47 protein-coding genes (1 of these 47 running past the window's edge) are annotated in these 57,182 nt (G+C 69.9%); 24 read left to right on the top strand and 23 right to left on the bottom strand.

What is annotated here, in order from left to right; genetic code table 11:
* On the bottom strand, positions 1-445 hold the beginning of the coding sequence (locus ACJ8AN_RS25545; protein ID WP_407758076.1) for a serine/threonine-protein kinase. 1,433 nt of this gene lie to the left of the window's left edge; 445 of the gene's 1,878 nt are visible here — the first part of the coding sequence; its start codon is at positions 443-445; its stop codon lies beyond the left edge, outside the window.
* Positions 446-693: 248 nt separating this feature from the next.
* Between ACJ8AN_RS25545 and ACJ8AN_RS25540 the strand changes: the two genes are divergently transcribed.
* Positions 694-1,317: a TIGR02265 family protein gene (locus ACJ8AN_RS25540; protein ID WP_407758075.1), complete on the top strand. Its 624-nt coding sequence runs from the start codon at positions 694-696 to the stop codon at positions 1,315-1,317.
* A gap of 5 nt (positions 1,318-1,322) precedes the next feature.
* Positions 1,323-1,790, top strand: a complete 468-nt coding sequence (dtd, locus tag ACJ8AN_RS25535) for a D-aminoacyl-tRNA deacylase (protein WP_407758074.1) — start codon at positions 1,323-1,325, stop codon at positions 1,788-1,790.
* On the opposite strand, the gene ACJ8AN_RS25530 is transcribed toward dtd, so the two are convergent.
* Positions 1,774-2,610 (bottom strand): hypothetical protein, encoded by an 837-nt coding sequence (locus tag ACJ8AN_RS25530; protein WP_407758073.1) that lies wholly within the window; start codon positions 2,608-2,610, stop codon positions 1,774-1,776. The genes dtd and ACJ8AN_RS25530 overlap by 17 nt on opposite strands.
* 32 nt (positions 2,611-2,642) lie before the next feature.
* Complete coding sequence (locus tag ACJ8AN_RS25525) at positions 2,643-3,104, bottom strand: PTS sugar transporter subunit IIA (protein ID WP_407758072.1); 462 nt, start codon at positions 3,102-3,104, stop codon at positions 2,643-2,645.
* Between the two features lie 160 nt (positions 3,105-3,264).
* Here ACJ8AN_RS25525 and ACJ8AN_RS25520 point away from each other — a divergent pair, with 160 nt between their 5' ends.
* The gene (locus ACJ8AN_RS25520) at positions 3,265-5,106 is read left to right on the top strand and encodes a glycoside hydrolase family 3 protein (protein WP_407758071.1); all 1,842 of its coding nucleotides are present in this window, start codon (positions 3,265-3,267) and stop codon (positions 5,104-5,106) included.
* Positions 5,107-5,109: 3 nt separating this feature from the next.
* On the opposite strand, the gene hpf is transcribed toward ACJ8AN_RS25520, so the two are convergent.
* From hpf to ACJ8AN_RS25505, 3 genes are all read right to left on the bottom strand, one after another.
* Entirely contained in the window at positions 5,110-5,745 is a 636-nt protein-coding gene (gene hpf / locus ACJ8AN_RS25515) for a ribosome hibernation-promoting factor, HPF/YfiA family (RefSeq protein ID WP_407758070.1), read from the bottom strand.
* 232 nt (positions 5,746-5,977) lie between these two features.
* Positions 5,978-7,405, bottom strand: a complete 1,428-nt coding sequence (locus ACJ8AN_RS25510; protein ID WP_407758069.1) for an ATP-binding protein — start codon at positions 7,403-7,405, stop codon at positions 5,978-5,980.
* A 264-nt stretch (positions 7,406-7,669) separates the two neighbouring features.
* The gene (locus ACJ8AN_RS25505) at positions 7,670-12,592 is read right to left on the bottom strand and encodes a hypothetical protein (protein WP_407758068.1); all 4,923 of its coding nucleotides are present in this window, start codon (positions 12,590-12,592) and stop codon (positions 7,670-7,672) included.
* 220 nt (positions 12,593-12,812) lie between these two features.
* Here ACJ8AN_RS25505 and ACJ8AN_RS25500 point away from each other — a divergent pair, with 220 nt between their 5' ends.
* Both ACJ8AN_RS25500 and ACJ8AN_RS25495 read left to right on the top strand, forming a co-directional pair.
* Positions 12,813-13,736, top strand: coding sequence for an FkbM family methyltransferase (locus ACJ8AN_RS25500; RefSeq protein WP_407758067.1), 924 nt, complete (start codon positions 12,813-12,815; stop codon positions 13,734-13,736).
* A gap of 6 nt (positions 13,737-13,742) precedes the next feature.
* Positions 13,743-16,628 carry a PAS domain S-box protein gene (locus tag ACJ8AN_RS25495; protein WP_407758066.1) on the top strand — a complete coding sequence of 962 codons (2,886 nt, stop codon included), beginning with the start codon at positions 13,743-13,745 and terminating at the stop codon, positions 16,626-16,628.
* A gap of 27 nt (positions 16,629-16,655) precedes the next feature.
* Here the strand turns inward: ACJ8AN_RS25495 and ACJ8AN_RS25490 are convergent, their stop codons facing one another.
* The 3 genes from ACJ8AN_RS25490 to ACJ8AN_RS25480 form a co-directional block, all read right to left on the bottom strand.
* Positions 16,656-18,485 (bottom strand): choice-of-anchor C family protein, encoded by a 1,830-nt coding sequence (locus ACJ8AN_RS25490; RefSeq protein ID WP_407758065.1) that lies wholly within the window; start codon positions 18,483-18,485, stop codon positions 16,656-16,658.
* 91 nt (positions 18,486-18,576) lie between these two features.
* Positions 18,577-19,671, bottom strand: coding sequence for a ribonuclease T2 family protein (locus ACJ8AN_RS25485; RefSeq protein WP_407758064.1), 1,095 nt, complete (start codon positions 19,669-19,671; stop codon positions 18,577-18,579).
* A 188-nt stretch (positions 19,672-19,859) separates the two neighbouring features.
* Entirely contained in the window at positions 19,860-20,819 is a 960-nt protein-coding gene (locus ACJ8AN_RS25480) for an AraC family transcriptional regulator (protein WP_407758063.1), read from the bottom strand.
* Positions 20,820-20,984: 165 nt separating this feature from the next.
* On the opposite strand from ACJ8AN_RS25480, the gene ACJ8AN_RS25475 reads away from it, so the two are divergent.
* Complete coding sequence (locus ACJ8AN_RS25475) at positions 20,985-21,770, top strand: pentapeptide repeat-containing protein (protein ID WP_407758062.1); 786 nt, start codon at positions 20,985-20,987, stop codon at positions 21,768-21,770.
* Here the strand turns inward: ACJ8AN_RS25475 and ACJ8AN_RS25470 are convergent.
* The 4 genes from ACJ8AN_RS25470 to tal all read right to left on the bottom strand — a co-directional run bounded on the left by ACJ8AN_RS25470 (position 21,748) and on the right by tal (position 24,737).
* Positions 21,748-22,434: a phosphatase PAP2-related protein gene (locus ACJ8AN_RS25470; protein ID WP_407758061.1), complete on the bottom strand. Its 687-nt coding sequence runs from the start codon at positions 22,432-22,434 to the stop codon at positions 21,748-21,750. The two genes, ACJ8AN_RS25475 and ACJ8AN_RS25470, sit on opposite strands and share 23 nt — an antisense overlap.
* 111 nt (positions 22,435-22,545) lie before the next feature.
* Entirely contained in the window at positions 22,546-22,815 is a 270-nt protein-coding gene (locus ACJ8AN_RS25465; RefSeq protein ID WP_407758060.1) for a GlsB/YeaQ/YmgE family stress response membrane protein, read from the bottom strand.
* 98 nt (positions 22,816-22,913) lie between these two features.
* On the bottom strand, positions 22,914-23,621 hold the full coding sequence (gene rpiA / locus ACJ8AN_RS25460) for a ribose-5-phosphate isomerase RpiA (protein WP_407758059.1): 708 nt from the start codon (positions 23,619-23,621) through the stop codon (positions 22,914-22,916).
* Between the two features lie 18 nt (positions 23,622-23,639).
* Complete coding sequence (gene tal / locus ACJ8AN_RS25455) at positions 23,640-24,737, bottom strand: transaldolase (RefSeq protein ID WP_407758058.1); 1,098 nt, start codon at positions 24,735-24,737, stop codon at positions 23,640-23,642.
* A gap of 80 nt (positions 24,738-24,817) precedes the next feature.
* Here tal and ACJ8AN_RS25450 point away from each other — a divergent pair, with 80 nt between their 5' ends.
* Complete coding sequence (locus tag ACJ8AN_RS25450) at positions 24,818-25,363, top strand: flavodoxin domain-containing protein (protein WP_407758057.1); 546 nt, start codon at positions 24,818-24,820, stop codon at positions 25,361-25,363.
* 142 nt (positions 25,364-25,505) lie between these two features.
* Entirely contained in the window at positions 25,506-26,168 is a 663-nt protein-coding gene (locus ACJ8AN_RS25445; RefSeq protein ID WP_407758056.1) for a DUF4142 domain-containing protein, read from the top strand.
* Between the two features lie 8 nt (positions 26,169-26,176).
* Here ACJ8AN_RS25445 and ACJ8AN_RS25440 read toward each other — a convergent pair whose 3' ends face one another.
* Positions 26,177-27,820 carry a M28 family metallopeptidase gene (locus ACJ8AN_RS25440; protein WP_407758055.1) on the bottom strand — a complete coding sequence of 548 codons (1,644 nt, stop codon included), beginning with the start codon at positions 27,818-27,820 and terminating at the stop codon, positions 26,177-26,179.
* Between the two features lie 229 nt (positions 27,821-28,049).
* Here ACJ8AN_RS25440 and ACJ8AN_RS25435 point away from each other — a divergent pair, with 229 nt between their 5' ends.
* From ACJ8AN_RS25435 to ACJ8AN_RS25415, 5 genes are all read left to right on the top strand, one after another.
* Positions 28,050-28,211, top strand: coding sequence for a hypothetical protein (locus tag ACJ8AN_RS25435; protein ID WP_407758054.1), 162 nt, complete (start codon positions 28,050-28,052; stop codon positions 28,209-28,211).
* Between the two features lie 148 nt (positions 28,212-28,359).
* A complete protein-coding gene (locus ACJ8AN_RS25430) occupies positions 28,360-29,379 on the top strand; it encodes an MvdC/MvdD family ATP grasp protein (RefSeq protein ID WP_407758053.1) in 1,020 nt (339 codons plus the stop codon).
* Positions 29,376-30,434, top strand: a complete 1,059-nt coding sequence (locus tag ACJ8AN_RS25425) for a TIGR04500 family putative peptide maturation system protein (RefSeq protein ID WP_407758052.1) — start codon at positions 29,376-29,378, stop codon at positions 30,432-30,434. Before ACJ8AN_RS25430 ends, ACJ8AN_RS25425 begins: the two co-directional genes overlap by 4 nt.
* Positions 30,435-30,534: 100 nt before the next feature.
* Positions 30,535-35,946: a protein kinase domain-containing protein gene (locus ACJ8AN_RS25420; protein ID WP_407758051.1), complete on the top strand. Its 5,412-nt coding sequence runs from the start codon at positions 30,535-30,537 to the stop codon at positions 35,944-35,946.
* Between the two features lie 504 nt (positions 35,947-36,450).
* The gene (locus ACJ8AN_RS25415; protein WP_407758050.1) at positions 36,451-36,627 is read left to right on the top strand and encodes a hypothetical protein; all 177 of its coding nucleotides are present in this window, start codon (positions 36,451-36,453) and stop codon (positions 36,625-36,627) included.
* Between the two features lie 269 nt (positions 36,628-36,896).
* Here the strand turns inward: ACJ8AN_RS25415 and ACJ8AN_RS25410 are convergent, their stop codons facing one another.
* Together ACJ8AN_RS25410 and ACJ8AN_RS25405 are read right to left on the bottom strand one after the other, a co-directional pair.
* A complete protein-coding gene (locus ACJ8AN_RS25410) occupies positions 36,897-37,508 on the bottom strand; it encodes a glutathione S-transferase family protein (protein WP_407758049.1) in 612 nt (203 codons plus the stop codon).
* Positions 37,509-37,688: 180 nt separating this feature from the next.
* Positions 37,689-38,981 carry an MFS transporter gene (locus ACJ8AN_RS25405; RefSeq protein WP_407758048.1) on the bottom strand — a complete coding sequence of 431 codons (1,293 nt, stop codon included), beginning with the start codon at positions 38,979-38,981 and terminating at the stop codon, positions 37,689-37,691.
* A 192-nt stretch (positions 38,982-39,173) separates the two neighbouring features.
* Between ACJ8AN_RS25405 and ACJ8AN_RS25400 the strand changes: the two genes are divergently transcribed.
* The 4 genes from ACJ8AN_RS25400 (at position 39,174) to ACJ8AN_RS25385 (ending at position 42,920) form a co-directional block, all read left to right on the top strand.
* On the top strand, positions 39,174-40,058 hold the full coding sequence (locus tag ACJ8AN_RS25400; protein ID WP_407758047.1) for a LysR family transcriptional regulator: 885 nt from the start codon (positions 39,174-39,176) through the stop codon (positions 40,056-40,058).
* Positions 40,059-40,165: 107 nt separating this feature from the next.
* Positions 40,166-42,118 carry a CocE/NonD family hydrolase gene (locus tag ACJ8AN_RS25395; RefSeq protein WP_407758046.1) on the top strand — a complete coding sequence of 651 codons (1,953 nt, stop codon included), beginning with the start codon at positions 40,166-40,168 and terminating at the stop codon, positions 42,116-42,118.
* A gap of 240 nt (positions 42,119-42,358) precedes the next feature.
* Complete coding sequence (locus ACJ8AN_RS25390; RefSeq protein ID WP_407758045.1) at positions 42,359-42,544, top strand: DUF6310 domain-containing protein; 186 nt, start codon at positions 42,359-42,361, stop codon at positions 42,542-42,544.
* Between the two features lies 1 nt (position 42,545).
* The gene (locus tag ACJ8AN_RS25385; protein WP_407758044.1) at positions 42,546-42,920 is read left to right on the top strand and encodes a DUF5953 family protein; all 375 of its coding nucleotides are present in this window, start codon (positions 42,546-42,548) and stop codon (positions 42,918-42,920) included.
* Positions 42,921-43,030: 110 nt separating this feature from the next.
* Here the strand turns inward: ACJ8AN_RS25385 and ACJ8AN_RS25380 are convergent, their stop codons facing one another.
* A complete protein-coding gene (locus tag ACJ8AN_RS25380; RefSeq protein ID WP_407758043.1) occupies positions 43,031-44,356 on the bottom strand; it encodes an ice-binding family protein in 1,326 nt (441 codons plus the stop codon).
* A 609-nt stretch (positions 44,357-44,965) separates the two neighbouring features.
* Between ACJ8AN_RS25380 and ACJ8AN_RS25375 the strand changes: the two genes are divergently transcribed.
* Complete coding sequence (locus tag ACJ8AN_RS25375) at positions 44,966-46,420, top strand: chondroitinase-B domain-containing protein (RefSeq protein ID WP_407758042.1); 1,455 nt, start codon at positions 44,966-44,968, stop codon at positions 46,418-46,420.
* On the opposite strand, the gene ACJ8AN_RS25370 is transcribed toward ACJ8AN_RS25375, so the two are convergent.
* Together ACJ8AN_RS25370 and ACJ8AN_RS25365 are read right to left on the bottom strand one after the other, a co-directional pair.
* Positions 46,407-47,096, bottom strand: coding sequence for a VOC family protein (locus ACJ8AN_RS25370; protein ID WP_407758041.1), 690 nt, complete (start codon positions 47,094-47,096; stop codon positions 46,407-46,409). The genes ACJ8AN_RS25375 and ACJ8AN_RS25370 overlap by 14 nt on opposite strands.
* A gap of 134 nt (positions 47,097-47,230) precedes the next feature.
* The gene (locus ACJ8AN_RS25365; RefSeq protein WP_407758040.1) at positions 47,231-48,121 is read right to left on the bottom strand and encodes a hypothetical protein; all 891 of its coding nucleotides are present in this window, start codon (positions 48,119-48,121) and stop codon (positions 47,231-47,233) included.
* Positions 48,122-48,223: 102 nt separating this feature from the next.
* On the opposite strand from ACJ8AN_RS25365, the gene ACJ8AN_RS25360 reads away from it, so the two are divergent.
* On the top strand, positions 48,224-48,355 hold the full coding sequence (locus tag ACJ8AN_RS25360) for a hypothetical protein (RefSeq protein WP_407758039.1): 132 nt from the start codon (positions 48,224-48,226) through the stop codon (positions 48,353-48,355).
* Between the two features lie 15 nt (positions 48,356-48,370).
* On the opposite strand, the gene ACJ8AN_RS25355 is transcribed toward ACJ8AN_RS25360, so the two are convergent.
* Entirely contained in the window at positions 48,371-49,117 is a 747-nt protein-coding gene (locus tag ACJ8AN_RS25355; RefSeq protein WP_407758038.1) for a pentapeptide repeat-containing protein, read from the bottom strand.
* Between ACJ8AN_RS25355 and ACJ8AN_RS25350 the strand changes: the two genes are divergently transcribed.
* Positions 49,109-49,291, top strand: a complete 183-nt coding sequence (locus ACJ8AN_RS25350; RefSeq protein ID WP_407758037.1) for a hypothetical protein — start codon at positions 49,109-49,111, stop codon at positions 49,289-49,291. The two genes, ACJ8AN_RS25355 and ACJ8AN_RS25350, sit on opposite strands and share 9 nt — an antisense overlap.
* Positions 49,292-49,380: 89 nt before the next feature.
* Here the strand turns inward: ACJ8AN_RS25350 and ACJ8AN_RS25345 are convergent, their stop codons facing one another.
* Positions 49,381-51,309 carry an ATP-dependent DNA helicase RecQ gene (locus ACJ8AN_RS25345; RefSeq protein WP_407758036.1) on the bottom strand — a complete coding sequence of 643 codons (1,929 nt, stop codon included), beginning with the start codon at positions 51,307-51,309 and terminating at the stop codon, positions 49,381-49,383.
* A gap of 496 nt (positions 51,310-51,805) precedes the next feature.
* On the opposite strand from ACJ8AN_RS25345, the gene ACJ8AN_RS25340 reads away from it, so the two are divergent.
* The 4 genes from ACJ8AN_RS25340 (at position 51,806) to ACJ8AN_RS25325 (ending at position 55,369) form a co-directional block, all read left to right on the top strand.
* Entirely contained in the window at positions 51,806-52,354 is a 549-nt protein-coding gene (locus ACJ8AN_RS25340) for a hypothetical protein (RefSeq protein WP_407758035.1), read from the top strand.
* Between the two features lie 2 nt (positions 52,355-52,356).
* Positions 52,357-52,833, top strand: a complete 477-nt coding sequence (locus ACJ8AN_RS25335) for an SMI1/KNR4 family protein (RefSeq protein ID WP_407758034.1) — start codon at positions 52,357-52,359, stop codon at positions 52,831-52,833.
* A 511-nt stretch (positions 52,834-53,344) separates the two neighbouring features.
* Positions 53,345-54,274, top strand: coding sequence for a GNAT family N-acetyltransferase (locus ACJ8AN_RS25330; RefSeq protein ID WP_407758033.1), 930 nt, complete (start codon positions 53,345-53,347; stop codon positions 54,272-54,274).
* Positions 54,275-54,412: 138 nt separating this feature from the next.
* The gene (locus ACJ8AN_RS25325; RefSeq protein ID WP_407758032.1) at positions 54,413-55,369 is read left to right on the top strand and encodes a hypothetical protein; all 957 of its coding nucleotides are present in this window, start codon (positions 54,413-54,415) and stop codon (positions 55,367-55,369) included.
* A 152-nt stretch (positions 55,370-55,521) separates the two neighbouring features.
* Here the strand turns inward: ACJ8AN_RS25325 and ACJ8AN_RS25320 are convergent, their stop codons facing one another.
* Together ACJ8AN_RS25320 and ACJ8AN_RS25315 are read right to left on the bottom strand one after the other, a co-directional pair.
* The gene (locus ACJ8AN_RS25320; RefSeq protein WP_407758031.1) at positions 55,522-56,142 is read right to left on the bottom strand and encodes a hypothetical protein; all 621 of its coding nucleotides are present in this window, start codon (positions 56,140-56,142) and stop codon (positions 55,522-55,524) included.
* Positions 56,143-56,149: 7 nt separating this feature from the next.
* Positions 56,150-56,992, bottom strand: coding sequence for a hypothetical protein (locus tag ACJ8AN_RS25315; protein WP_407758030.1), 843 nt, complete (start codon positions 56,990-56,992; stop codon positions 56,150-56,152).
* Positions 56,993-57,182: the final 190 nt, after the last annotated feature.

Here is a 57,182-nt window from a genome sequence, read left to right as displayed (position 1 = left end):
CCTCGGCGGCCTGCATGGGCGCCCGGTCCATGATGACCTCGTCGAGCGGCCGGCCGTTGAGGTACTCCATGACGAGGTACTGGCCGATGCCCGGCAGCGTTCCGAAGCCGAAAATATCGATGATGCCGCGGTGGCGGATGGCGCTCGCGGCGCGGGCCTCGCCCACCAGGTCCCTCGAGCGGATGCCCTCGGAGGTGTCCGGACGGATGATCTTGATGGCCACCTTGCGGCCGATGACCGGGTGCTCGCCCTCGTAGACGACGCCCATGCCGCCGCTGCCGATGCGCCGGCGCACCACGTACTCGCCGATGCGCTGGCCCACCAGGATGTCCTTGCGGACGGTGGACTCCCACTCCATGTCCGCCTCTCCCGCGGCGTGGAGGGACTGGGCCGGGAGCTCGAGCGCGGTACGCAACGCGGTCTTGTCTTCCAGATAGGACTCCACGTCGACGGCGGTTCCGTCCCGGGGACAGAGCTTCGCCCCCTCGGGTAGGGGATTACCGCAAGTGCGACACGGGCGCTGAAGAGTCATTCGGCCGCGAAGTCTATGACACACGTCGTCGGTGGGTCATCAATCCCAGTGGGGCCGTCCGCCCAGGGGGCGGATTTGCCTGGAGGGTTCTCCCAGGGCTACGGTTCGGAGGGCCCGGCGGCTGCTTCCTCGACTGCTATCCTCCCCCTCCCCGCCCTTCCATGAGCACAAGCCGCGACCCCAGCCCCCTGGCAGGTGCGCCCCGCGACTGGGCGTGGGAGCCGCAACGGCTGAGCGAGCTGGCCACCCCCCAGGACACCACGCGCGGGCTGTTCTTCAACAGCATGCTGGAGTCGGTCCGGGCGCTCGGGGACGCGGCGGCGGTGGAGCGCTGCCAGGAGGCCCTCGGGGGCCAGGGCTACGTGGCCTTCTTCAACTACCCGATCGCCCAGCTGCTGCGGCTGACCGGGACCGCGGTGGAGGAGCTGAGCGGCCGGTATGGCGGCCTGGGGAACGCGGCGCGGATGCTGGGACGCCGGGCCACGGCGGACTTCCTGGCGTCCGCGGTGGGCAACGCGGTGCGGATGGTGGCCGGCAAGGACCTCAAGCTGTTCCTGAGCGGCGTGCAGACCGTCTACCGGATGGGGGCCTCCTACGGGGAGCGCAAGGTGGAGTGGCACGGGCCCACCCGCGGCCACCTCCTCATGCGGCGCAACTTCCTCCCCGTGGAGTACCACGAGGGCGTATTGGAGCAGCTCTTCACGCATTACGCGGTGAGGAACGTGAAGGTGCGCGGGCAGCAGACGGCCCCGCTCGACAGCGTGTACGACTTCTCCTGGGAGTGAGGACGATGAAGGCAGTGGTGCAGCGGGTGCTCGAGGCCTCCGTCACCGTGGCGGGCGAGCGCGTCAGCCAGATGGGACCGGGGCTGCTCGTGCTGCTGGGCGTGGGCAAGGGCGACAGCGAGGCGGACGTGACGTGGATGGCGGAGAAGCTCGCCACCCTGCGCATCTTCGAGGACGCCGCGGGCAAGATGAACCTGTCGCTGGAGGACACCTCGCGGCAGCTCATCGTCGTGAGCCAGTTCACCCTCTACGGGGATGCGCGCCGGGGCCGGCGCCCCAGCTTCACCGACGCCATGGAGCCGGCGGGAGCCAAGGCCCTCTACGAGCGCGTCTGCGACATGCTGCGCGCCCGGGGCCTCACCGTGGGCACCGGCATCTTCGCCGCGGACATGAAGGTGGCGCTCGTCAACGACGGCCCCGTCACCCTGTTGCTGGAGAGCCCGGCGGCCGCGGCCCCTAGCGCCGCGAGCTGACGCCCAGCGCCACCAGGCCGGCCTTGTGTTGGGCCGCCTCGCGCACGTGCGACACCAGCACGCCCAGCTCCTGAATCCACGAGGACGCCCGCTGGCCCAACCCGGAGAAGGCCACCGGGAGCTCGGGGGGCCCCGCCACCCGGCCCGTCCAGTACCCCAGCACCGCGTCCAGCTCCGGCATCTCCAGGGGCGCGAGCCGCTGCTGCTCGCGCTCCAGCAGCCGCCGCAGCTTGCGCTCCAGGTTCACCTGCCAGTGCGCCACCGTGCGCGCCGGCCGCCAGGCCCAGTCCGCGAAGGCGTACTGCTCGCGCGGCACGTACCCGCCCCGCCCCGCCGTGGAGAAGACGCGGTCCGGCGGGAAGGGGGGAAAGGACTCCCACTGGCCGCCGATCAGCGACGCCAGCCCGACGTCGGCCACCGGGTGCAGCCGGAAGCCCTCGCGCCGCCCGTGCGAGGACCGCGCGTCCGCATAGGGGTAGCCCGGGTCCTCCACCATCAGCGCCAGGTGCAGCGCCTCGTCCCAGTTGCCCGCGTAGCCGGCCCGCTGCCCGTCCACGGTCCAGCCCGCCGGGCCCGGGCTCCAATTCAGGAGCAGCAGCCGGTCCACCAGCTCCGCCCAGGGCTCCTGCTCCACCCCGCTCAGCCCACCGCCGAGGTGCGAGGAGAGCAGCTGCTCGCACAGCAGGCGGCTCTGCTCGTCCGCGAGCGCCTCCTGTAACGCCCGCAGCGCCCCCGCCGAGTCGCTCATCGCGAGCGACAGCAAGGGCAGCACCTGCTCCTGGAAGAAGCGGTCGTTGACGCGCCGGAGGACCAGTTCCATCCCCCCAGCCTACCACTGGGAGGAGCCGGGGCTCAGGGCCGGGCGTCTTCCTGGACGATGAGGGCGTGGATGTCCGCGGCCGTGGGGGCCTCGAGGATGGCGGCGCGGAAGCGCGGGTTCTTGAAGAGCCGCGAGATGCGCGCCAGCGCCTTGAGGTGGACCCCCGCGCTGTTCTCCGGGGCCACCAGGGCGAAGAAGAGGTGCGTGGGCTTGCCGTCGATGGCCTCGAAGTCCACGCCTTGACGCGACACGCCGAAGGCGGCCACCAGCTGCGACAGCCCGGGCAGCTTGCCGTGGGGGATGGCCACGCCCTCGCCGATGCCGGTGGAGCCCAGCTTCTCGCGCTCGCGCAGCACCTCCACCAGGCGCTCTTCCTTCAAGTGGGGATGGGCGCGAGCGAACGCGGCGCTCATCTCGCGCAAGATCTCCGGCTTGTCGCGGGCACGAAGGTCCGCGATCACGGCTTCTGGGCTGAGGAACTCGGAGATTCGCAAGCTGGCGCTCCCAAAGCAGTGGCGCTCCTGCGCGGGCAATTACTCCTGGCCCTCGTTTCGCGCAAGGGTCGCCTGCCCTCCCTGTCCGCCTCCAGGCGTCTTAACTTCGCTGGCCGGAAGATGGAGGGGTCCGGAGGGCTCGCTTAGGCTGCCGGGCAACGTGTTCCCCCGGCTCCTGCGCGCACTCACCGTCCCGCTCGTCCTGTGCCTCGGGGCCTGTGCCACCACCCCCGAACCGGCCCGGGAGTTCCAGGCGCACGCTCTCCCGGTCACTCCCGCCCCGCCCCAGGTCGACGCCGACCCGGCCGCGCCCCACGCGCGCCCGGAACAGCTGGCGCTCCAGGCCCGGGTGGAAGGCCTGATGGCCCGCATGTCCCTCGAGGACAAGGTGGGCCAGGTGATGATGGTGGGCTTTTCCGGCACCGCGGTGGACGAGCCCGTGGAGCAGCTGGTGCGCGGCCGCCGGGTGGGCGGGGTGTGCCTCTTCAAACGCAACATCGTGGACGGCGAGCAGGTGGCGAGGCTCAACGACGGCCTGCGCCGGCTGCTCTCCGACGGCATTCCCCCCTTCCTCGCGCTGGACCAGGAGGGGGGCAACGTGGTGCGGGTGAAGGACGGGGTGGTGGTGCTGCCGGGCAACATGGCGCTGGGGGCCACGCGCTCGGCGGAGCTCGCCTACGCGGCGGGTCTCGCGCAGGGAGAGGACCTGAAGCGTCTGGGCTTCAACATGAACCTGGCGCCGGTGCTGGACGTGAACCTCAACCCGCGCAACCCCGTCATCGGCATCCGCTCCTATGGGGACTCGGTGCCGCTGGTGTCCGAGCTGGGACGGGCCTTCGTGCGGGGCCAGCAGGACGCGGGGCTCGTCACCGTGGCCAAGCACTTCCCGGGCCATGGCGCCACGGACACCGACAGCCACAAGTCCCTGCCCGTGATGCGCGAGTCGCGCGAGGAGGTGCTCGCGCAGATGGAGCCCTTCCGCGCCGTCATCCAGGACGGGCTGGACGGATTGATGACGGCCCACGTGGCGGTGCCCGGCCTCACCGGGGACGACATGCCGGCCACCGTCCACCCGAAGGTGCTGGGCGGGCTGCTGCGCCAGCGGCTCGGCTTCGACGGGCTGGTGCTCACCGACGAGCTGGAGATGGACGCCATCGCCCAGCGCTACGGCGTGGGCCGGGCCGCGGTGATGGCGGTGAGCGCCGGGGCGGACATGGTGCTCGTCCCCTGGCGGGCGGAGAAGAAGACGGAGGTGTACCTGTCCCTGCTGTCCGCGGCGATGAGTGGGGACCTTCCCCTCGCGCGGCTGGACGAGGCGGTGCGCCATGTCCTCACCGCCAAGGTGCGCCGCGGCCTCTTCGAGCAACCGGAGCTTCTGGAGCAGCGCCTGGCCACCCCGCCCTCGCCGGAGCACGAGGAGGTGGCCCACCGCATCGCCCGCGCCGCCGTCACCCTGCTGCGTTCCGACGGCAGACACTTCCCGCTCTCGCCGGACGTGCGCCTGGGCGTCATCACCGCCGAGAGCTCGCTGGGCGAGGCCATCCGCTCCCGCGTGCCCCAGGCCCAGGTGATGAACGTGCCCGCCTGGCCCTCACACGCGCGGCGCGCCGTGCTGCGGCAGCGGGCCCGCCGCCTGGCGCTCACCTCGGACGTGGTGGTGGTGGGGATGATCAGCTCGAGCCAGCTGGAGCTCGTCACCCTGGCCGCCGCCACCGGACGCCCGGTGCTGGTGGTGTCCATGGGCCTGCCCTACCTCGCCGAACAGGCCGACGAGGCCCGGGCCGTGCTGGCCATCTACTCGTACCAGCCCGCCGCCACCGAGGCCGCCGCGGCCGCCCTCTTCGGAGAGATCGGCACGCCAGGCCGGCTGCCGGTGGAGCTCAACCGGCTCGCCTTCGGTCACGGACTGGACGCCCCGCGCCGGGAGCAGGCCGCCGCTCCCCCCACCCCCCCGAGGGAGGGCGGAGGTGGGGTCCTCCGCTCCGAGCGCAGCGCGCGGTGAGGCTCAGCCCGCGTTGGGCGGAGCGTGCACGCCGATGAGGCCGTACTGGCCGTCATCCTTGCGCCGGTACACCACGCAGACCTCGTGCGTGGTGTCGTGCTGGAAGACGTAGAACTCCTGGTTCAGCAGGTTCATCTGCATCACCGCCTCGTCCACCGTCATGGGCTTCACGGTGATGTCCGAGGTGCGCACGATGCGCGTGGCGGGCTGCGCGGCCGGAGCGCTCGGCGCGGGCTGCACGGCCGGAGCCTCGGTGGCCTCGTCGAGGAACTCCCCGGGCAGCTCGAAGACCTTGTGGCGCACCTTGAGGGTGTTCACCAGGCCCTGGCGGTGGTGCACGCGCTCGCGGCCGTGGTGGTTCTTGATCTTCTCCTTGTACTTGCGGAGCTGGGCCTCGATCTTGTCCATCGCGAGATCGATGGACGCGTACATGTCCTCGCTCTTCTCCCTGCCGCGCAGCACCCAGGCACCGGAATGGATGGTGATCTCCGCGTGGTGCAGGTGCCGCTCGAGCGACAACACCACGTGAGCCTCACCGGCTCGATCCAGGTACTTGTTCACCCGCTCGACCTTCTCCTTCGCGTACTCCTTGAGGGCATCGGACGAGCCGAACTGGCGGAAGGTGATGTTGAGCTGCATGCGTGACTGCCTCCCATATTTGGGGCTGGGGGTGAGACGACCGGAGCTCCGGTACAGATCAGAAACGCTCCGAAGGGACGAAAGCAACCCGCCCACTCGAAAGGACGGCCGATCGCACTGCACTCAACAGGCAGTGTCACCTTGACTTTCCAGCTTGGCTGAAGTCCTCGCACGCCGGGTACGGGCGACTGAGCGTCCGGGAATGAGGGCGCGAACCGCGTTGTAGATGGCGTTACAGGGGCAACTCGGCCACGAAGGCGGCGCCCCGGCCGTTGAGCCCCGGCTCCACGTGCACGCGGCCGTGATGGCCCTCGACGATCTGCTTCACGATGAAGAGGCCGAGCCCCAGGCCGCCGGCACGCGCCGCGCCCTTCACCTGCTCGAAGCGCGCGAAGATGCGCTCGCGATCGGCCTCGGGAATGCCGGGCCCCTCGTCACGCACCACCAGCCGAGCACCCTCGGAGGTCCGCTCCAGCCGCACCTCCATGGGATGGCCGCCGCCGTGGCGCAGCCCATTGGAGAGCAGGTTGAGCACCAGCTGCTCGAGCCGCAGCTTGTCGAAGCGGCCCACCAGCCCGGGCTCCACGTGCGCGGTGAGGGCCACGCCGGCCAGCCGCGCCTCGTCGGCGGTGCGCGTCACCATCTCGGACACCAGCGCCGACAGGTCCCCGGTGGAGAAGAGGAAGTCCAGCTTGCCGTGGCGGATGCGGCTGACGTCCAGCAGGTTGTCCACGAGCAGCCCCAGGCGCCGCAGTGACCGCTCGAAGCCCTCCAGCCGCACCCGCACCTTGGGAGACTCCAGCGGCGTGGAGGCGCTCTCGGCCTCCAGCCGCCGCAACAACTGCATCTGCAGCAACAGGCCGGTGAGCGGCGTCTTCAGCTCGTGACTGGCGAGCGACAGGAAGTCGTCGCGCACGCGCACCGCCTCCTGCAGCGCCAGCTCCGTCTCCTTCAGCGCGGTGATGTCGAGGATGGCGCCCCGCACCACCAGGGGCTTCCCGTCTCCATCCCGCAGCACGCGCGCACGGCTCGTCAGCCAGTGCCAGGTGCCATCCTGCCAGCGGGTGCGGAAGGTGGAGGTATAGGCCTTCACGTCCGAGGAGAAGAGGGCCCCCACCTGCGCCTCCACCTCCGGACGGTCCTCTGGGTGCAGGGCGGCGAGGAACTTCTCGTGCGTCCACTCCGGCAGCGTCTCGGGGTAGCCATAGAGGCGGTCGTGCGCCTCGGAGCGGAACACCAGGCCGGTGACCAGGTTCGTCTCCCAGACGGCCATCTCCGCGGAGTCGAGCGCCACCTGGAAGCGCTCGCCCAGGAGCTGGAAGCGCTTCTCCGTCTGCTCCACCAGGGCCTGGGCCTCCTCGCGCTGGGTGATGTCCGAGGCGAGCACCCACAGCTCGTCGTGCACGGGAACGACGGACACCTCCAGCCACACGCGCGGCGGCAGCGAGGCCAGGAAACGCGCGGGCTTGCGCGTCTCGAGCGCACTCACCAGCCGCTCGTGCAACGTCCGGCCCGCCAGCGCTGGCACCACCGCCCAGGGCTCCTGACCCGGCAACCGCCCGGGCTCCACGCCCAGCAGCGCCGCCGCCCGCGCGTTGCACTCGAGGACGAGTCCCCTCCCATCCAGGGAGAAGAAGGCCTCGGACATATGCGCGAGCAACAGGCGCAGCCGCTCGTCGGCCGAGGGAGGGGAGCCGCCGGAGTCTGAGGAGGGCGCGGGGCCGGAACCGGACGCGCGCGAAACGGAGGACGCGCTCACGCCCCCACCGTCGCTGGAGCGCGATACCTCGTCAAGAACACAGGAGGCGAGCAGGGAGGAAGGAGCGGCGCTCGGTGAGCCCGGCCGCACTCCCAGCCCCCACCGCGGGGGTGGCGGGAATACGGAGGCCCGAGGGGGGAATGATGGCTCCCCCCTCGGCCCCGCTCACTCACACAACCGCGCGTCCGTGTGACGGCAGGCGTGCAGGTTGCGAGGCACCTCCAGCCAGGAGATGTCCGGCGTGGTGAGCTTCCGTCCGCTCAGCGTCTCGGTGACCGGCGAGGTGCCGACGCCCGGAATCACCACCTGGTAGCGAACGTCACCCGATGGCGACACCGAGACGACCGCCGCGGGCTCCGGAGGCGGTGCCCACGCATCCTGCGTCTTCGCGGGCGTGTACCCGAGCAGGTTGCCGTCCTTGTCCGTCACCCGGAACCCCTCCGACTGATCCGGCAGGCCCGTGATGAGGTCCGCCTGCCACGAGCGGCTGAGGTCCCCTCCTCCGGCCAGCTTGCACGCCGAGACGGTGGCACCCGCGGGAGGCGAGAAGCTCGGCCAGAACACGATGCCGCTCAGCACGGCCGAGCCCGCCGCCGTCTTCTCCTGCGGCCCCCCGTACTGGAGGAACCAGCCCGGCCCGTCGGAAGCGCCTCGCGGGAGCGACGCCAGCGTGCTCGTGGGCACGTAGCGGACGGGGCCCTGCGTCGGGTGCACGTACGTCACGTACGCGCTGTCCGGCAGTGTGACATCCACCAGCGAGCAGTCCACTCCCGCACCGCAACCGAAGCTGCCCTCCGTCACGCGCTTGGAATCGAACGCGAGCGCCTCGGCGGCGACGTGGAAGCGCCGCTGCCAGCCGCCATACGCATGGAAGCCGAAGTAGCGGTTGCTCGGCACCTTGTCGGCATCCGCGCCCAGGTTCAGGTCCCCGTGCGAGTCCGTGGGGAGACTGGCCAGCGCGCACGACCACTCTCCGCCCGATGCGGCGCACTCGGCATCGGTGCTCGCCGGAGCCGACACGCCCGACGCGGGGAAGTAGTACGAGCCACTGCCCAGCGCCGTGCCGCTGTCGCAGCGGATGCGCAGGCTCGTCAGCTCCAGCCGCGCGGACGTGCACACCGTGCCCGCCGAGCCCGAGAGCGTCTCCGTGTTCTTCACCAGCACGCCGTTGTCGTACTGGATGAGCGTCTTGCGCAGCTGGCCGTTGATGTCCGCGACGAGCTCCGCGTCCACGTCGCACTTCATCCGCACGCAGGCCAGCAGGTCATCCGGGCCGCAGTGGGTGCCCTCCTTCGAGCGCAGGTGCTGACGGTCGCCCGTGCCCAGGAAGGCGCGCAGCCAGCCCGTGTCCGGCTGGAGCGCGGTGGAGGCGATGTGGAAGAAGGGCTGCTTCCTGTACGCCTTTCGCTTGGGATCCGCGCCCGTCACGTCCTCGCGCGCCATCTCCAGCGAGCGCGCGCCGAACCAGTTGCCCACCCGGCCATCACCGCCGAGCACGCCCGGCTCGTGGAAACGGAACGTCCACACCTGGCCGCCCAGGTCACCGACCACCAGCGTGTCGAAGAAGCCGTCCATGTCCCGCCGCAGATCCTCCGCCTTGCCGATGTCCACCAGGGCCGGCGCGGCCGCGATGGGCATCATCCGGTGCAACACCTCGTCCGTGTACGCGTCGCCCGAGGAAGCACCCGAGTGGGCCTCCGCGGACCACAGCTTCTGGCCCGTCCACGCCTCCAGCATGTACACACCGCGGCCGCGCGAGAGGTCCGCGCTGTAGCCGCCGTTGAGCACGGCCACCCAGCGCTCCTCCCAACCGCGCGCGTTGCCCTTCGCGAGCCGCACCGGACCGATGGGCGGCGGCTTGGGCGCGAAGTTGCTCCACGACTGGCCCACCGCGCCCGACTCCGCGTCGCACGCGTTGGGGAACATCCAGCGGAACGGCTTGCCGTCCGGCTTCAACATCTCGCGCGGATCCGTCACGTCCAGCGCCACGTAGCGCTGGCCGCCCGAGCGCTCGGAGAGGATGGCCACCGTGTGGAACTCGTCCGTCTCCTTCACGTCGTTACCCACGCCGCCGGAGAGCCGGTCCGCCCAGACGTCGCGCACCATGGCCGTGCCGTCCACGAAGTACTCGTGGCCGTTCATCATCAGGCCCAGCTTGGGCAGCAGGTCCGGCGGGATGAAGGACCACAGCTCCTGTCCCGTGCCCAGGTCGTGCACGTCATCGAACGCGCTCGCCTTGTCCCGCGAGAGCGCCGTGCCCGCGTGCACCGCATGCAGCATGCCGCCGTTGGAGCCCACCAGCACGATGCGCTCGCGCTTCGCGTAGGCCGCCCGGTACGCGTCATAGGCGCCGTACTTGCCGCCCGCACCGCGCGGCGGGTTCATCGGCGTGGGCGCGTAGCAGGGCTTGCCCGCGCCCGGCGAGGAGCACGAAGCCTCGGACGTCACCGACGCGGTGAAGTCCTCGTAGAGCGTGGACACGCACTGGCCACTCAGCCCCAACGTGCACAGCAGCGGCTCGACGGGCGGCTCCACCAACACCGGCGCGGAGTGGAAGATGTCCGCGAGCTTGCACGAGCGCGTGGTGTCCTCCGAGCACGGGCGGTCCTCGTCCGTGAGCAGATCTCCGTCGTAGTCGAAGACGTCCGCGCCCCGCACGAAGCGGATGAGCGTGTCGACACACTCGTCGCGCTGCGCGGGCGTCCCCGTCCACGCCTTCTTCAGCTTCGCGAAGGCCCCCGCGCAGAAGCCGTCTCCCGCCGCCAGCAGGTACTGCGAGAGCTCGGCGCGATGGGCCATGTCGAAGGGCACCGGCGGGTTGTCCGCCTCGGTGAAGCGGCCATCCTTGTCGCGATCGATGAGCGTGAAGACGCAGCGGCCTCCCGTGGGCTCGAGCGGATTGCCCGGGTCACACGGCGCGCTCGCGCTGCGCTTGCCGAGCGTCTCGCCCAGGTCCCAGAAGGGCTGCGCGGGCACGCCACCCACCAACCGGCCCTCGCTGTTGACGGTGGCCGTCCCCACCTTCACCCAGGCCCCATCCACGTTCTCCTGGACGATGTTCGCCGTCGTGAAGCTCGAGATATCCGGCACGCCTCCCGCGAAGCCCGCGGGCGCGTCCAGGAAGAACGTGTCGTCGCAATCCTTGTCGTGGTTGAGGTCGTGCGGATCTCCCCCCGCGCCCTTCGCCAGCGCCGGCTGGCAGCCCTGGGAGAACTCGCTGAAGAGGAAGAAGCGGTAGAGGTGCCCCTCGTACGGGCGGCCCCGGCGCGGGCTGAAGCGCGGCACGTACGTGGAGGACTGCATGCCTCCGGCCTGCACCGCCGCCAGGCTCGCCGAGGCGAACGAGGTGGAGACCTCCTTCACCTCACCGAGCGCGGCCATGACGGCCTCGCGCAGCTCGCCCGAGTTGTTCGCGCGGAAGAACCGGCCCTTGCCCGCCATCGCGATGCTCTGGAGCATCGGGCTGTTGTCGCCGTAGCCGATGGTGAACGTGCGCACGGACTGGTCTCCCGCGAGGTCATCGCGCAGGTCCGCGTTGGCCAGGAAGAAGGCCACGTCGTCCATGAAGTTCTTGTTCGTCTTCGCCAGACCCGTGGGCCAGTTCGCGTAGTCGCAGTCCTCCTTCGTCACGCCGAACTTGTCGCAGTAGTTCACCCCGCCCGGAGCCGGGTTCGTCTCCGGGTTGCTCGGGTCGAACGTGAGCGGCGTGCCGTCCGGGTGCCTCGCGCCCCGCGCCTTCAGCACCTTCATCATCTCCGTGATGGGCACCGTGTTGTCGTACCGCGGCGAGCCGTCCGTCAGCACGATGATGGAGCTGGCCTGACAGGCCGCGCACACGGAGCGGTCCTCGCCCCCGCCCTCCCACGGCTGCGTGTCCTTGAGCCACTCGTCCGGAGACTGCGCGCCCCAGGCCGCGCCCGTCTTGCCCGTGAGCGGATCATCCACCGTGCCGCCATTGCAGCACCCCGGCCAGCCCCAGCCCGGGTTGATGGGGTTGGAGAACCACGTCGACCAGCGGCCATCCACCTTCTGCGAGGAGAAGTAGCCTCCGAGCCCGAAGAGCGCCTCGCCGATGGAGCGCTCGTCGTTGCGGAAGGAGATGGAGTTGATGGCCTTGCGCAGCTCGGGCCGCGCGAGCGCCGTGTCGTCCATCAGCGGATGGGACTTGTCGCACGAGGGCTTCAGCGGACGCAGCAGCACCGGCGGATCGAACCAGCCATGGTCCGGTCCGAACGTGGCCACGCCCAGGCGCACGCCATCCACCGTGCTCACGATGTCCTTGAGCACCTTGCGCGCCACCACGAACTTCGGCGGACGCACGTTGAGCACGCGCCCGCTCAGCACCCACTTGCGCCGCGCCTCCACCGGCAGCGGAGCTCCCGTGATGGGATCACTCGAGGGCGTGCTCGCCAGCGGCCCCCTCCACCAGCCCTTCTCCACCAGGCACTTCTGGCACTCGGCGTAGAGGGGCGAGCCCCACGGCTCACTCCAGTCCAGCGCGTTGCCGCACGCGTTCATCGTGTCCGTCACGCCCAGCGTGCCGCGCATGTCCACCGCGAGCGAGAACGGCCCGTCCTCCACCTGCCACGACAGGCGCCGGCCCCGCGAGTGGTAGTACTTGTCCGGATCGAAGAAGTGCGTCTCCGTCGTGGAGAAGTCCGGGTCCGCGTCGAACGGGATGGAGCCGTTGAGCTTCGGATCCGCGCTGCTCCGGTCGAACCACTTCATCGCGTCCACGAGCGCCGGGTCCGAGCACCCCCACGTCGAGGTGTCCCCCACCTCGGGCAGGTACTCGGCGTAGTCCTGCATGGAGGCGTTGTTGCCCAGCAGGAAGATGGCGCCCGGTGGAACCGTGGGCACCTCGAAGAAGTCCTTGTCGCCTCCTCCCGAGGCGTTGATCATCGTGTCACCCAGCGCGGCCGCGCCCGTGCAGCATGCGGCCTGCTCCGGCAACGGCACGCTGCCCGAGCGCCCCGGCAGCGCCAGCAGCCCCGCGGCTCCCGCCATCATCAGCCCCACCGTCAGTCCCACGCGGCGCGGAGTCCACCGCTTCCCCGCACGTCCCACGGCGTCGAAATCGTTGTGCATGTTCCAGCTCCCAGAAGCCGAACCTCAGGGTCTCACGGACTGTCCGAACGCCCTCGTCCGGACAGAGTCCACGTGGCCCCCTCCAGCAAAGCCCCGCCCCCTGACACCCAAAGCGCACTCCCAGGAGAAAACTGCACCCACAGCGAACGGCGGGAATCCCGGATAAAGTGCGAATGAGGAACCCCTCGTTCGAATGCTCCCGCGGAGCCAGGAGGGCTCGATGCCCACCCTCTCGCAGCGATTCAACAAGCCCGAGTACCTCTTCCGGCCCCAGCAGTTGTTGCAGCGGTTGCGGGCGTTGCGCTCGCCGGCGCTGGAGCGCGAGCGGACCTTCCAGTTGCCCTGGGGGCTGTCGCTCATCGTGGATCCGCAAGATCCCATCGGGCGCGCGGTGTGGCACCTGGGCCTCTACGACTTGCTGGTGAGCGAGACGCTGTGGCGGCTGGTGTCTCCCGGAGAGCAGGTGCTCGACGTGGGCGCGAACATCGGCCACATGTCGAGCGTGATGGCCCGGCGCACGGGGCCTGGCGGCCACGTCATCGCCTTCGAGCCGCATCCGCTCATCCACGCGCGCCTGCAACGCAACCTGGCGCTGTGGCGGGCGGAGGTGCCGGGCGTGCGGCTCGAGGCGCGCGCGGTGGCCGTGGGCGACGCGAACCGGCCGGGCCACCTGCACATCCCCACCACCTTCCACGAGAACGCGGGGACGGCCTCGCTCGTCGAGCAGGACAGCGCGAGCCCGGACGCCGCGGGCACACCGGGACTCGTGGCCGTGGACGTGCGCACACTCGACTCGGAGCTGCCCGCCCCCTTCACGCCACGCGTCATGAAGATCGACGTGGAGGGAGGCGAAGCCGCCGCCTTCCGGGGCGCCACACGCCTGCTCTCCGAGCACCTGCGCGACCTCGTCTTCGAGGACCATGGCACCTGGCCCACCCCGCCCATGCGGCTGCTGCTGGACGCGGGCTACACACTCTTCCGCCTCCACAAGACGCTGCTCGGCCCCGAGCTCGCGCCGCCCGGGACGCCGCCCGAGCCCGGCGCCTGGGAGGCGCCCAGCTTCCTGGCGACCCGCCAGCCAGACCGGGCCCGCGCGCTGCTCGCCCCCCGTGGGTGGCAATGCCTCGCATCACCGCTATTCTGACGCTCCATGCGCGCTCCGTCCTCCCCGGCACGAGACACCCTTCGCCTGCGTGCACTCCTCGCGGATGCCCGGCGGCTCGTCTGGGCCGTGGATGACGCGGGGCGGATGCAGGAGCCCTCTCCCTCGTGGGCGGCCTTCACCGGCCAGTCCCCCGAGCAGATGCTGAATCGGGGCTGGTGGGCGTGCGTCCACCCCGAGGACCAGGGGCGCCTGGAGCCGGCAAGCACTGACTTCCGGGCCGCGCAGGACAGCGGAGCGGAGCCCACCTGCCGCGTGCGGCGGGCGGATGGGGCGTGGCGCGAGGTGCGCGTGCGGGCGCTGCCGGTGAAGGACGACGCGGGACGGCTCGTGGAGTGGCTCCTGAGCGCCGGGGACCTCACCGGCCAGGAGCGCGACCGGCAGACGCGCGCCGAGGCGGCCCTGCACGAGAGCGAGGAGCGCTTCCGCTCTCTCGTGCAGACCTCGACGTCGGCCGTCTGGACCACCAACGCCCAGGGCATCCCGGTGGAGGACTCTCCCTCCTGGCGCGCCTTCACTGGCTACACCCTCGAGCAGTGGTTGGACGGCTCGGCCTGGATGGACGCCCTCCATCCCGAGGAGCGCCCCCGGGTCGAGCAGGCCTGGCGGCACGCGCTGGCCACGAAGACGCCCTACGCGGCCCAGGGGCGCATGCGGCACGCGAACGGGAGCTGGCGCTGGGTGCTCATCCGCGCCGTGCCCGTGTTCGACCTGGACGGCACCGTGCGCGAGTGGGTGGGCACCACCACGGACATCTCCGAGCAGAAGCGCGCCGAGGAGGAGCTCACCCGGCTGCTGGCGGAGCTCGAGTCCAAGGAGCGGCTGCTCTCGGCCGTGCTCGAGCAGATGCCCTCGGGCTTCCTGCTCGCGGGCCCCCGCGGAGAGCTGACGTACGCCAACCCCCAGGCGGAGACCATCTGGGGCCACCCCCTCATCCGCTCGGAGGACGTGCGGGGCTACGCCGACTACCGGTACTACCACCTCGATGGCACCCAATACCCGCCCGAGGAGTTGCCCCTGTCGCGCAGCGTGCTGAGGGGCGAGGTGGTGCGCGGCGAGGTGCTGTGGCAGCGCGGGCCGGACGCCCAGGACAGCCGCTTCGTCAAGGTGAACAGCGCCCCCATCCGGGACGAGCGCGGCCAGACGATCGCCGCGGTGGCCCTCTTCGACAACATCACCGAGGCGCGCCGGGCCGAGAAGCGCGCCGCGCGCATGCAGTCGGTCACCTCCGCCCTGTCGCAGGCCCTCACCCCCTCCGACGTGGCCCGCGCCATCCTCACCGAGGTCCTGGGCGCCATGGGTGCCCACTCGGGTGCCGTCTACCGCCGCCGTGCGGACGACCTGCTCGAGATGCTCTACGCCGAGGGCTACCCCGAGAGCTTCACCCGCCACTCCCTCGCCCTCCCCCTCGAGGCGCACACCCCCGGCACCGATGCCGCGCGCACGGGCCAGGAGCTCTGGTTCCGCTCCACCGCGGAGCTCGCCGAGCGCTACCCGGAGGCCGTGGCCGCCCCCCCCACGGTGAAGGACCACGCCGTCGCCGCCCTGCCCATGTGGGTCCACGGCGAGCCCGTCGGCGCCATCGTGCTGAGCTTCTCCGAGCCCCGCATCGCCGGCCCCGAGGAGATGCAATTCCTGCGGTTGCTCTCGCAGCAGTGTGGCCAGGCCCTGGAGCGCGCGCGCCTGTACGAGGTGGCCGAGACGGAGCGCCAGCGCGCCGAGCAGGCCAGCCGCCTGAAGGACGACTTCCTCGGCGTGCTCTCCCACGAGCTGCGCACGCCGCTGACGGCCATCCTCGGCTGGACGCAGTTGCTGCGCTCGCGGAAGGTGCCCGCGGACAAGACCGAGCGCGCCCTGGAAACCGTCGAGCGCAACGCGCGGGCGCAGAAGCAGCTCATCGAGGACCTGCTGGACGTCAACCGCATCGTCAGCGGCAAGCTGCGGTTGGACGTGCAACCCACCCAGCCCATGAAGGTCATCGAGAGCGCGCTCGACGTGGTGCGCCCGGCGGCCGAGGCCAAGGGCATCCTCCTCCACGCGCGGTTGGACCCGGAGGCGGGCCCGCTCCAGGCGGACCCGGACCGGCTGCAGCAGGTGGTGTGGAACCTGGTGTCCAACGCGGTGAAGTTCACCCCCCAGGGCGGAAGCGTGACGGTGTCCCTCACCCGGGGCCCCTCGTACGTGGAGCTCCACGTGCGCGACACCGGAGATGGCATCGCCGCGGACTTCCTGCCGCACGTCTTCGAGCGCTTCCGCCAGGCGGATGCTTCCTCCACGCGCCGCCATGGAGGGTTGGGGCTGGGGCTGTCCATCGTGCGCCACCTGGTGGAGCTGCACGGCGGCACGGTCGAGGCCCACAGCGCCGGCCGGGGCCAGGGCGCCACCTTCATCGTCCGCTTGCCGCTGGTGGCCCCCCGCCAGGACTCGACCGAGCCGGCGCGCGCCACGCCCATCCCCTCGCCCCGCCTCCCCATCGAGTACCCGCGGGAGATTCGCGGACGCCACATCCTGGTGGTCGACGATGACGCGGACTCGCGCGAGCTGCTCGCCATGCTGTTGCAGCAAGGCCAGGCCCGCGTATCCACCGCCGCCAGCGCCGCCCAGGCGCTCGAGCTGCTGCGCCACGAGCTGCCCGAGCTGCTCATCTCCGACATCGGCATGCCGGAGATGGACGGCTACGCGTTCATCCGCGAGGTGCGCACCCGGCCTCCCCAACAGGGCGGCCAGGTGCCCTCCGTGGCGCTCACCGCGTACGCGCGCCAGGAGGACCGGGCCGCCGCCCTGCTGGCCGGCTTCGACTCGCACGTGGCCAAGCCGCTCGAGCCCGCGGAGCTGCTGCTCGTCGCCGCCTCCCTGCTGCGCCAGGGGGCGTGAGCCCGGTCCTCCCCTCCGCCGGGAGCCTCAGTGGCTCGACGGCAGGAGCCTCACGGCCACGTTGTCGATCGCCGGGCCACCGCACGAATCCGTCTGGCTCTCGAAGTGAACGGTGGCCGTCGCGCCGGTCGCCGTGAACAGCAGCACCTCCGGCCGCCAGCGCAGGCCCGTGAAGTCATCCGCGTAGGGTGCCGTGTCGTACGTGTAGATCTGCGACTCGCTTCCCACGGTGAGCTCCATGACCTTGAGGCCCGCGCCGCAGACCACGGCGGGGTTGCCGGCGAGGTCGAAGGTCAGCAGGTAGGTGCGGCCAGGCGTCGTGGGCACCGTCTGCTCGAGGGCCCCCGCCGTGAGGCCACTCAGGTCCACGTCGCGCCGGCCGTCCGAGGCGCCCAGCGACGAGCCGTCATGCCAGTCCACGTTCCCGCTGGTAACGACCCAGCCTCCGGGAATCGTCTCCCCCATCGACAGCGTCTTCCAGAACTCGGGAGGCCCGTCGTAGCCGGACTCGAAGCTCCCGTTCTGGATGAGGTTGGGCGTGGACGGCTCGAAGTAGCGGGTGATGACCGTCTCGGGATGCACGTCCGCCTCGTGGTTCACCTGCGCCCCCAGAACGAGGAAGGGCCGCTCCTCGAACGAGCTCGCCCTCGCCCAGGTGGTCAGGAAGCGGAAGCCGCCGTAGGCCACGTCCGGGCTGAAATCCGCATCCCGGCCGGGAGAGGAGATACCGATGCTCGTCGCATCCAGCAGCTCGCCGTCCTCCGTCAGCCGCGCGCCCTGGATGGAGGACGTGCCCTCGTGGACGCTCCTCCAGACGATGAGCGACTTCGAGTTGTGGTGGGCCACGGCCGGAGCGGTCTCCTCGGCGGACGTGGTGGCGATGGGCAGGCCGTCCGGATCATCCACCCAAGTGTCCGAGCGCACGCGCGCGGCACGAATGTCGGCGTTTCCGGTGCGGAGATCTTCCCAGACGGTGAGGAAGCGCCGCCCCGTCCAGACCACGTCCGGATCGCGCTGCACGCCCGGTGCGCTGGAGATGGGGAAGCCCAACCGATCGGGCACCGAGCCGTCCGCCTTCACCCGTCCGCCAAAGATGTCCGGCGGCACGTCCAGGCCTCCGCGCGATTCGGCCCAGACGACCAGGAACTCCTTGCCGTTCCACGCCACCGAGGAGTCGAACGCGAACCCTCTCGAATCGCCCAGGAACTTGAGGCTGCCGCCGGAGTCGGGGAGAACGGTGCCGTCGGTCCCGACCCTTCTCAGTCCGATGAGGGACTGCTCATCGCCCTCGACCGTGAAGGTCACCAGGCACTGCTTGCTGGAGCAGGCGATGCCCGTCGGCCCGAAGACCTCGCCGGAGCGGATGACGTTGAACACCGGGCCGAGCACGGTGCCATCCGGCTTCACTCGGACTCCGAAGACGCCGTCCGACGCCGTCATCCAGACGACCATGAAGTTCTTGCCGTCATAGGCGATGGCAGGCGTTCCGCCCGGCTCGGTACTGGTGTTGATGCGGAAGCCCACCGGATCCACCAGGGTGCCATCCTGCTTCAGGCGCGAGCCGTAGACGCCGCCCTCACGCACATCCTCCCAGACCACCAGGTACTTGCCCCCGCCGTACCCCACCGCCGGACCGCTCAACGCCAGCGTCCGCGGAACGGTCGGCAGCGAGCGCATCGTGGAGGCTCCCGCCGCGACGACTTCCTCGGGCGAGGCCTCGTCCGCCACGTCCTCGACCGTGGCCTCCTCCTCGGGAGCCTCGCCCTCCGGTACGGGGCCGCAGGCCGACACCCACGCCCCCAACAACACACTCCCCCACCACGCCCTGAACGACGTCCGCTTCTTCCCGTATGCCATGTATGCCCCCCCTCGATGCAGCGCGGACAAGCTCTGCCTCGCGGGAGGGCACGGCAATCGCACCGCGAGGAGGGCCGGGGGGGCGTGGAGCTCAGCGGGACAAGCCCACGGCGTCGATGAGGAAGCGCGCGGGGCAGGTGCTGCGGAAGTCCGGAGGGGTGGTCTGGATGAGCGTGCTCAGGGTCGAGCCCGCCGTGATGTGGGCCGGCAGGGCGATGAAGAGGTCCGTCAGCTTGCCGCCAGAGCAACCCAGTTGCAGCCGCTCGCGAGCCCCAGCGCCCAGGGCGTTGTCCACCTGCGTGAGGAAGTCTTCCCTCGCGACCTGCTTGCCCATGTTCTGGGCCATGTACTTGCTCATCCCCGAGTCGTTGAACTGGCGGGCGAGGTCCATGGCCACCTCGAAATACTCGCTGGGGGTCCAGTCCAGCTGGCAGGTGCCGTGCTTGAACCACTCGTGGCGCTCCAGGCAGGAGGCGGTGCCCGGCATCACCTGGCCCAGCGCCTTGGCCACGTCCGGCTTCAGGCCGACGTCGGGGTAGCCGCAGAACTCGCGCGGCTTGCTCCTGTGCTCACAGTTGCCGTAGTTGATGCCGCACGCCTCGCGGTTGGGCCACAGGCCATGCAGGGTGAAGTTGCCCGCGGACTGGAAGGTGGTGGGGAAGCTGACGCCGCACTCCGTCTTGGCGCGGTGGCTCTCGCAGAAGGCGGGTTGCCAGCTCAGCGCCAGCACGAAGCTGTCCTGCAGGCCCGGGGTGCTGCAGAGCCCCCCTCCACCGCCACCGCCCCCTCCACCCGACCTGGAGGAATCCGGGGGCTGGGGGGCGCCATCTTCGTCCACCGGGGGCGGAGGCGGCGGAGGAGGCGGCGGCATCCCCACCTGCGACAGGGTCCCGCAGTCCGCCTGGACCCACCGCTCCGGCGGATTGGCATCGTCCACGCGCACCCGGAACCAATCGGGCTGCTCGGGGCGGTTCACCTCCAGAATCACATACGCGTCTCCCACCTCGAGACGCGTCTTGTCCGGGTTGGTCTTCTTCTTCTTCGAGACGAAGGCCTCGCAGTCCTTCTCCGCTTTCAACGTGCCGCTGACGGGAACACTCGCCCAGGCGCTGGCGGGCCCGAGGGCGAGGAGGGCACTGATGGCCAGGAAGGTGGAAATACGCGGCCGACGCAAAGCCAGACCCATGGGTTCTCCGGGGATGCGGGGGTGGGTGCCGGACCTGATGTGCGAGCAGCGCACCGGCCGCGCAAGCTACCCATGCCCCCGCTCCACTTCCGCAGCGGAGAGCCGCAATGACAACAGTCACACGCACCCGGACGTGTGACATTCACTTTCAGGAGCTGGCCTCGGACTACGGGGCAAGGCGACGGCCGCTACAGCAACCGGTAGCGGCCCGGGGACACACCCGTCCAGCGGCGGAACGAGCGGCTGAAGCTGCTCACGTCCGAGAAGCCCAGCCGGAAGGCCACGTCGGCCAGCTCGAGCTCCTCGTCGCGGATGAGCGCTCGCGCCTTCTCCGCGCGCACCCGGTCCAACAGCTCCTGGAAGGACAGTCCTTCCTCCTCCAGCCTGCGCTGCAGCGTGCGCTTGCTCATGTGCAGCCGCGCCGCCACCTCCTCCGCGCCCGTGCCGGATTCGAGCGCCTCCTCGATGCGCGCGGCCACCGTGGCGGTGAAGTCCTCCGCCGGGCCCCTCGCGCGCAACGCCGAATCGGCGAGCTGCTCGGCCGTCGCGAGCAGGCGCGGATCCGCCGTGGTCAGCCGGGCCTCCATCCACTCCGCGTCGAACAGCAGGCCATTCGCGGCGCGGCCGAAGTCGAGCTCCTCCGTGCCGAAGAAGCGGTGCAGGCCCTCCAGACGCTTCGGACGCGCATGGAGGAACCACACCGCGCGCGGCGCCACCGGCAGCCCCGTCAGCGTGCGCGCCTGCGTGAGCACCGAGGCGAGCACGTACTCGTGCGCGTGCCGCGTCAGCCCTCGTGGGTGTCCCGCCACCTGACATGTGAAGGCCACCTGCGCCCCGCGCTCCTCCAGCGCGAGCACGAAGCCCCCGTTCTCCAGCGGCGCATAGCGCACCATCCGCTGCAGCGCCTCGCGCACCGTGGGGCTCGCGCGCATCGCCAGCTCGCCCAGGCCGTAGGTGCGCGGCTCCAGCTCCGCCGGCAGCCTCAACGAGAGGTAGGCGTCATCCAGCTCGCCCGCGGCCGCCTCCAGCAGCTGGCCGAGGCCCACCGCGGTGACAGCGGCGTCCACGTGTGACTCCACGTCGGCTGGGAGCTCGAAGCGGCGCACGAGCAGCTCCGCGTCCCCGCCGCGCGAGCGCACGTAACGCACGAGCGCCGGGACGAGTCCGGACCGGAAGGGAGTCTCTTTGCGCGCGCGCGCCACGGGGCCGGGATTATGGCACGCTCGGTCATGCTTTCCGGCGTCCCGGGTGATACCCGTGCCCGGGGCCGCCCCGTACATTGGCGCGCATCACTTCACGGGAGGACGGACACGATGCGGACGCAAATCCGGAACAAGGACGGCGCGGAGCTCTTCAGCTACGACGGGGACCTGCGCGAGGCCCTGCACGCGGCGGGCAAGGCGAAGGTGGACCTCACCAAGGCCATGCTCGACGGGGCGGACCTCTCCGGGGCGGACCTGGAGGACATGAACCTGCGGCAGGTGAGCCTGCGCGGCGCCAACCTGCGCGGCTCCAACCTCGAGGACGTCGACCTCTCCGGCGCCAACCTCCACGAGGCCAACCTGCGCGGCTGCAACCTCGAGGGCGCCGACATGCGCGAGGTCGTCCTCGCCAACGCCAACCTCGAGGGCTGCAACCTGGAGGACGTCCGGCTCGTGGGCTCCAGCCTCACCGGCATCAACGCGCAGGGCTCGAATTTCGAGGGCGCGGACCTCGCCCGCTGCAACCTGGAGGGCGCCAACCTCGAGGGCTGCAACCTGGAGGACGTCCGCCTGAGCGAGGCCAACCTCACGCGCGTGAACCTGCGGCGCTCCAACCTGGAGAGCGTCGACCTGGATGGGGCCAACCTCACGCGCGCGGACCTGCGCTCGGCCAACCTGGAGAAGGCGGACCTGCGCGACGTCCTCGCCGAGGGCGCCAACTTCCGCGACGCCAACCTGGAGCGCGTTCAGTTCGAGCGGGCCAACCTGACGAATGCCTGCTTCGACAACGCCAACCTCTCGCGCGCCACCTTCTCCGCCGCCATCCTCACCGGCGCCACCTTCCACGGCGCGGCGCTCGACCGGGTGAAGGGCTTCACGAAGCCCGAGCCCGAGTGACGCGGACCCCCGCCGGGGACTCGCCCGCGAGCAGCGCCCGCGGGTTGCCCTCGAAGAGGGTGAAGACGGTGAAGGTGATGGCGTACGCGCCGATGACGTCGATGGTGTAGTGCAGGTGCGAGAAGAAGACGCTCGCCACCACCAGCACATGGCCCACGAGCATCACCGCCCTCAGTCCCTGGTAACGCCACACGTAGAGCAGCAGCAGGAAGGTGGTGGACGTGTGCCCGGAGAAGAAGAGGTCCTTGGTGAGGTACGTGTGCGGCGTGTTGGCGCCCAGCACGTCCACCGGGGACACGAGCTGGAGGAAGGCCCGCGCCCGTGACGCCGCGTCCATGCCGGCGTTGACGTCCGCGCCATTCACCGGCCCCAGGCCCGTGGCGAGGATGCAGAGGCCTCGCACGAGCGCCAGCACTCCGCTCGCCACCGTGTAGCGGCAGAAGCGCGAGACGTCCTCGCGCAGCAGCAGCAGCGCCACCGGCAGGTACGCGAGCGTCCACAACGCGTAGTTCCAGCGGTCCACCCACGGTACGTACGGCACGTGCTCCAGCACCAGGTCTGGCAAATGCGGGGCCGGACGCGCCTCGGCGAGCAGCGCCAGCCACAACATCACCGCGTAGCACGTGCCCCGAAAGCACAGCGCCAGCACCACCCGGAGAGCCATGGGCCACGTACGGGAGGGTGCTGGCGCCGAGAGGACATCCATGCAGGCACGTCTACCCCGGTTGTCACGGAATTGAAAATCCGCGGTGGCCGGAGCGTCCGCGCCCCGGGCTCATGTGGCCCGATAGGTCGTGCGATGGATGGCTCTCAAGATGAGTAGCAGGACGCACGCTCCCACGAAGGCCACGATGATGGTGGAGACGATGCCGCCGCCCGGTGCGCCCACTCCGAGTCCGCGGAAGAGCCAGCCGCCGATGAAGGCGCCGACGATGCCGACGACGATGTCGCCGACGAGGCCATATCCGCCGCCCACCACCGCCGAAGCCAGCCAGCCCGCGATGAGACCGATGACGAGCCAGAGGACGAGTGTTTCCAGAGTCATGAGTAGAACCCCCGTATTGGACTCATCAACAGGTAAGCACTCAGGCACGGGGAGCCGAGGGGACAGCCAGGCAGGAGAGCGTCGCGTCGGCCGCCTGCTCACGCGGGACGGCGGTGCTCCACGCCCTCGGGTCCAGCCACCACCAACCCGGACGTCAGCCCGATGAACAGGCCATGCCCGACGATGCCGGCCCGCGACTCCAACCGCGCCGCCAGCGCCTCCGGCCGCTCGAGGGGACCGAAGGCACAGTCGAGAACGAAGTTGCCCTGGTCCGTCTGGTAGGGCGCTCCGTCCTTCGCCTCGCGCCGGGTGACGCGCGCGCCCAGTCCTTCCAGGAAGAGCGCCTGCGAGCGCCAGCCGAAGGGCAGCACCTCCACCGGCACCGGCCAGCGCGTCCCCAACCGGGGCGACAGCTTGGCCGCGTCCACCACGATGAGCACCCGCCGGCTCGCCTGGGCGACGATCTTCTCCCGCAGCAGCGCGCCGCCCCCGCCCTTGATGAGGCGCAGCTCCGGATCCACCTCGTCCGCGCCATCCAGGGTGAGGTCCAACACCGGGTGCTCCTCCAACGTGGAGAGCGGCACGCCGAGCGAGCGCGCCAGCGTCTCCGTTCCCACCGACGTCGGCACGCCCACCACGTCCGTCAGCCGCCCCTCGCCCCGCAGCGCCGCCAGCCGGCGCACCACGAAGGCCGCCGTGCTCCCCGAGCCGAGGCCCACCACCATGCCCGGCTGGATGGACTCCACCGCGCGCTCGGCGGCCAGTCGTTTGAAACGGTCGACGTCACTCTCACCGGGGGCGGGCATGGCGGACGACCCTACCCGTCACACGCCCAGCTGTCCCGCGCGGACCTCCTCGCTCTTCCTGGCGATGCTGGCCATCAGGCCCATCCAGGACTTCACGAACGATTCCGCGCCCTCGTGCTGCAACTGCGTGGCGAGCCCCTCCACCTCCACCCCGGCCGTCTTGAACTCCTCCAGCACCTCGTCGCTCTCCCACTCCTCGTGCGACAGCAGGGGCCCCACCCGGCCGTGGTCCGCGAAGGCCAGCAGCGTCTTCTCCGGGATCGTGTTGATGGTGTCCGGCGCGGCGAGCGCCTCCACGTAGAGCGTGTCCGGCGCACTCGGGTCCTTGGTGCCCGTGCTCGCCCACAGCAGCGTCTGCACCGGGGCGCCCTCGGACAGGAGCCGGCGCACACGCGCGCTCTCGAGCAGCTCGCGGTAGACCCGGTAGGTGCGCTCGCCCACGGCGATGCCCAGCCGGTTGCGCAGCGACTCGGGCACCTGCCCCTCCACCGCCTTGTCCCACCGGCTGATGAAGAGCGAGGCCACCGACCGCACCTCCGGCGACAGCCCCGCCTCCAACCGCCGCTCGAGGCCCCGCATGTACGCGTCCGCGGCCGCCAGGTATTGCTCCGTCGAGAAGAGCAGCGTCACGTTGATGGGCACCCCGGCGAAGATGGACTCCTCGATGGCGCGCAGCCCCGCGGGCGTGCCGGGAATCTTGATGAAGAGGTTGGGCAGACCGGCCTCCGCGTACAGCATGGTGGCCTGCTCCACCGTCAGCTCCGGCTGCTGGAAGGCCAGCACCGGCGAGACCTCCAGGGACACCCAACCGTCCTGGCCCCGGGTGCGCTCGTGGATGGAGCGGAAGAGGGCCGCCGCGCGCGTGAGGTCCTCCAGCGCCACGCGGAAGAAGAGCAGCTCGGGGCTCAGGCCCCCCGCCGCTTCCCGGGCGATGGAGGCGTCGTAGTCGTGGCCCTTGCGGATGGCCTGGTCGAAGAGCGTGGGATTGGAGGTGAGCCCACTGACGGCCAGGTCGCGGATGTAGTGCGCCAGGCGGCCCGACTCGAGCAGCTCGCGGGAGATGTAATCCAGCCAGAGGCTCTGGCCGGCCTCGTGCAATGTCTGGGTGGGAAGCATGAGGTGAAGATGTGCACCCGGGCCCCGGTGCACATGCGCATGACTATCTTCAAGAGCAGGCTCCAGATGGGAGGCAGCTCATGCGAATCCTGGTCACCTACGGTTCCAAGCGGGGCGGCACGGCCGGAATCTCGGAGATGCTCGCGCGGGCCTTCCATGAGCAGGGCTTCCAGGCGGACGTGCGGCCCGCCACGGAGGTGGCGTCGGCCGAGGAGTACGACGCCGTCGTGGTGGGAGGCGCGCTCTATGCGTCCCGGTGGCACCGGGCCGCGCGCCGGTTCGTCAAACGCCACGCCGAGGAGCTGTGGGCAAAGCCTGTCTGGCTGTTCAGCAGCGGGCCGCTCGACGATTCGGCCGCCCGGGACGAGCTACCGCCCGTGGCACACGTGCGGCGGTTGATGCAGCTCGTCCGGGCCCAGGGGCACATGACCTTCGGCGGGCGGCTGGAGCCCGATGCGAAGGGCTTCATCGCCAGCAAGATGGCGCGCCAGCATTCCGGCGACTGGCGCGATCCCAGGCTCATCCGCGCCTGGGCGGAGGGAATCGGTGAGGCGCTGCGCTCGCTCGAGCGGGAGCGGAGCCTCGTCCTGGCCCCCCTCCCGTCTCCCGGGGAGCTGCACGTCTGAGCGGCCAGCCAGGCCCCCGGCATGCCGAGCGGGGGACCACCTCTCGCGCGCTTGCTGGCTCCCGGCTCGCGCTCCAGCTTTGGGCCAATACCCCGGGCCAATCGCCAGGCGGGCCCATAGCCAATCGAGAGAGGTTCCAGCCATGAGGATGCGGCAGCTGTGCGGAGTGGGTCTGGGCGTGGCCCTGTGCTGCGGAGCAGCGGTCTGGGCCCAGCAGGACACGGGCGCCCGGCAGGAGCAGCGCGCGGGCGTGCAGCCAGGCGCTGTCGTCCAGGACAAGCTCGACCTCCTGCAGCAGGTGGCCTTCCTGGACCAGACGCACATCGCCCTGGGCAAGCTCGCCCTGGAGCGGTCCACGGACTCCGGCGTGCGTGCCTTCGCGCAGGGGCTCGTGCAAGACCATCAGCAGCACCTGAGCCAGTTGCAGGACTACGCCGACGCCAACGGCCTGGAGCTGGGCCTGCTCAGCGTGGCCGCGGAGGAGCCCCTGGGCGTGGGCGGCTCGGGCCCCGTGGGCTCGGAACAGAGCCAGCCCGCCGTGAGGTACAGCGACCAGTACATCAAACAGGTGAACGCCTTCGCCGTCACCCGCGGCGAGCTGGCGGCGCTGAGTGGCAAGGCCTTCGACCAGGCCTTCCTGCTGCAGGTCAGCGACTTCCAGAAGCAGGGCCAGAAGCTCCTCAACACGGGCATCGGACGGTTCCACGATGATGCCTCGCTGGCCTTGCTCCTCGACCGGCTCGGGCCCCTGCTGCGCGACCACCAGACGCAGGCCGCGTCGCTGGTGAAGCGCCAGGGCGGCTGAGCCCGGGGCTACTTCGCGCCCGTGCCGCCCCGCACCGCCGTCTTGTCGAAGCGGCGGAAGAAGCTGGTGTCATTCCAGTGCGGGCGCTCGGGCGCGTCCGCCACGGTGCGGGCGAGGCCGGCGAGCATCTTCACGAACTTCGCCGCGCCCTCCTTGTTCACCGGCTGCGAGAGGTCATCCGACGGGCCGTGGTAGCGCTCGCGGTACCACTGCTTCTGGAGCTGCTCCTCCTTGGAGCCCGGCTCGAAGCCGAACTTGAAGGCCAGGGCCGGCACGCCCTCGCGGATGAAGGAGTACTGGTCGCTGCGCACGAAGCCCATGCGGTTGGGGTTCGGGTCCGCCTGCACCTTCACCCCGTGCGCCGCCGCCACCTGCTCGAGCGCCGTGCCGAGCGTGGACTCCTCCTGCCCGAGGGCAATCACGTGGGTGAAGGGCGTGAGCGGCAGGAACATGTCCAGGTTGAGGTCCGCCACCAGTGCCTGCGCCGGCACGGTGGGACGGGCCGCGAAGTACTTCGAGCCCAGGAGGCCCTTCTCCTCGCCCGCCACCAGCGCGAAGAGCACCGAGCGCTTCGGCTTCGTCTCCGAGGCCTGGAGCGCCCGCGCCACCTCGAGCACCGCCGCCACGCCCGAGGCGTTGTCCATGGCGCCGTTGTAGATGCCGTCTCCCTTCACCGGCTCGCCCACGCCCACGTGGTCCAGGTGCGCCGAGAGCACCACGTACTCGCCCGCGAGCTTCGGGTCACTCCCCGGCAGCACGCCCACCACGTTGGCCGCCTTCACCGGCGCCGTCTCGAAGGCGACCTCGGCCTTCAGGCGCGCGGGCAGCTCGAACTTCGGCAGGGGCTTGTCCGCGTTCGCCAGTGCCACCAGCGACTCGTAGGTGTGCGGCGAGCCCGCGAACAGCTTCTGCGCCCGCGCCGTGTTGACCATGGCGCTCATCTTCAGCCCCTGGTCATCGTTGAGGGCCGGGTCCGCGAACATCATCGAGGGCATCTTGCTCGCCCCCGCCGTGCGCTCCCAGGGGACCTCCACCAGCTTGGGGTTCTGCACCAGGACGATGCCCACCGCCCCCGCCTTCATCAGCGCCTTCACGCGCTCGCTCGTGGAGCCGTGGTGGGCACGCAGCGCGCCGGAAACCTTCTCCGGGCCACCCTGGAGGACGACGGCCACCTTGCCCTTCAGGTCCACTCCCGCGAGGTCCTCGTGCCCCGCCTCGGGGATGGAGAGGCCGTAGCCCACGAACACCATCGGCGCGTCGACGGTGCCCGTCTCGCCCGTGCGCGAGGAGAGGATGGCGTCCTCGCCCAGGACGAGCGGCGTCTCCTTGCCCCCCTTCACCAGCGCCAGGCGCGAGCGTTCCGTCACCAGCCGGCGCGACACCAGCGCCACCTCCTGGAGATAGCCCTCGCCCGCGCCCGGCTTCACACCCGCTGCGGCGAGCTGCTCGGCGACATAGGCCGCGGCCTTGCGGTAGCCCTCGCTGCCCGTCTCGCGCCCCTGCAACGCATCACTGGCGAGGAACTCCACGTGCTTCCACCAGCGCGCCGCGTCCGAAGCGGGGGCCTCGGCGGCGGGTGCCTCGGCGAAGGCCGCGGGCGAGGAGAGAAGGGCGAGCGCTGCGAGAAGGGAGGCGCGGGAAGAACGAAGCATGAATGAGGGACTCGCTTTCGGCGAAGGACGAAAACAGCGGGCCCCCAACACCCGGCCGCGCGGAACATTTCCTCTTTTTCCGCTGCCCGGGCGGGGAGGCACGCCCGGAAAAAACACCCCGGCGCGGTGACATCCGGAAACGGCCCCGTCCATCCGCTCGTAGCACGCGACGGCCGGAAAGCCCGGGTGGGCCTTCCGGGAGCCGCATCACCCATACGAGGAAGACACCATGAAGAAGACCCAGAGCGCCCGCCTGCAGATGACCGATCTCGAGAAGAGCCACAAGCAGCTCGGCGAGCGGGAGCTCAGCGAAGTTGATCTGAAGAACGTCGCGGGCGGAATGGTGAGCCAGGGCGGCACCTGCACCACCTGTGATGACTGCGACTGCTAATCCCGCGCCCGCGACACTCCGCCCGGTCCGCCAGCAAGCGGACCGGGCGGCCGATGCTCGAGCGGCGTGGAGGTCTCCGCTCGCTCCGGACCCGAGACACGGGCCCGCCGGGCGGAGACCTCCGCCGCCCCCTTTCCCCCCACACACCATGATCCTCATCGTCACCGAGCCCAAGGACCCGCACGCCAACCTCGTCGAGGCCAAACTGCGGCAGCGCGGCGCGAGCATCTGCCGCTTCGACTGGAGCGACTTTCCCCGCACCGCGTCGCTGTCGGTCGAATTCCGCGGGGGCCGCAAGCACGTCTGGTTGAAGCGCGGCGGCGAGCGGATCGACCTGGCCGCGTGCACCGCGGGCTGGCTGCGCCGGCCGGGAAAGCCCCTCTCCTCCGAGCGCATTCCCGATGCCCTCCTCCGGCACTACGCCGAGGAGGAGTGCTTCCACCTCGTCCAGGACACCTGGAACGCGCTGGACCTCCCCTTGCTGCCCGGGCCCATTCCCGCCATCCGGCACGCCGACAACAAGCAGCTCCAGCTCCAACTGGCCACCGCGCTCGGGCTGGAGATTCCGCCCACGCTCATCACCAGTGACCCCGACGAATTCCTCGAGTTCTACCGCCAGCACGAAGGCCAGCTCATCGACAAGTTCCCCAGCACCGTCATGGCCGCCAGCCAGCGCACCGGCGGCTCGCTGATGCGCTTCACCCAGGCCGTCAACACCCGCGACGTGGGCTACGCGCGGCGCCTGCGTCACAGCCCCATGCTGTTCCAGGCCCAGATTCCCAAGCGCTTCGAGCTGCGCATCACCGTCGTGGGCGATCAGGTGCTCGCCGCGGAGATCCATTCCCAGGCCACCCGGCGCACCCAGCTCGACTGGCGCCACTATGACTGGGGGCACACCCCATACCGCGTGCACCGCCTGCCGGATGCCATCCGCCGCGCCTGCCTGGAGCTGGTGTCGCGGCTGGGACTGCGCTTCGGCGCCATCGACATGATCGTCACTCCCGACGACCGCTACGTCTTCCTCGAAATCAATCCCAACGGGCAGTGGCTGTGGATCGAAGACGAGACCGGCCTGCCCATCGCCGAGTCCATCTGCGACACGCTCCTGAATCCCGCCGGCCACTCCCCCACCCCGCTCCCGCACGTCCCCCTGGAGGCCTGTCCATGACCGAGTCCCTGTCCGAAGCCGTTCGCGATGCGCTCGCGGTGCTGACGAAGTGGCGCGAGCAGCGCCTGCCCGCCGAGGAGGCCCAGGAGTCCTTCCAGGCCCTCAAGGCACGCCACCCGGCCCACTGGATGAACATGGTCTGGGAGCAGGAGACCTACGGCGGCACCCTCCACTACGACCTCCTCGTCGCCGGCGAGACGGGCACCTACTCGCTGAGCTACTGCGCCGACGAGGAGACGCCCTGGCCGGCTCGGGGACTCCAGCGCGTCAACGAGTCGCTCGTCCTGCGCGTCAATGACGAGCCGGTGTTCATCACCGAGGTCGTCACCTCGCTGGACCATGCCTGGAGCACCCTGCACGTCGGCCGGCACCTCATCAACATGAGCCTCATCGACCAGGAGATCCGCAACAGCGGCCTGGTGGTGACGGACGAGGAGCTCGCGGGGGCACTGCTCGGCTTCCGGCGCAAGCGCCGGCTCTTCAGCGTGGAGGAGGTCGAGCGCTGGATGGCCGAACATGGCACCACCCAGGTGCAGCTCGAGCAGCACCTGCGCGAGGACGTGGCGCGGCAGAAGCTGCGGCGCCAGGTGGCCGCGGGCCGCGAGGAGGAGTGGTTCCAGCACCACCGCGCCGACTTCGAGCGCGTCCAGGTCGCCCGGCTGCGGGTGTCCCATCAAGACGAAGCCTGGCGGCTGTACGAGCGGCTGAGCGGGAAACCGGAGCAGTTCCTCGAGCAGGCCCAGGTGGACTTCCTGGAGCGGGGCGGCACGGGGGAGCTGTTCGCCACGCTGCGCCGCGGGGAGCTCGAGCCCGAGCAGGCCGGGCGCCTCTTCTCCACGGAGCCGGGGCACCTCGCCGAGCCCGTCCCCAGCGGCCAGGGCTACGAGTTGGTGCGCGTGCTGCGCTTGCTCCCCGCCCGGTTCGACGAGGCCACCCGCGAGCAGGTCCGGGACGTGCTCTTCGAGCAGTGGCTCGCCGAGGGCCGGCGCCGGGCCCGCGTGGAGTGGTTCTGGGGCGCCGCCGAGGCCGCGGAGGTGCCCGCCATCTCCCTCTGACCTGGCAGCCTGGGGAGCAGCTCCCGAAGGTGGGCGGCTTTGTGACGCCGCTCACCCCGGGGTGTAACGTGTGCCACCACGGACGTACGAAGGAGAACTCGTGGCACACCGGGCGGGCTACACCCTCCACCAACAGCTCCATGCGAGTCATCGCTCGCTCCTCTTCCGGGCCACCCGGCAGAGTGACGGATGCCCGGTCATCCTCAAGCTGACCGGGAGTGACTACCTCGACCGGCGCCGCACCCTGGAGCTGCGCCGCGAGTACGCCATCGCCCGCCGCGTCGAGGGCGACGGCATCGTCCGGGTGCTGGGGCTGGAGGAGTTTCCCGACCGGATGGCGCTCGTCCTGGAGGACTTCCAGGGCAGCTCCCTGCGCCACCTGCTGGACGAGCACGGGCCCGTGGCGCTGGCCACGTTCCTCGACTACGCCGTGCGCATCAGCGAGGCGCTCGGGCACCTCCACCACCATGGCGTCATCCACAAGGACATCAAGCCGCACAACATCATCGTCCACCCCGCCAGCGGGGTACTGAAAATCACCGACTTCTCCCTCTCGGTGTGCCTGTCGCTGGAGGCCGTCCCCCCCGAGCTGCCCACGCACCTGTCGGGCACGCTGGCCTACATGGCGCCGGAGCAGACGGGACGCATGAACCGGGGCGTGGACTACCGCGCGGACTTCTACGCCCTGGGCGCCACCTTCTTCGAGCTGCTCACCGGGCGCCGCGTCTTCGTCACCACCGCGCCCCTGGAGTTGCTCCACGCGCACGTCGCCCAGGTGCCGCCCTCGCCCAGGGAGCTCGTCCCCGAGCTGCCCGAGCCCGTCGCGGCCATCGTGCTCAAGCTGCTGGCCAAGGCCCCCGAGGACCGCTACCAGAGCACCTGGGGGCTCATCGCCGACCTCAAGGAGTGCCAGCGCCAGCTGCGCGAGACGGGCGCCATCGCCCCCTTCCCCCTCGGCGCCGGGGACCGGCCCCACCAGTTCCGCCTGCCACAGGGACTGCATGGACGCGACTCGGACGTCGCCCTGCTGACCCGGACGTACGAGCGCGCCGCGGCCGGCAGGGGCCAGCTCCTGCTCATCTCCGGCTCGGCGGGCATCGGCAAGTCCTCGCTCGTCAACGAGCTGTACCGGGTGACGGCCGCCGGCCGGGGGCAGCTCGCCCCGGGCAAGTGCGACCAGCTGCTGCGCAGCGAGCCCTTCGACGCCGTCCACCAGGCGCTGCAGCACCTCGTGCGGCAGACGCTCGGCGAGGGAGAGGCGCAGACGGCCCTCATCCGCCAGCGCCTCCAGGAGGTGCTGGGGACGAACACCGCCGTGCTCGTCGAGGCCGTGCCCGACACCCGCGCGCTGCTGGGTGAGCAGGCTCCGCCCCCGCCCCTTCCCTCCGCCGAGTCCCGCAACCGCCTCACCCTCGTGCTCGCGCGCACGCTCCAGGCCTTCGCCACGCCCGAGCGCCCGCTCGTCGTCTTCCTGGATGACCTGCAGTGGGCCGACAGCGCCACGCTCTCCCTGCTACAGACGCTCGCCCGGGAGGCCTCCACCCGGCACCTGCTGCTCGTCGGCGCCTGGCGCGATACCGAGGTCTCCGCGGCCCACCCGCTCACCCTCGCACTCGACGAGCTGCGCGCCACCGGCACCCCCTGGGAGCAGCTCCACCTGGGGCCGCTCGGGCTGGAGGAGGTCGCCCGCATGGTGCGGGAGATCACCGCCGCGGACACCGGACGCGAGCTGGAGCTCGCCCGCCTCCTCCACTCGCGCACGGGTGGCAATCCCTTCTCCGTGAAGGAGTTCCTCCGCTTCCTCCACGAGCAGGAGCTGCTCCGCTTCGATCCGCGCACCCGCCAGTGGGCGTGGGATCTCGCCCTCATCGAGTCCCGGGAGATCCCCGACGACGTGGCCGACCTGATGGCGGCGGAGATCCGCAAGCTTCCTGCGGAAACCGGAGCCTTGCTCCAGCTCGCGGCGTGCCTGGGCGTGACGTTTGGCTTCCGCGACCTCACGGTGGCGCGGGGCGCCAGGGCCGGGGAGACGGCGCGCGCCCTCTGGCCCGCCCTCGAGCGCGGCTTCGTGCTGCCGCAGGGCAAGGACTACGTGCTGTTGGATCCGCACGGCGGCGCGCTGGAGCCCTCGGACCTGGACGTCCCCTTCCGCTTCCTGCACGACCGGGTCCGCCAGGCGGCCTACTCGCTCATTGCCCAGGACGAGCGCGCCACGCGGCACCTCGAGGTGGGCCTGCGCCTGTACGAGCATGCCCGTGCCACCGGGACGCTCGACGAGCGGGTGTTCTCCATCCTCCCGCACCTGGGCCACGCACCGGAGCGCATCGGCCCGGACGCGCTGCGGCTCGAGCTGGCCGACCTCCACCTGGGCGCGGGGCACCGGGCGAAGAGCTCGGGCGCGTACCGCACCGCCTGTGAGCTCTTCCGCATTGGCGGCCTGCTCATTCCTCCCGCGGAGCGCGCGCGCGCCTTCGCGCTCCAGAAGGAGCTGACGGAGTCCCTCTACCTGGCCGGCGAGCTCGAGGCCGCGGCCTCCGGCTTCTCCGTCCTGCGCGCCCAGGCGCACACCCCCGTCCAGCGGGCCAGTGTCCTCTGCCTTCAGGCCATCCTGAGCACCCTGAGCGACCGGCACGCCGAGGCCGTGGATGTCGGCCTCGCGGGCCTGCGCCTGCTCGGCATCGACATTCCGGCCGCACCCGGCGACGCCACCGTCGCCTCGGAGCTGGGAGCCGTGGCGGCCGCGCTGGAGGGCCGGGACACCGCCGAGCTGCTCGCCCTGCCCCCGATGAGCGAGCCCAACGCGCGGCTCGCCTCCGAGCTGATGGGCGCCATCTCGGCCCCCGCCTACGTCATCTCCGAGAAGGTCTTCGTCCTCCTGTCGCTGCGGCACGTCCGGCTGAGCCTGGAGCACGGCAACAGCCGCTTCTCGCCCTACGCCTACGCCGTCTATGGCCTCGTCCTCTCCGCCTTCCTGGACGATCCCACCGCCGGCCGGCGCTACAGCCTGCTCGCCATCGAGCTGGCCGAACAGCTGCACGACCCCATGCAGTACGCGCGCGCCCTCTACGTCCACGCGGGCTTCATCGACCATTGGACGCAGAGCGCACGCGCCGGCATCTTCCAGCTCGCCGAGGCCTACAGGACGCTGCTGGAGAGCGGGGACTGGCAGCACGCGGGCCACTGCTTCTCCTTCCTCTCGTGGCGGCGGCTCGCCCTGGGAGAGCCGCTCCAGGACATCCTCGCGGAGCTGCGGAAGTTCATCGAGCTGGTCGGTCCCCGGAAGGATCCCGAGAACCTCTACATGCTCGAGGCGTTGCGGCAGACGTTGCTGATGCTGTCCGGCACCATGACCGAGCCCCGGCGCCCCATCCACCTCACGCACCTGCTGTGGCCGGTCTCCAAGGGCCACACGGCGCTGCTGCTGCTCGAGCAGCACTACCTGCTGCGCCAGATAGACCAGGCGATGGAGCTGACGCGGGAGAGCGCCGGGCTGATGCGCGCCCTCCCCGGTGTCTTCCTGCTCACCACGCACGCCTTCTATTACGCCCTGTGCGCGGCCGCGGCGTACCCGGGTGCCAGCGAGGCGCGGCAGCACGAGCTGCTGGAGGTGATGGAGCAGCAGCGGGCGTACCTGGAGAAGTGCGCCGGGCGGGCGCCGGAGAACTTCGCGCCCTACCACCTGCTGGTGCGCGCGGAGCTCGCCCGCGTGAAGGGGCAGCGCGTCGAGGCCCATACCCGGTACGAGGAGGCCATCGCCGCGGCGCGTGCCAGCGGCTTCACCAGCGTGGAGGCCGTCGCCTGTGAACAGGCCAGCCGCTTCCAGTCGGACCTGGGCCGGATCCCCCTGGCCAGCGCCTACCTCATCGAGGCCCTCAACGCCTACGAGCGCTGGGGTGCGGCCGGCAAGGTCCAGCTCCTGGCCACCGAGCAGGCCCACCTGCTGTACGCCTACAGCGGCGCGATCAGGGCGTGGGACCACAAGCTGCAGCGCACCAGCTTCTCGGGGCCCCGGCTCCTGGAAGGCGATTACCCGCAACTGCCGTCCACCACGGACCTGTCCACCAGCAGCGACTCGCTCAGCGAGGCGCTCGACCTGTCCTCGGTGATGAAGGCCTCGCAGGCCATCTCGCGCGAGCTGCACTTCTCCCAGCTGGCCGCCAACCTCATCGACATCCTCATGGAGAGCACCGGCGCCCAGCGCGGCGTGCTGGTGCTGCGGCACGAGGAGGACTTCTTCGTCGAGGCCTCGGGCGAGGTGGGCACCGGCAGCGGACCGCTCGTCCCCATCAAGCCCATGGCCCAGAGCGACGCGCTCTGCCAGAGCATCGCCGGGCTGGTGCTCTACACCGGCAGCCCGCTGCTCATCGACGACGCCCTGGCGCAGGAGCCCTTCCGCGGCGACCCCTACGTCTCCCGCCACAACGTCCGCTCGGTGCTCTGCGCGCCCATCCTCCACCGCAAGCAGCTGCTCGGCCTCTTCTACCTGGAGAACAACCTCATCACCGGCGCCTTCAACTCCAACCGCCTCCGGGTGCTCGGCATGCTCTCGGCCCAGGCCGCCATCTCCCTGGAGAACGCCGGGCTCTACCACCAGCTCGAGGACTCCAACCGCACCCTCGAGCACCGCGTCCAGGAGCGCACCGAGGAGCTGCACCAGAAGAACGCCGAGCTCCAGCGCGCCCTGGAGAGCCTCAAGGCCGTGCAGGCGCAGATCATCACCCAGGAGAAGCTCGCCTCGCTCGGAGCGCTCACCGCCGGCATCGCCCACGAGCTGAAGAATCCCCTCAACTTCGTGAAGAACTTCTCGGAGCTCTCGCTCGAGTTGATGGGCGAGCTGAACGAGACGATGCACCGCTCGCCGCCGCCTGGCCGCGAGGAGCTCGAGGGCCTGCTGGAGGAGCTGAAGATGAATGTCTCGAAGGTGCGCGAGCACGAGCAGCGCGCCAGCGGCATCATCAACGGCATGCTGCGCCACGCGCGCAACAACCGGGGCGAGCCGCAGCCCACGCCCATCAACCCGCTGGTGGAGGAGTCCATCCGGCTCGTCCAACACGCGCTGCGCGCCCGCAGTCCCGCGCGTCCGGTGGACATCGACGTCTCCTTCGACGAGGCCGTGCCCCCACTGCTGCTGGTGCCCGAAGACCTACGCCGCGTCATCCTCAACCTGGTGGACAACGCCTGCTACGCGGCCCAGGAGAAGGCGCGGCGGCTCACCCCGGCGGGCAGCCCACGGTTGAAGGTCTCCACGCACTGGACGGGCAGCGGGGTGGAGATTCGCGTCCGCGACAACGGCCACGGCATTCCCGCGGCGGTGCGCGAGAAGCTCTTCACCCCCTTCTTCACCACCAAGCCCACCGGCGAGGGCACCGGGCTGGGCCTGTCGCTCAGTCACGACATCGTCGTCGGCGCGCTCGGCGGCAAGCTGCAGGTGGAGTCCGAGGAGGGGCAGTACACGGAGTTCACCGTCGTACTGCCCGGACAGCTCGTGCGCCGTCCGCCCGCGGCGGGCTGAGCGCCAGAAGAGACGGGGAGGAGCCGCCCCCACGCGACTCCTCCCCGCCGTGCTTCCCTGCCCCCATCACTGCCCCGTCACTACCCCCGAAGACTTCCCCAAGCCTTCGTCCCGCTCCCCCAACCCCTACCCGCCGCCCCGAAACCACTCGTACAATCCCGGCCCCGCCCGCCCTGCCCCGTCACCTCTACGCGACAGACATAGAGCATCCCGCGTGCCACCCGCGCCCGTGGGGGGAGCGCCTGTGACTTCAAGCGGTTGTCGCGCCACAGTGAGGAGCCTGGGCCTCCAGTCCCGTAAGACTTACGGCGCGGGGGCTACAGCCCGAGCGCGTCCCCCGCCGTGCTGCCCGATGGTCAACACCCCTCGGGACATGAGGGGCGGGGACGCACGTCTCGCTTGTTGAGAGCCCGCTTCCCCTCCACGCAACTGGGAGCTCACCGAATCCCGAAGACCTCCTGGTACCTCGTTCGCATCAGCGGTCGCGCGGCGAGAATCACCCAGATGCCGTACGCCACCATGAACGTCGCCCGCCGCCTCTTGTGGATGTACACGAGCCGCGACGTCTACCGGCTCCTCGTGCTCGAAGGCGGCTTCACACCCGATGAGTACGAGACCTGGCTTGCCCAGACCCTCCTCACCGCGCTCGTCGCGCCCCACCCGGGCCGCTCCCGCGCCTGACATGGACCTCTCCATCCCGTTACGGGGCCTTGAGGGCGTGCTCCATGCCCACCGTGGCGGCGCCCGCCAATGCCAGTCTCCGGCGCCACCGGCGGCGCGGCTCGCGGGGGCCGTCGAAGGCGCGGGCCCTGCGCCGCATTCCCCTGCGAACATCCCTGAACAGGACCCTCAGCGACTCCGCCGAGTGCCTGCCGGGCGTACCTCCGAGCTACAGTGTGCGCGCCGGCGGGTCCACTGCGGCGGGGCCTGCTCACGCTGGGGTGAGGGGGTCAGCGTGAATTCATGGCGCGCGCGCGCTGGTAGGCGGGCCGCGCGGCGAGCCGCTCCTGATAGGCGGCGAGCGGGTCCGGGAGCGCGTGGCCGAGCGCGCCGCGCCACATGCCCAGCGCGGTGCTCACGGCGATGTCGGCGAGGGTGAAGTCGGCGCCAGCGACATGGGGATGGGAGCCGAGCATGCCCACCACATAGTCCAGGGCCTGCTTGACGCGGTCCTCGACCATACGCACCGACCAGTTGCGCTTGTCCGCCTCCGGGGCCGCGAAATGCGCCGCCATCAGCGGGTTGAGGCCCGCCCCGATCGTGGCTTCGCTGAACACGGTCATCTGCAGCACGCGCGCCAGCCGCGGGTCGTCCTGGGCGGGCAGCAGGGACGTGGGGCCGTACCTCTGCGCGACATAGAGCAGCATGGCGACGGATTCATTGATGGCCACACCGCCCTCGTCCTCGAGGAAGGGCACCGTGCCCAGCGGGTTGAGCGCGCGATAGGCCGCGGGGGTCGGGAAGGGAAGGGTCTCGAGTTGATAGGGCAGGCCCATCTCCTCACAAAGCCAGACCACGCGCAGGCCGCGCGCGCCACGCGCGAAGTTGTAGATTCGGATCATCCGCGGAGCATAGACCAGAGGGGGCCTCTCTCGAGGTGTCGCGCGAGGTGGGTGCCGCCTATGGGACGCGTTCCTTGGGGAAGTGGGACGGTAATGTCTTCGGACACCTGTCTTCGGGGCGAGCTGGTCCACGGCTTCTCACGCTGACGGCTCCGCGATGGGAGGTCGCACCGCGGTGAATCAGCGGGCCGTGCGTGCTCCCGGCAACAGGCGGACCAGCAAGGCCGCCAGGGCCGAGGCGGTCGCCAGCAGCGTCACCGCCACCCATCCCCACCGGGCCAGCACGAGGCTGCCACTCGCCGCGCCGAGGGACATGCCGATGAACATGCAGACGAACAGCACCGCGTTGAGCCGGCTGCGCGCGGCGGGCTCGAGGCCAAAGACAATCGTCTGATGCGCCACGAGGGTCATCTGGACGCCCAGGTCGAAGCCGATCGCGCTGGCGGCGAGCAGCCACAGCCGGAAGCCCGGCTCGAGCCACGGCGACACGAGCATCGTGGCGAACGAGACGGCGGTCAGTCCGGTGCCCAGGCGCGTGACCACCGAGGGGCCGAAGCGATCCGCGAGGCGGCCCGCCACCGGCGCCCCCAACGCCCCGGCCGCGCCAGCCAGGCCGAAGGCACCGGCGGCCCCGCTGCCCAGATGAAACGGTGCGCCATGCAGCATCACGGCGAGGGTGGACCAGAACGCGCTGAAGCCGACCGAGAGCAGGCCCTGCGCCAGCGCGGCCCGGCGCAGTGCTCCGTGCTCGCGCCACAGGCTGGCGAGCGAGCCGAGCAGGGCGCCGTACGTGAGCGTGCTGGTCGGGCGGAAGCGGGGCAGGCCACGCCAGGCCACCACGCCAATGAAGGCCACGCTGGCGGCAGCGCTCAGGTACATGGCGCGCCAGCCGAGGTGCTCGGCGACCACCCCGCTGACGACGCGGGACAGGAGGATGCCGAGCAGCAGGCCAGTCATCACGGAGCCGACCACCTTGCCGCGCTGCCCTTCGGGCGCCAGGGCCGCGGCGGCCGGCACGAGGTCCTGCGCCATCGTCGCCGCCAGGCCGACGGCGAAGCTCACCGCCCACAGCAGGCCGATGCCCGGGGCGAGGCCCCCCAACAGCAGCGCCACGCTCAGCCCGGCGGCCTTGAGGAGGATGATGCGGCGCCGATCGAAGCGGTCGCCGAGAGGCGCCAGCAGCAGGATGCCCAGCGCGTATCCCAGCTGGGTGAGCGTGGGGACGAAGCCCACCGCGGTGTCCGAGGCGCCGAGGTTGGCTCCCATCACCCCCAGCATCGGCTGGCTGTAGTAGAGCGACGCCACCGACAGCCCGGCGCTCGCGGCCAGCAGCAGGCGCAGGCCGCCCGACAAAGACTCGCTGCCGCCGAGGCTGGCGGTCGCGGGTTGAGACGGTCTGGCCATGGCGGCGGGGGCCGTCGCGGCCTCGAGGCCATCTTCAGCGGTTTCATGTACGGCACGAATGAAGGACATGAGGTTCTCCCGGGTGCTGCGAGTCACGGCAACTGTGCTCTCGGGGAGTGGCCATCGGTAGTAGCGTGCTTCGCACAACCGCCATACGCTCCGCGTATAATGCCCAGACCTTCCAAGCCGCCTCGGCCGCGCGTTTCCCAGAGGCGGATGGCCCCCCCCGCCGCGCCCGCCACCGCCGACAGGCTCGAGCTGATGCAGACCTTCATCCGCATCGTCGACGCGGGCAGCCTGTCCGCCGCCGCCGCGCGGATGGGCACCACGCAGCCGACGGTGAGCCGCCGGTTGCAGGCGCTGGAGCGCTCGCTGGGGTTGAGGCTGATCCAACGCTCCACCCATGCGATGAAGCTCACCGAAGACGGCGTGCGTTGCTACGAACGCGCGAAGGAGTTGCTGGCCAGCTGGGAAACGCTCGAGGCCGACCTGCGCGGCGCGGGCGACGAACCAGAGGGCACGCTGCGCGTCGTGGTGCCCCACGCGTTCGGGCAGGAACTGCTGGTGGGGCCGTTGACGGAGTACCTGAATCGCCACGCGCGAGTATCGGTCGAATGGCTGCTGCACGACCGGGCGGTGGATTTCATCGCGGATGGTATCGATTGCGCGATCCACGTCGGCGAGGTGCATGACCCCAACGTGGTGGCGATCCGCGTGGCCGAGGTGCCGCGCATTGTCGTGGCCGCGCCGTCGGTGCTGGCGGGCGTGCCCGTGCCGGTCCATCCCGACGAGCTCGCACGGCTGCCCTGGCTGTCGCTGCGCACGTTCTATCGCAACGAGGTATCGCTGACCCATGCGGCCAGCGGCGAGGTCCAGCGCATCGTCTTCCGCCCGCGCCTCGGTACGGACAGCCTCTACGCCCTTCGCAGCGCCGCGGTGAATGGCCTCGGCGTCTGCGTGGCCTCGTCCTGGGTGCTCCACGAGGAAATCGTCCGTGGCCGGCTCGTGCACCTGGTGCCGCGCTGGCGGGCAGCGCCCCTGCCCATGTATCTGCTCTATCCGTATGCGCGGTTCCATCCGGCGAGGCTGCGCAGGTTCGTGGAGTTGATGCGGGAGACGATCCCCGCGGCCCTGGCGGGGCTCTAGCAGGCAGGCGTGCACGTCCCAGGCTCGCCACTTGCGTCGTCCGGGTGCGTGGAGCGCTCGCGCTTTCTCCTCTCGGGGCGGCCAGGAGTTGGCTAGCCTCCGCCGCGATGCCGATCGCTCCGCTCGCCGCTTCGCTCGCACTGCTCTCCACCCTGGCCACCGCACCCGCTCCGAACGCCGGCCCTCCGGACCTTCCCTCCGAAACCCCGGCCACCTTCACCCCCGCGGGCCAGCTGCTCGACCACGAGCGCCGCACCGTCGACATCCCGATGCGCGACGGCGTGAAGCTCCACACCGTCATCCTGCTGCCGCGCGGCGCGAAGAACCGGCCGATACTCCTGACGCGCACGCCCTACGACGCGGAGAAGCTCACCGGCCACGCCGAGAGCACCCACCTGTCCCGGGTGCTCTACGGCTACGACAACGCCACCGACGTCATCGTCGAGGGGGGCTACATCCGGGTCATCCAGGACGTGCGCGGCAAGCACGGCTCCGAGGGCGATTACGTGATGAACCGGCCGCTGCACGGGCCGCAGAACCCGACGCCGGTGGACCACGCCACCGACACCTACGACACCATCGACTGGCTGGTGAAGAACGTCCCCGAGTCGAACGGGCGCGTCGGCATCATCGGCATCTCGTACGACGGCTTCCTGCCGCTGATGGCGCTGGTCGACCCGCATCCGGCGCTCAAGGTGGCCGTGCCGATGAACCCGATGGTCGATGGGTGGATGGGCGACGACTGGTTCCACCACGGCGCCTTCCGCCAGACGATGCTGCCGTACATCCTCAACCAGCAGGCGACGCGCAAGGGCGACGTCAAGTGGGCGTCGGGCTACCGCGACCAATACGAGGAGTACCTCGCGGCGGGCTCGGCCGGGGAGATCGGCCGGCGGCACGGGATGGAGCAGCTCGGCTTCTTCCGCAAGCTGCTCGCGCACCCGGCGTACGACGCGTTCTGGCGTGAGCAGGCGGTGGACAAGCTGCTGGCGGCGCGGCCGCTGACGGTGCCGGTGATGCTCGTCCACAGCCTCTGGGACCAGGAGGACCTCTACGGGGCGCCGGCGGTGTACGAGGCGCTGGAGCCGAAGGACACCGCGAACGACCGCGTCTTCCTGGTGATGGGGCCGTGGCACCACGGCCAGGCCATCGTGAACGGCTCGAGCCTCGGCGCGCTCGAGTTCGGCACCGACACCTCGGCGCACTTCCGGCGCGAGGTGCTGCGGCCGTTCCTCGACCAGTACCTCGTCGAGGGTGCGCCCAAGGCCCGCATCGCGCCGGTGACCGCGTTCGAGACGGGGACGAACAAGTGGCTCGAGCTGTCGTCGTGGCCCTCGGGTTGCGCGAGCGGCTGCACGGTGAAGCCAGCCCCGCTCTACCTGCACCCGGGGTTCAGCGCCGGGTTCTCGGCTCCCGCCTCGGGCGGAGCGGCCTTCGACGAATACATCTCCGACCCGGCGAAGCCCGTGCCCTACCGCGCACGCCCCATCGTCGACGACACCAGCGCGACCGGCGCCTCGGCGACCGACCCCTGGAAGAGCTGGCTCGTGCGCGACCAGCGCGAGACCGCCTCGCGGCCCGACGTGCTCGTGTACGTGTCCGACGTCCTCACCGCCCCGGTGAAGATCAGCGGCCACCCGCAGGCCAACCTCGTCGCCTCCACCAGCGGGACCGACTCCGACTGGGTGGTGAAGCTCATCGACGTGTTCCCGGACGAGGTCGCCGAGCAGCCCGAGCTGGGCGGCTACCAGCTGATGGTCTCGGCCGACATCTTCCGCGGGCGCTACCACGAGAGCTTCGAGAAGCCCCGGCCGCTGCCCGCCGGCAAGCCGGTGACGTACCGCTTCGGGCTGCCCACCGCGAACCACGTCTTCCGGCCCGGCCACCGCATCATGGTGCAGGTCCAGTCGAGCTGGTTCCCGCTCTACGACCGCAACCCGCAGACGTACGTGGAGAGCATCTTCGACGCGAAGCCCGGCGACTTCCGCAAGGCCGCGCAGCGCGTGTACCACGCGCCGGGCCAGGCGAGCTTCGTGGAGCTGCCGCTCGTCACGCCGTAGGAAGCCAAGGAGGAGGCGGGCTCGGCCTCATCGGGTCGAGAGGGTCGCTGGAAGCGGCGGGAATCGAACCCGCGCCGGGCGGTGCGAAACTCCCAGCGGAATCGCGCCCTTACCTCGCAACCGCCCAGGTAAGGCCCGTGCCTGAAACGCGGCCCGTGCCTGAATCAGCGCCCGCCCCGCCGAAGCCCTCGCCAAAAAAAAGGCCCAAGCCGGAGCCAAGAGGGCCGGATTTCCCTCCCATTGGGCCAGTCGCTTCGGAGAATTGTGCTTGAGGACCAGGTGCCGGAGCTGCTGCACGAGCGCGCTCTCGCTCTGGCCTGCGGATTTGACTTCAAGGTCGGCGTGCGCAGCGCAGCGCACAAAGCCGCACTGGAATTCGCAGAGCCACGACTCACGGGCATCATCGTCGTCATGAACTGGTGCTGAAATGCCTGCAACGCAAGAAAATGACATTGGAATCATCGTCTACGCGCCTGCGCTCGTGAGCAGCGATAATCGCCCTTTGGCTGTTGTTCATGGAATGGAACGCGCGTTCCCTGGCTTGCGCCTGGAGTGGACGATTTCTCGCGAGGGGAAGCTGGTCCGGCTACCGCAGCGCGAGGCATGGCTCGCCCAAGGGAGGCCGACCGGAAGGGGGTTTCGGCTCATTTGTAATGGCGACGAGAGCTACCGGGTAACGGTGTCTGGATGGGAAAGCCCGGCGGGGCTCTCCCCGGGAGGGCAGGCACAGTTTGAAGTCCATGCAGCCCTGCCGCTCGACGCAACCGGCATCGCGGCAGCCGCGGACGTGCTGGAGGCATGACCGGCAACCTGTAGGGCCGCTGTGTCCTCCGCTGAGGCGTCACCGGGGGAACCTGGGAGTGGGCCGCCTTCACTCCCGGGCCTCTGGATACCGTCCCCGTGGCACAGGGCCTACGGAGCCGGCTGGGTGACGGTTGCTTGCTGGAGCGCCACCTGGGTCTGTGCCAAGGCCCGGCCGTTCATCGTCGCACCCGTCTGGAGCGTGATGTCCGTCTTGGACAGGATGATCCCCTCGAAGTGGGAGTCTGCTCCGAAGGTCGTCTGGCCAGCGACCTGCCAGAAGATGTTCTGGGCCCGTGCGCCGCCGCTCAGGGTGACCTTCTTGCCCGCGCTCATCGTGAGGTCTCCCGTCGTCTGGAAGATCCAGACATCATTCGCCCCGCCCGAGAGGACGACATCCACCGGGATTGTCACCGTGCTCGTCCACTTGTAGAGCCCCGGAACGAGCGTCAGCCCACCGATGTTCCCGGTGCCGAGCTCGAGGAAGTCAGGCGTGGGCCGTCCGGCGGCGTCGCTGTACGCGCTCTCCATGTTGCTGATGGCCGTGGTGAGGTTGGACGGAGTCGGCACCGCATAGTTGGCGGCGTAGGCCTTGCCGATCAACTGCGAGGAAGTGGAGAAGACATTCGTCGCATCGGCGACCAACGAGAAGCCCGTGATGAAGCTCGCGGCGGCGGGGCTGATTCCAATATCTCCTGTCACGGCGGAGGCCGGAACGGTCGAGATGGCCGTCTTGGCGAGCACCGCATAATTGCCCGCCATCCCAAGGCCCACGGGCGCCGGCCCCTTCGCCTCGGTGGTCCCGGTCGTGAAGCTCCAGGAGAACGCACTGGCCAGGCGGTTGCCTACCAGATCCATGACGCCGCTCGAAAGCTCGGCGGTGAAGGCCGTGCTGACGGCCAGGTTGCTCGTGGGGGTGAAGATCGCCGTCGTGCCCGTGGTCCCGTAGGCCACGGTGCCCGGGACCGGCGTGGTGCCCTGCTTCACGGTGAAGGTGGACGTGTTGAGCGAGCGCGGGTCCATCGCCTTGCTGAACGTCGCGGTGAGCTTCGCGTTGATGGGGACACCGGTGCCACCGTTGGGCGGATTGACAGCGCTGACCACGGGGGGGGCCGTGTCATCGGTGGCTCCCGTGGTGAAGCTCCAGGTGTGATCTTTGGCCAGGGCCCGGCCCGCCGGAGTCTTGGCCTTGGCCGTGATGACCCCCGTGAAGAGCGTGTTGGCTGCCAAGCTGTTCGTGGGGGTGAAGATCGCCGTCGTCCCGTCGTCTCCCGCGGCCACGGTGCCCGGGACCGGCGTGCTCCCCTGCTTCACGAAGAAGGACGCCGTGGTGAGCGAGAGCGGCTCCATCGCCTCGCTGAAGGCCACGGCGACCCTCACGTTGCGGGGCACGCCGCTGGCTCCATCCGCGGGGTGCGACGAGCTCACCGTGGGCACGGCGCCGGTCTCATCGGGACCCCCGCACGCGGCCAGGGTGGAGGTAGCGAGAAGAACGGAGAAGGAAAGGACCCATGCGATACGCATAGCGCTGCTGTGCTGAGTAGCCATGAAGGCACTCCGGGGAAGGGATTGGATTGTGCGAGGGATTTGATTCAAAACGCCGAAGGGCATCCACACCCAGGAGGAAGCGATATGTCTTCGGCGCATCGCCGCTAACGTTTCGACTCGTCAGGGGGTTGCGCTCTGTAACATAGGCTTTACCAGCTCAATGTCAACCAGACCCGGGCAATTGGCCTCGAACTGGCACGCCAGGAAATGGTGCGGGTGGAGGCGAAGCAGACTCAGGCCGGGGGGTCGAGCCGGCCAGGGGAAGCTCGAGCTTGAACGTGGCACCCCCACCCGGGGTGTCACCCACGGCGATGCGCCCACTGTCAACTCCCGCAGCAGTTCCTGGCGGGTGACGGTGCGCAGGTCCTTCCCCGCGAGCACTTCGCGACTGAGCCTGCCCCGGTTTTGTGGAACCACCTCATAAGTCGGGCATGGATTGGGTGTACGTGTTGAAGGAAATCCGCCCTGGCCCGCGGGCGTCAGATAGGTTCCGCGTTCATGCGGATGACCTCCCTGGCCTTGCTCCTCCTCGCGCAGCCCGCCGTGGCCGCGGTGAAGAACGTCTCGACGGTTGCCCAGCTGCAGTCCGCGCTCGCCTCGGCGCAGGCGGGCGATGAGCTCGTGCTCGCGGATGGCACGTACGCGGTGAGCGCCAACCTGAGCTGTGCGGCGGAGGGGACGGCGACCCAGCCCATCACCGTGCGCGCGGCGAACCGGCACGCGGCGCTCATCCAGTTCAACGCGCTCGAGGGCTTCAAGGTGTCGGGCCGGTACTGGACCTTCGACGGGCTGACCGTCGAGGGCGTCTGCCCCCAGGACGACAACTGCGAGCACGCGTTCCATGTCACGGGGCACGCGGAGGGCTTCGTGCTGCGCAACAGCCGCATCCGCGACTTCAACGCGCAGCTCAAGGTGAACGCGGCGCAGAACGGCAGCGGCGTCTACGAGATGCCCCACCGTGGCCTCGTGGAGCGTAACGAGCTCTACGACACGCATGCGCGCTCGACCTCGAACCCCGTCACCAAGATCAACATCGACACCGGTGACGACTGGGTGGTCCGCGACAACGACGTGCACGACTTCTCCAAGGCAGGCGGCATCTCCTACGGCGCCTTCATGAAGAGCGGCGGCAAGCGGGGCGTCTTCGAGCGCAACCGCGTCCTCTGCGTGAAGGACGCCCCGAGCGGAGACACGCGCATCGGCCTGTCCTTCGGCGGTGGAGGCACGGCCAACGCGTACTGCGCACCCGCCTTCGACGCGAGCGTCCCCTGCGACCCCGAGCACACGGATGGAATCATCCGCAACAACATCATCGTCAACTGCTCGGACGTGGGCATCTACCTGAACAAGGCCGCCAACACGAAGGTGCTGTTCAACACCCTCATCTCCACGACGGGGGTGGACTTCCGCTTCGCGTCCACCACGGGAGAGGCCCACGGCAACGTGCTGTCCTCGGTGGTGCGCGCCCGGGACAGCGGCAGCTTCACCGCCGGCACGAACCTGATGAACGTGGCCAATGGCACCTGGACCACCTGGTACCAGGCGCCACTGAGCGGTGACCTGCGCCTCAATGGCAACGTGTCCCAGCTCATCGGCGGAGCCGCCGCGCGAGCCACGGTGCCAGACGACTTCTGCGCCCGCCCGCGTCCCTCGACGGGGGCGTACACGCTCGGGGCCCTCGAGCACTCGCTGGGAGACTGCGACGGAGGAACCAGCGCCCCCGGGGACGCGGGGACCGGGCCGGATGCGGGAACGCTCCAGGACGCGGGGACGCCGGGGGACGCGGGGACGCCGAGCGACGCGGGGACCGTGGATGGCGGCAGCGGCGGGGATTCCGGCCCCGAGGACGAGATGAAGGGCGGCTGCAGCTGCGGCAGCGCCCCGGGCCTCACCGCCATCCTGCTCGCCCTCCTGCTGCCGCTCGTCCTGCGCCGCCGCGCTACCGGGGAGTGACCGGGTCGAGCCAGCGGAGCTCGGGCAGTGCCAGGCGGCGCGGGGGTCCACCGTCGACGCGCGACAGCGACAACACCATTCGCGACTGCCCGGTGTCGGAAGTGCCCAGCGTGAGGAGCCCGGCCTCCGCCAACCGTCGCAGCGCCTCCCCCGGTGGGACGTGCGTGGGAAGGTCGAGCTCGATGCCGATGATCTCCGCCAGGCCCGCCGGCCGCTGCCTGTCGCCGGCCCTTCCATCGGTCCAGCCATCGGGCCTGGCACTCCCGGGTGAGCGGAACACCATGGGCTGCCTCGGGTCTTCACTCGCGAGCGCCACGGGAATGGCCATGCCGGCGGGCAGGTAGGGCGGCCGATAATCCCAGGTGGGAAACGGCAAGGGCTGGTCGGGCGCGGTGCGCAGAGCGATTCCGAAGGGCGAGGCTCCCGTCTCCCGCCACCGGGCCCTCTCCGCGAGCCGGGTCCGCGCCACCGTCGGCCCGGTCAGCTCCGCTTCGTCCTCCGCCCAGACGAGCTCCAGAAAGGCGTTGTCGAAGCAATAGCAGACATTGGCCGTGCCCTGGCCCACGTGCCGGCGCCGGACGCTCTCCCGCAGGCCCGCCGCTTCCAACCGCGCCGCCTCGGGCGCACCTCGCTCGATGAAGACGAAGACATGGCACAGCTGCGGCGCAGGCGACATGGACGGCCTCCTGGAGGGAGAGCACGGATGAAACATAGGCGCCCGGGGACGAACGCCATGCCCCACCGGAGGATGTCGCCCGGGCCGTGCGGCGCCAAGCGGTCCTCCGGAGAAGGCATGGCGCTCGAGCTGGCTCAGGGCTCGTACGAGCAGCGCAGGACCTGGCGGTAGGTGCCGCACTGGCCGAAGTCCGTCGTGCCCGCGGGCTGGGAGTGGTAGCAGGTGTAGACGGCGGGGTCGCAGTCCGGGCTGGGCCAGACGTCGTAGGCGTCGCCATCGGTGAGCGCGAACTCCGTCACGCGCGCGACGAGGCGCGCCGTCTTCTGCATGGCCACGCCGTCATCGGCGCCCGCGCTGAAGGTGAGCGGGTCGGTGTGCGGGTCGATGGCCTGGTGCAGCGCCGGGTACGACCAGTCGAGGCGGTAGTTGGGCCGGCCGTAGACCTGCGGAATGCCGTCGGTCGCCGTGACGGAGAGCCAGTCCGTGTACCCGGACACCGAGGCGTGGCCGCGATAGAGGACGTTGGTGGTGCCCTGGACGACGTAGACGGGGTTCACCGCCTCGTCGATCCAGATGCCACTGTCGCCGCGGAAGTCGAAGAACCGCGGGGCAATCACGATGCGCGCGGTGTACGAGCGCGGCGTGCCCGTGTTGGTGCCGACGCGGACGAAGAGCGGCAGGCCGGAGAGCACGGTGTTGAGCTCGTAGCCCTCGTGCAGGACGATCTCCAGCCGGCGCTCGCTGATGATGTGCGCGTCTCCGAAGGCGTCGTCGGGGACGAAGCTCAGGACGTCCGCGAGGTAGCGGTTCGCGGTGGCGTGGATGATGAGGGCGCGGACGCCATCACGCTCCTCGAAGGTGCCGAGCGTCTCGAAGCTGAGCTCGTTGTCGCCCACCGAGGCGTAGAGGCGGGTGGCCGTCGCCGCGGCGGTGCTGACACCGTTCTCCTCCGCGGTCTCGGGAGGGGCGTTGGTACAGGCCGCGAGCGCGGCGAGGCTGGCAAGGGCGAGGGTGCGGAGTTGCATGGGGGGTCTCCAGGGGTGAGGCTTCCCGAGTACCACAAGCCCATGACATGCCGCAGGCGGGGACAGTGCCGACGGCGTTGCTCTAGCAACGGGGGTCTGTTGATGCCTGTCGGGGAAGGTGTGCCGCCCTACCTGGCGATCGTTGCGCACTCCACCAGCTGCCAGGACCTGTACCCGAAGGTGAAGACGGCCCTGGAGGGCCAGTTCGATACCCTGCCGCGGGCGGGGCGCTGAGCGGGCGCGTGCCGCTCAACGGGGGCGGGTGGGAATGCACCGCCCCACGGAGCCCTTCGCACACTCCTTGGAGTCGGTCCATCTGGCGCCGGACAGCTGTGCCTCCATCAGGTCCGCCCCCTCCAGGTTGGCCCATTCCAGATTCGCGTCGCGCAGATCGGCGCCCCGGAAGATGGCTCCCTCGAAGTTGCACTTCGCCAGGGTCGCGAACCGGAGCTTCGCTCCCGAGAGGTCCGCGCGCATGAGGAGCGCGCCTCCACTGGGCACGTGATAGACATTCGTCTTCTTGGATTGGCGATAGAGCCCCATCGGGCCGTTCATGACGCCGCTCTCCAGGTTGATTCCGCGCAGATTGGCGCCCTCGAAATTGACGGACTCCAGGGTGTTGGTGTTGCGCAGATCCACCCCTTCCAGGTTGGCCCCCTGGAACTGCGCGTTCATCAACCTGGCATCATCGAGCCGGGCCCCACGCAGGTCCGCCTGCCGCGCATCCACGGCTTCCAGCCCGGCGCCGGTGAGGTCGGCGTTGCGCAGGCGCGCGCGAGCCAGCTTCGCGCCCGGCAGCGTCGCGCCCTTGAGGCGGGCCCCCTCGAGGTCCGCACCTTCCAACGAGGCGTCCGTGAGATCGCACCCCTCGCACTCACGCGTCTCCAGCAGCCGCCGGACGGTCTTCTCGCGTTCACTGAGGCACCCGGAGAGGGTGGGGACGCCCAGCAGGAGGACGAGGGAGAAGAGCCGGCCGAGGCGCATCGGGTGTCGCATGGTCCTGGAGTCTATCCCGTCCCCTGGAGCAACGTGTGGGGCTGGGGCCGCGAGGGCGATGCGTACACCTTCGCCAACCAGGGCTACGGCATCATCCTCGCCCACGCGACGGGCCTCTACCTGGACATGGCTTACAACAAGGATCCCGGCAGCCGCATCGCGGTGCTGGACTGAAGCGTGTCAGACGGGGCGGCCGCATCAGTCATTGGGAGCCCCGGCCAGGCTCCACGAGCGGATGCGGGCATCGTGGGGCTCATCCATTCCTATATGACAGACGCCGTGTCTTCCACGAAGGCGAGCACCTGCTTGAAGGGCACGTCCGACAGCAGGCCGAACAGTTTGTGTTTGGTGAGTCTGGCCCGTGTGGCGCTCGGTGAGCTGATGCCGCAGAGGAACCTCGCCATCTGCCGGGTGGACGCGAGGGCCTCGTGTCCCTCGGCACGCAACTGCTTCAGCTTCGCGGCCTCCTGGGCTCCCGGTGGTCTCACGGCCGAGGGCGGCAGCTTCCCGGTGCGCTCGCCCTCGCACCAATCGCAGTGCCCGCAGTCGGCCTTCAAGTCCTCCCCGAAATAGGTCAGCAGGAAGCGCGTGCGGCAGCCTTCATGGTCCGCGAAGTCCAACACCTGCCTCAGTCGCCTTACGTCCCGGCTCTCGCGCTCGCTGAACCGTCCCACCATCGTCCGGGTGAGTCCGGCCACGTCGAAGTCCGTGCGCTTCAGGCGATACCCCTGCCGCATCCCCGTCACCTGGAGCTTCAACGCCTCCTGTTCCTCGAGGTAGTTGAGCGCGGCGATGATGCGCTGGCGCGGCTCGCCCAGCTTCCGGGAGATGCCGTCGAGCTTCAGCCGAGACCAGGTCTTCATGGGCTCGGCCTCGGCGAACACCCGCCGCAGGAAATCGGCACGCTGGGCGTCGAAACCCGCGAAGACCTCGTCGAGCGGCTTCAGGGCCTGGAACTTGTACTCCGTGTAGAACGGGCCGGTGGACTCGAGCAGGCCGTCCAGCTCCAGGTACGTCAGCATCGTCTCGATGACCAGCGGACGGACATCGTGCGCCCCGGACAGCTCGTGAATGGAGAGGTCGAACGTCTCTCCCTGGTCGAGCACCTGCCGCAGCACTCCGTCCACCGCCTCGGGCGTGGGCGTGTCCCCGTAGGTGAAGTTCTCCAGCACCGTCACGTCTTCCATGGCCGCCAGCAGCTCGCACACCGAGGGCTTGCCATCGCGGCCCGCGCGGCCGATCTCCTGCGCGTAGTTCTCCAGGCTCTTGGGCAGGTTGCAGTGGTAGACCGCCCGGATGTCGCTCTTGTCGATGCCCATTCCAAAGGCAATGGTCGCGACCACTACCGCGTCGTCCGAGTCCATGAACCAGTCCTGAACCTGGTGACGCACCTCGGGCTCCATGCCCGCATGGTACGCCTTCGCGGCGAAGCCACCTCCAGCCAGGAACCCGGCCAGCTCCTCCGCCGTGCGCTGGAGCGTGACATAGACGATCGTCGGCCCTCGCGGACGGGAGCGCAGGCGTGACAGCAGCAGCTCCCGGCGCTCGTCGCCACCGTGTCCACGCGTGACGTGCAACGAGAGGTTGGGCCGGTGGAACCCCGTCTGGATGACGTCCCCGGCCTCGATGTCGAACGCGGCGGCGATGTCCCGGGCCACCGAGGGCGTGGCCGTCGCCGTCAGCGACAGCACCCGCTCCACTCCCAGCGTCTTCGCGAGCGAGGCGAGCTTCATGTAGTCGGGCCGGAAGTTGTGTCCCCACTCGCTGATGCAGTGGGCCTCGTCCACCGCGAGCATCGCGATGCGCAGGCGGCGCAGCGTCTGGAGGAACCGCTCGTTCGCCAGGCGCTCCGGCGCGATGTAGAGCAGCTTGAGCTTGCCCGCCCTCAGGTCCGCGTAGAGCTGGCGCAGCTCCTCCGGCCCGAGCGTCGAGTCGAGCCGGGCGGCGGGAATGCCCCTACTCGTGAGGAAGTCGATCTGATCCTTCATCAAAGCGATCAGTGGGGAGATGACCAGCGTGACGCCTTCCAGCATCAGCGCGGGGAGTTGGTAGCACAGGCTCTTGCCGGCTCCCGTGGGGAAGATCGCGAGCACGGACCGGGACTCCAACAGCCGCGAGACGACCGCCTCCTGCCCCTCGCGGAAGCCGGGAAAGCCGAAGACGGAGCGGAGGAGTTCGGGAGCCGAGGGCATCCCTGCACTGTGTCACGGCGGGGGACCACCCGGTAGGACACCAGGACAGCGGCCGGCTGGATGCTGTCCTTTATGCGGGGCTGCGCTCCGACGTCCTCACCGCCTTCACGCGGCCTGCTCAGCTGGCTGCAGCGCTGGGGCCACCCCAGCACGCGTGGTGTCGAGCCTCGAGCAGTCACGCTGCCCAGACGCCAACGCCCCTGCTGCCTCCCCCTGGGGGGCCACCTGGGCCGGCGTGTGCCCCATGGGGCTGCACCGCTTCTCCACCGGCCCCGGCGCACAGCCCTCGTGGCACCCGTCAGCAGCCCTCCTCGTCCCCTCGGCTCCAGTTCTCTCCCTCAACACGGCTCTCCACCAGCAGCAGGATGGCGCTGATGATGACGGGGGCGCTGTGTGTCCGCTCCGGGTCGGGCACTGTGCCCCGACGACCCAGAGAACGGACGGCCCTGGAACGGGAGGCTCTGGTCCTTCACCCTCACCGGGGGCCAAGCCCGCCGTGAAGAAGGAACTGCCGTGGCTGACGGTGCCGGGCGGGCAAATGCAGACGACCCTCTTCTATGGCCCCTGGCAGTGCCGCCGGGAATTCATGAACGGGTGCCAGAGGGAGTGCGCCAGTGAGGGCCACACACTCAAGGGGTGCATGTGGCTGGCCGACTTCAAGTTCGATTGGAAGGGAAGCCTCGTCATCCTACCCGTTCCCGTTAATGCCGGGAGCCGCTACGGCATCTACCACTGCTGCTGCAACTACACCGAGTTGTCGAAGGGGGACACACGCGCCGCTCGCAAGAAATGGGAAGGGAAGAGAGAGTCCTTCCGGCGGAGTTGGAGCGAGAAGTTCGGAACGTGGCCGGAGAAAGGTGACGTGTCCTGGCCAGGGCACCACATCCGGGATCTCAAGCACGGGGGAGAGCCGGTTGACCCCAACAACGTCATCCCCGCCGAGCCTGATGTTCACGAGATATTCAACGAGCAGTACCCCGCTTGCTACGACGGCAAATCCCCCTGGAATACAGTGGGCCCCGACCTGCCCTACACGGACAACTGACGATGGCCACGCCCCTGAACAGCTTGCTCGAAGAGGTCTCCCGCGAGCACTTCCCCCATGCTCCCGCCACACCCGAGGAGATCGAAGAGTTCGAGCAGCGGGTGGGTTGGCGGCTGGACCCTGACCTCCGGGCCTTCTATCTGCACTGCAACGGGGCGGAGCTGATTAAACGGTTGCCGGATAGCCCCTATCGCATCCTTCCCCTGTCGAAGATCGTCCGAGCGCGGGTCGCCATCTTCGGGAAGAAGAACGATGACGACGCGCACGGTCCCGCCTCGATGTGGGCCATCTGCGACGTGCAAGATGGAAACTACCTGCTGGTGGATGTGGCCCGGCAGGAGAATGGTCGCTACCCCGTCATCGACGGCTGGCACGAGGCGTGGCCGGACCCGAAGTATTGCGATCAGATCGCCACCTCCTTCTCGGACTTCTTGGAGCGGGCCCTGCGTGATGGCCAGGCCTACTGGCTGGACGAATGAGACGATGCCCTCGCCCATGAGCCGCTTGCTCTAAGAGGTCTCCCGCGACCACTTCCCGTATCCACCCGATACGCCCGGCCGGATCAATCAATTCATTCATTTGTTGATTGCCGAGCCTGGGTGTGTGTGAGGCGGGGGAGCGAGAACCGCTCATTCCTGGAGGCCGAGGCGGAACTGCGCGTCAGGGCCTTGCCCAGACCCCCCACTCACCTCTCCCAACCCCGCGCCCCTGTTCCCGTCTCCAAAATGTCTCCAGGGCTGGAGGGAACTTCGGAAGACAGGTGGGACAAGCGGGGACGGGTCCGTGGACTCGAAGCCCTCCTCGTCCCCTCGGCTCCTGCTCTCCCTCAACACGGCCCCATCCCGCCTATACGCTGCCGGGCGCCGGTTCCTCGGCGGGGAGCCTGTCTGCTCCCGGAGCATGCACCCTCCGGGACACCCGGCTGTACAACCGGTACGCCCCCCTCTGGCGATAGTTGACAGCGGCAACCATCTCCTTGACGCTGGCACCATGTCCGACAAGGCGATGGCCCAGCGCGTGGAGGCGGTGAGGCGCTTCAACCGCTTCTACACGCAGAAGATTGGAGTTCTGCACGAAGGGCTGTTGGACAGCCCCTTCTCCCTGGCCGAGGTGCGCGTGCTCTACGAGCTGGCCCACCGTGAGGAGCCCACGGCCACGGAGCTCGGCCAGGAGTTGGGACTCGACGCCGGCTACCTGAGCCGCATCCTCAGCCGGTTCGAGAAGAAGGGCCTCCTCCGCAAGAAACCTTCCCAGGACGATGGACGGCGGAGCCTCCTCCAGCTCACACCGCGGGGCCGGGAAGCCCTCGCCGCGCTCGATGCGCGCTCGAGTGCCGAGGTCACCCGGATGATGGCCGGACTGTCTCCCACCGGGCAGCGGCAACTGGTGGAGGCGATGCACACCCTCGAGGGACTGCTCGGCGCGAAGGCCGAACCGAGGGTGCCCTACGTGCTCCGGCCGCACCAGCCGGGAGACATGGGGTGGGTCGTCCACCGCCACGGCGTGCTGTACGCCCGGGAGTACGGCTGGGACGAGCGCTTCGAGGCCCTCGTGGCCAGCATCGTGGCGGAGTTCATCCAGAAGCTCGACCCGAAGCACGAGCGCTGCTGGGTTGCGGAGAAGGACGGCGAGCCCGTCGGCTCCGTGTTCCTGGTGAAGAAGTCGAAGACGGTGGCCAGGCTCCGCCTGCTGCTGGTGGAGCCGTCCGCGCGGGGGCTGGGGATCGGCTCGCGGCTGGTGGACGAGTGCGTGCGCTTCGCCCGTCAGGCCGGCTACCGCAAGGTGACGCTGTGGACGAACAGCGTGCTGCTCGCCGCCCGGCGCATCTACGAGGCGGCCGGCTTCGAGCTCGTCCACTCGGAGCCGGACCCTCTCTTCGGCGCGGGGCAGGTCGGCGAGACGTGGGAGCTGGTGCTCTGAGGTCACGCCCGGGCGAGCCGGTCTCGCACGTCCCACAGGAGTGACTCCGTCTCGGAATCGGGTCTCGTTCTCCTGCGCTGCGCCTCCTGGAGCAGCGTGAGCTTGACAAGGAATGGAATCCTGGATTTTCATCGATTGATGGCTAATCCCATTCACGCGGTGGCGCTGTTGCCTCGCCTTCTCGCCGTCGGTTTGCTGTCGAGTCTCGCCGTGGGTTGCATGCCGGAGGAGAGCGGGGAGGAGCCCGCAGGGTTTGGCACGACGGAGCAGGAGCTGTCGGGTTGTCCCTCGTCGCGCGTGAAGAAGGCGGGCCGCGTGGTGAACGGCGCCCTGCTCTGCGGCGACTGGCAGTGGATCAACGCCGGGATGCGGCACTATTCGAAGATGGTCGGCGCGCGCTCGGGAGGAAAGGCCGACCTGTACATCAAGTCGAACACCACGGGGACGTGGGTCGTGGCGTCCTACACCGCGAACACCTCGACCGAGGTCATCGATTGGGCGCCCACCACCAGCGACTGGTATCAGGTGTGTGCGTACGGGGCCGGCGACTGGGACGATGTTCGCTTCACCAGCGACGCATCGAACCCCGCGCTCTGCGGCGGCGTCGGCACGGCCATGGATTTCTGCTTCGGCGCCGTGGGTCCGAACTGCGACGGTGTCCCCGCCGCCTCGCCCTGCACCCTCCGGGGCGACGCCATGATGGAGTGCCAGGTCGCGGTGGGCTCACAGCTCCACGATACGTGTTGCTCGCACAACCCGGGCGGGTACATGTGCGGCGGCAGCGGCAATCCGCAGAACTGGCCTTCGGACTGCCGGGCCGAGTGGGATCACGCGCAGAACGACGTGACGACCACGCGGCAGTTCCCTCGCCTCTTCGATCCCACGGAGCCCTCGTACCGCCCCACGGACACGGCGACCTGGAGCTCGTTCTCCACCTACGACGCGCGCAACCGCGGACGCCCGAATGGGCTCTCCATCAAGACGCCCGTTGGCAAGGCGCTCTGGGACGTGGACGCGCAGAACGGCTGGTGCCAGAACCCGAGCAGCTACGACACCTACTGGAGCGTCCAGGGCTGGTACGCGGTCTGCCGCTGACCCGCGGGTTACAACGCCTCGAGCCGCGTCAGCCTGTCACGCAGCTCGCGTGGGGGTCCACTGCCTAAACGCACTGCCGACGACAGCCCCGGCTCCGAGGTCTCCTCGGGCCGGGGTTTTTCTTTCGAGCCAGCGACGGGTAGAGCCGGGCCCTACATAAAGATCCCGGGCGCCGTCTCCAGGGCGGCACGCAGTTCCTCAACTGTCGTGTCCATATCCTCGGCCTCAGTGGGAGCGTGCCAGGTCACCGCGGCCGTGCCTTCCGGCGACTCACACGCCACCTTGACGGTGACTCGACCGAAGCGACCGGGCCAAGCGTGCTGACGCAGCTGCGCCGCATGTCCCCGTGGGTCCAGGAAGGTGTAGCACGGCCACCGTGGCAGGCGGATGGTGCTCATGTCGCAATTGTTGAAGCCAACCCCATGGAGCTCGGCCTCGGAGAAGTCGCAGTCCTCGATCCCGCCCGGCTTCCACCGCCGCGTGTCCACCAGGCCCTCGCGGAACCCGAACTCATTGCCCCTAAAGCGGCCCTTGAATCGACACCCATTGAGCGTCATCTGCGCCCACACCACGCCCTTCAGCTGGCCCTTCGCCTGGATGGTGCAGTTGATGAACCGTCCCGACATAGGCACCAGAGAACGCCCGGCCGCGCTGATGATGACCGTCGAGTCGCGCACCGTGAGGTCCGGGCCAAGCCAGTAGATCGGTCCCTTTTTAAGCTCCAGCCGCTCGCCGACAATCTCTCGCTTCTCGTAGTGGATGTTGGGAGTCACGCGGGCCTCAGAAGAAGATCATGCGGAAGAAGGTGCTCGCCATCCGCCGCCCGTGCAGCGCGAAGTTCGAGTCGGTGCCGGACAGGATTTCGTAATGGTAACTCTGTCCGCTCGGGCCAGTGATGTCGACACCGCGGCTGTTCCACGACAGGCCTGGGAACCGTAGCCTCATCTGCGCCTCGACCCATCGCCCGCGAGCCTGTCGCTCCAGGAGGTTCGCGCGATGCTCCAAGCCGCGCTCGAGCATCGACTCGATGGCTTTCCGCTCCTCGGTACTCAGGTTCGCTGTCGACCACTCTCCCGCCAATTCCTTCACCGCCGCCTGAAGCTCGTCGCCCAGCGGATCCTGCACCGGAATGTCGTGGATGCTCTTCCCGGGTGGGAGGTGCCACCGCTCCCCGTCGCTGAGGAGGATCTGCTTGTTGCCGCCGCGGTGCTGAATGACCACCGTGCCCGAGCGCCCTCCAGCAGCTCCCGAGCTTCCGCTCTTGGCCAGAACGTTGATGGCCACCGGCGCCTGCGGGGAGGTGAGGACGACGAGCTCGCGGCTCTCCTCTACCACTACCTCCACCGCAGCCGCCTCCTCCATGGCCACGGCCACCGAGCCCTCCATCCCCTGGGCCGCCCACTGCGCCTGCACCTGGTTGAACCTGGGCAGCGAGCGCACGTGCGCGGCCACCTCGCCGAGAGTCCGCCCGCTGAGCGTGGCCACCGCGAGAATGAGGGCCCGGGCCGCGTCCGTCCCAATCACCCGGCCGAAGGCCTCGCCGGCGTCGCGCAGCTCCTCGAAGGTGGTGGCCTCGTGCGCCCGCTGAGCCATGGTGGCCCAGCCGTCAACGAGGCCCCACATGGCGTCCACACCCAACCAGGCCACCAGCACCACGGACAGCGCGGCCGCAGCCGCCTTCGTGCTCGGCTCGGGAAAGCCCCCAACGACGCACCCCCTTAAAGACGCAGCCGTCGCGAGATTTGGTGGTCATCACCCACCCGATTCATCCGTTCGTGGGTCGCGCATTCCCCGTGCAGCAGCGACTGCGCTA

This window comes from Archangium sp., assembly GCF_045802675.1.
GTDB lineage: Bacteria > Myxococcota > Myxococcia > Myxococcales > Myxococcaceae > Archangium.
The sequence above is the reverse complement of the archived record's forward strand: the minus strand, read 5'-3'. Positions and strand labels throughout refer to the sequence as shown.

Bases quoted from the DNA above. Each gene is read 5' to 3' on its own strand.
- hpf (WP_407758070.1), bottom strand. From the start codon at position 5,745: ATGCAGCTCAACATCACCTTCCGCCAGTTCGGCTCGTCCGATGCCCTC.
- ACJ8AN_RS25495 (WP_407758066.1), top strand. From the start codon at position 13,743: ATGCGCGCTCCGTCCTCCCCGGCACGAGACACCCTTCGCCTGCGTGCA.
- ACJ8AN_RS25435 (WP_407758054.1), top strand. From the start codon at position 28,050: ATGAAGAAGACCCAGAGCGCCCGCCTGCAGATGACCGATCTCGAGAAG.
- ACJ8AN_RS25345 (WP_407758036.1), bottom strand. From the start codon at position 51,309: ATGCCCTCGGCTCCCGAACTCCTCCGCTCCGTCTTCGGCTTTCCCGGC.
- ACJ8AN_RS25330 (WP_407758033.1), top strand. From the start codon at position 53,345: ATGTCCGACAAGGCGATGGCCCAGCGCGTGGAGGCGGTGAGGCGCTTC.
- ACJ8AN_RS25325 (WP_407758032.1), top strand. From the start codon at position 54,413: ATGGCTAATCCCATTCACGCGGTGGCGCTGTTGCCTCGCCTTCTCGCC.
- ACJ8AN_RS25445 (WP_407758056.1), top strand. From the start codon at position 25,506: ATGAGGATGCGGCAGCTGTGCGGAGTGGGTCTGGGCGTGGCCCTGTGC.
- ACJ8AN_RS25500 (WP_407758067.1), top strand. From the start codon at position 12,813: ATGCCCACCCTCTCGCAGCGATTCAACAAGCCCGAGTACCTCTTCCGG.
- dtd (WP_407758074.1), top strand. From the start codon at position 1,323: ATGAAGGCAGTGGTGCAGCGGGTGCTCGAGGCCTCCGTCACCGTGGCG.
- ACJ8AN_RS25505 (WP_407758068.1), bottom strand. From the start codon at position 12,592: ATGCACAACGATTTCGACGCCGTGGGACGTGCGGGGAAGCGGTGGACT.
- ACJ8AN_RS25450 (WP_407758057.1), top strand. From the start codon at position 24,818: ATGCGAATCCTGGTCACCTACGGTTCCAAGCGGGGCGGCACGGCCGGA.
- ACJ8AN_RS25370 (WP_407758041.1), bottom strand. From the start codon at position 47,096: ATGTCGCCTGCGCCGCAGCTGTGCCATGTCTTCGTCTTCATCGAGCGA.
- ACJ8AN_RS25360 (WP_407758039.1), top strand. From the start codon at position 48,224: ATGCCTGTCGGGGAAGGTGTGCCGCCCTACCTGGCGATCGTTGCGCAC.
- ACJ8AN_RS25335 (WP_407758034.1), top strand. From the start codon at position 52,357: ATGGCCACGCCCCTGAACAGCTTGCTCGAAGAGGTCTCCCGCGAGCAC.
- ACJ8AN_RS25490 (WP_407758065.1), bottom strand. From the start codon at position 18,485: ATGGCATACGGGAAGAAGCGGACGTCGTTCAGGGCGTGGTGGGGGAGT.
- tal (WP_407758058.1), bottom strand. From the start codon at position 24,737: ATGCTTCCCACCCAGACATTGCACGAGGCCGGCCAGAGCCTCTGGCTG.
- ACJ8AN_RS25530 (WP_407758073.1), bottom strand. From the start codon at position 2,610: ATGGAACTGGTCCTCCGGCGCGTCAACGACCGCTTCTTCCAGGAGCAG.
- ACJ8AN_RS25475 (WP_407758062.1), top strand. From the start codon at position 20,985: ATGCGGACGCAAATCCGGAACAAGGACGGCGCGGAGCTCTTCAGCTAC.
- ACJ8AN_RS25315 (WP_407758030.1), bottom strand. From the start codon at position 56,992: ATGTGGGGCCTCGTTGACGGCTGGGCCACCATGGCTCAGCGGGCGCAC.
- ACJ8AN_RS25470 (WP_407758061.1), bottom strand. From the start codon at position 22,434: ATGGCTCTCCGGGTGGTGCTGGCGCTGTGCTTTCGGGGCACGTGCTAC.
- ACJ8AN_RS25410 (WP_407758049.1), bottom strand. From the start codon at position 37,508: ATGATCCGAATCTACAACTTCGCGCGTGGCGCGCGCGGCCTGCGCGTG.
- ACJ8AN_RS25485 (WP_407758064.1), bottom strand. From the start codon at position 19,671: ATGGGTCTGGCTTTGCGTCGGCCGCGTATTTCCACCTTCCTGGCCATC.
- ACJ8AN_RS25430 (WP_407758053.1), top strand. From the start codon at position 28,360: ATGATCCTCATCGTCACCGAGCCCAAGGACCCGCACGCCAACCTCGTC.
- ACJ8AN_RS25375 (WP_407758042.1), top strand. From the start codon at position 44,966: ATGCGGATGACCTCCCTGGCCTTGCTCCTCCTCGCGCAGCCCGCCGTG.
- ACJ8AN_RS25355 (WP_407758038.1), bottom strand. From the start codon at position 49,117: ATGCGACACCCGATGCGCCTCGGCCGGCTCTTCTCCCTCGTCCTCCTG.
- ACJ8AN_RS25540 (WP_407758075.1), top strand. From the start codon at position 694: ATGAGCACAAGCCGCGACCCCAGCCCCCTGGCAGGTGCGCCCCGCGAC.
- ACJ8AN_RS25425 (WP_407758052.1), top strand. From the start codon at position 29,376: ATGACCGAGTCCCTGTCCGAAGCCGTTCGCGATGCGCTCGCGGTGCTG.
- ACJ8AN_RS25465 (WP_407758060.1), bottom strand. From the start codon at position 22,815: ATGACTCTGGAAACACTCGTCCTCTGGCTCGTCATCGGTCTCATCGCG.
- ACJ8AN_RS25365 (WP_407758040.1), bottom strand. From the start codon at position 48,121: ATGCAACTCCGCACCCTCGCCCTTGCCAGCCTCGCCGCGCTCGCGGCC.
- ACJ8AN_RS25385 (WP_407758044.1), top strand. From the start codon at position 42,546: ATGCCTGCAACGCAAGAAAATGACATTGGAATCATCGTCTACGCGCCT.
- ACJ8AN_RS25415 (WP_407758050.1), top strand. From the start codon at position 36,451: ATGCCGTACGCCACCATGAACGTCGCCCGCCGCCTCTTGTGGATGTAC.
- rpiA (WP_407758059.1), bottom strand. From the start codon at position 23,621: ATGCCCGCCCCCGGTGAGAGTGACGTCGACCGTTTCAAACGACTGGCC.
- ACJ8AN_RS25400 (WP_407758047.1), top strand. From the start codon at position 39,174: ATGCAGACCTTCATCCGCATCGTCGACGCGGGCAGCCTGTCCGCCGCC.
- ACJ8AN_RS25395 (WP_407758046.1), top strand. From the start codon at position 40,166: ATGCCGATCGCTCCGCTCGCCGCTTCGCTCGCACTGCTCTCCACCCTG.
- ACJ8AN_RS25405 (WP_407758048.1), bottom strand. From the start codon at position 38,981: ATGTCCTTCATTCGTGCCGTACATGAAACCGCTGAAGATGGCCTCGAG.
- ACJ8AN_RS25440 (WP_407758055.1), bottom strand. From the start codon at position 27,820: ATGCTTCGTTCTTCCCGCGCCTCCCTTCTCGCAGCGCTCGCCCTTCTC.